The sequence below is a fragment of the Rhizorhabdus sp. GW822-FHT03C02 genome (assembly GCF_058801765.1).
Map to the genome: position 1 here is coordinate 235680 of NZ_JBXANN010000007.1, position 57149 is coordinate 292828.

Below are 57149 nucleotides of genomic sequence, written 5' to 3' on the forward strand. Positions count from 1 at the left end.
CGGCGTGGTGCTCGCCGCCGCCAGCGCCGCAAGGCTTTCGCGCGCGCTCTCCGCTTCCGCCGTCGCCATCGACTCCTCGAGCAGCAGCGTGTCGATCGCCTGCTGCGCCTCCGCCGCGGCGGCGGCGATCGCCGCCGCCGGCGACGACGGCACCGGCGGCAGCGGATTGACGACAGCGCGCGGGGTGGGCGGCGGTGCGGGCTTGGGGGGGACCGGGAACGGCACCCCCAGCATCTTCGCGCAGGCGGCGGTGACCGCCGCGGCCCCGACCATGCTCGAACCCTGCTGGCGGTTGACCGCGTTGTACATCGCCATGCCCAGCGTTTCCGCCATCACGGCATCGAGCATCGCGAAGGCCTGGGCCGGCGCGGTGCCGCTGGCGATCGTCACCACGTCGGAGACCGCGTCGAGGATCTGGTCGTTCACGCTACCATCGGCCATCAGCTACCTCCCTTGGCAAGAATGAGCGCCAGCACCTGGGCGAGCGCCGCCTCGCCGATCAGCTGGCCGCGCTGTTGAGTGGCGGCGGCGTTGCTCATCACCAGACCGATGCTGCCGGCAAGCGCCAGATAGGTCATCGCCATCGCGACGTCCGGCGCCTCGCCGACTTCGATCAGGACCGAAACCGACGCTCCTGTATCAACCACGGCCGAGCGTCCGGGTGGCGATCAAAGCAGGACTACGGCCGGGGTGGCATCGTCACCCGCCACTCGTCACGATCAGGGGATCGAGATATATTTGCCGGTCACCTTGTTGATGGTGACACCCGACTTCTTCTTCACGAGCCCGCTCCTGAAGATATCGCGCGTCGCGATGCCGTCGGAGGCGGTGTCGATCGAAAACAGCGTCGAGACCGACTGGGTCGTCGATGCCTGCATCGTGACATAGCTCTGCTGCTGGTTGTTGGTGGCATTGTGCGCGGCGTTGGACAGCGCCTGTCCGGTCGCGACGAACAGATTGCCCATCGCCACGGCCGGGGCATCGCCCAGCACCTTGGTGTTGACCTGGGTGATCGAGTCGGTGATCTGATCGTTGAGCTGTGTGGGAAAAGACATGATGTTCGCTCCTTCAGTCGTCGATGAAAGGGAATGTCCGGGCCGTCATCACCCCAGGATCTTCTTGGTCGCGCTGCCGTCCGACGCGGTGCCCAGCGAATAGAGCAACGCCACGCCGGTGGTGGTCGCGGCCTGCGCCGCGACATACATCTGCTGCTGCGCCATCGTCGCGTTGTGCGCGGCATTGGCGAGCGCCTGCGCGGTCGCCTGATAGAGGTTGCCCATGGCGACCGCGGGCGCGGTCGCCAGCACCTGGACGTTGGTCTGCGTCACCGTATCCGTGATCTGGTCGTTGACGGCGGTCGGGAAGGCCATGGGTCGAAATCCTCATGCGGCTGTGGCGATCGGCCAGTTGCGCCCGGATGGCGCGATCAGCTCGACAATATGTCGCTGGTCGCAATGCCGGTGCTGGCGGTATCGATCGAGAACAGTGTCGCCACGCCCATCGTCGTCGCCGACTGGACGGTGACATAGCTCTGCTGCTGGGCGTTGGTCGCATTGTGCGCGGCATTGGCCAGCGCCTGCGCGGTCGCCTGGAACAGATTGCCCATCGCGATCGCCGGCGCGGTGCCCAGCACCTCGGTGTTGGCCTGGGAAACGGAGTCGGTGATCTGGTCGTTGACCGATGTCGGGAAAGCCATGTCATGATCCTCGTGTTGGGAGACCTGGGAACGGGAAGCTGATCGACCGCCCGATTATGCCGCTGCGGCCACGGCGCCCGAGAGGCGGCAAGCGGTCCGGCGCGCGACGGACGGCATGATCAGCCGAGTCCGGCGACCTTGGTCTTCAATATGTCCTCGGTGGCGATGCCGGTCGACGCGGTGTCGATCGAATAGAGCGTGGCGACCCCCATCGTCGTCGCGGTCTGTGCGGTGACATAGCTCTGCTGCTGGGCGTTGGTCGCATTGTGCGCGGCATTGGCCAGCGCCTGCGCGGTCGCCTGGTAGAGATTGCCCATCGCCACGGCCGGGGCATCGCCCAGCACCTTGGTATTGGCCTGGGTGATCGAATCGGTGATCTGATCGTTGACCGACGTCGGGAAAGCCATCGTCCATTCTCCTGCTGATGTCGCGGGCGATCCGCAGACTGCCCGGGAACAGCGTCACGATAGGCCGGTCGGCCGGTCGGCGATTGGGCGAAACGATGGTTTTTCGGGTGGCGATGACGGAAATTGCGGTGGGATCGACGATCGCACGCGAAATCCGTGCAAATGATACAAGGACATAGCTGAAAGGCGGCGGCTCGCTATCGCAACGATGGCGGATCCCCCGAGCCCATCGATCGAGGATACGCCATCATCTTCGGAATTCGGGATCGCATATGGGGCAGCCGGGTGCGGGCGATCGCGGCTGGCCGCGGATCGGCCCGATCGCCGCGGCGGACCGCCGCCCACCCCTACTGGATCTGCAGGACGAAGTGGGGCATCCCGCTCTTCACGGTGCAGGCGCTGACCAGGAATTGCCGGATCGCCGGGGTGATCAGCGTGCCCGTGAAATCGTCGGCCTCGTCGAACGACATGCCGCCATGGACCCCGATCAGATCGGCCAGCCGGGTACCGTCCGCGGTCCGCCGCGTCGCGAAGATCGGGCCGCCGCTCACCTCGGGGCCGCTGTCCCCGGCATAGCTGAGCATGTTCCGCGCGATCTCCACCGCGGCCACCTCATAGCTCTGCTTGCGCATGATCGGGCCGGCCGCTTCGGGATAGCCGCAAATCTTCACCTTCGCGCCGATCAACCCCTCCGGGCCTGGCTGCGCGACCGGCGCGAAATAGCGCCAGGCGGCGGCGGTGGCGGCGCCCAGCTTCTGCTCGGCATAAGCCGGCACCATGCCATAAGCGAGCGCCGGCATCGGCGCCATCAGCCGGTAGACGCCGATATCCCAGGCCGGGGTCGCGGACTTCGCGAAATTCGACTTGAGAAAGCCGTGTCGCGCACGGACGCCGGGGATCGGCACCCCGCCATTGCATTTCGGGTAGAAGACCGCCCGCCGCGCCAGCGCGCCGTCGAACTTGATGCGATGCCCCGCGGTCACGACATGCTGGCAATCGATCAGCGCGCCGCTGCCATGGATGATCCGCCCGTCGGCGAGCTCGATCTCGAGCAGCCCGACGCAATCATATGGGAATTTCCCGGCATCGTTGACGATTTTTCCGAGCATGGCGTCCTCCGTTGATCGCGATCGCCGATGGTCCGCGACCCGGCGCAAGGGGCCGGATGGCGTCAACCGCCGGCGGCAGGCTTGGCCGGCGGCGTGGGAACGGTCGCGGCGGTATCGACCGAGAAGATCAGGCTGACCCCCATCGTCGCGGCGGCCTGGGCGGTCACATAGATCTGCTGCTGCGCCGACACCGCATTATGCGCGCCATTGGCCATCGCCTGGGCTAGCGCCTGGAACAGATTGCCGACCGCGACCGCCGGCGACACCGCGAGCTGCTGGACATTGCCCTGGGTCACCGCATCGGTAATCTGGCTGTTGACGGTCATGGGAACGGGCATTGCTCGGTCCTTTCAGAGAGCAGTCACCAAAATCTGTCGAACCCCACCTCTACGTCGACGCTATTTTTTCGAAAATATAATTGTCACCATCCACACCATCTATAATAACCTTAGCTACATTTTCATCGTTGTCGAATAATATGAAAATTACACTAGCAGCAATTTCGTTATCAAGCCTCGCATTTCTATGAATAATTTTTGAATATATTTTTCTATTTTTTCCCTTTGTTCCGGATATCGTTTTTTGGGCGAATTTTCCGAATTTTTGCAAGGTAGATAAATTCGACACCCCTGGAACGACTCCAATCAATAATCTGTAATATTTTTTAGTTTTTTTTGCGATTATATACTGAATTGCCCTAGACACCTCCATCTCTTCATTTGAGATATTAGAAATATTTGCCTTTATCTCTGAATCGCTAAATTCTAATAAATATTTTAGCTGATTTATTTTATCCAAAGTACTCAATATCGCTATCGCGCTTTTTGAAGCCATTATGGATTTAGATATAGCCGATAACGGAATAGGAGATATGGCCGACGAAATTTCTACAACCGACGGAATATATTCTGTGATTTTTTCCAATACATCTTTTGCACTTCCGAGAATTATGTTTGCTTTCGCTGATAATTTTACGATATTTGTGCTAGTTATATTTTTATATTTAATGTTATTTCTTTTTGCCGATTGCTCGACCGTTTCAGACTGACTCCACTGGCCTCCCATATCATCGATCAGCTCTCCCCCTCCAGGCAACCTTGCATAACCCTCAGCTTTATTTTCAAGATTTGATAATATATTTAATATTTTTGACATAATAAAATTCTCCAATAATTATAATAATAAAATGAAATTTAATTTGTTTTTTTAATATTATCCAATTTAATTTCTTTACATAACAGCATACTTATTTCACCAAAACCGGTGCGAGCGCGGACACGAACAAAGGTGCCCCTCCTCGCTTCCGCCAAATCGGCCCGGCCAGACCCCAGTCCGACATCGCAGCGAAAATCGGGGAAGGTCATGCAGTAGGGCTCCTGCGACACGATCCGGAACATCTCGGCGACATGGCGGGTGCGTTCGGCGCGTAACCTCGCCCGACGGTTTTCTTCGCCATCGCCTTCGCCACCATCGGCGCCCGCATCATCATCGCACGCGACGATCGCGCGGCGATGATGTGCCAGTGCGAAACCCGGGATGAGCGCTTCCTCGATGAGGTCCGGAATCGACTTTCCCGACATTGCAACAGTCCCGTGCAAGAGAGGGCAATGGCCCCCTATCCATCACCCCGCCCGGTTCGCCGGCAGCCGAGGCGGCCGGATGGCGATCACAGGCCGATAAGGCTCAAAATCTCCTCTGCCGCCCGCACCCCGGACTTATAGGCGCCCGCGATCGTGCCATATTCGGGGAGCCAGCTGGCCTCGCCCGCGAAATGGATCCGGTAATGCGGCTGCGCGATCTTCGGCCGCGCACCGAGCGCGGTCGGATCGTCCGCGGGCCCGCCATCGTAGCGCGTGTAGGAATAGGCGCCGCGGATATGCGGCTGCGCCGACCAGTTCGTGACCATGTAGTTGCCGTTTTGCGGCGTGAAGTCGCCGCCGGGATAGGCCTGCGCGAGCAGCCGCTGCACCATCTCCATCGCCTGCGACGGCGTCACCCCATCGAGCCTGGCCGCGAAATTGCCGGCGGCGACGCAGATCAGGATCCCGTCGTCGCTGGGCAGTCTGAAATATTGCCAACAGCCTTTGGCGTCGCCGTCGTAGATATAATGTTCGGTCTCGGTCGCGATCGCATCGATCCACTGATCGTCTTCCTCTTCGACCCGCGGGAACTGCGTCGGGCGGAAGGCGACCTTCTTGTACGACCCGAGCTGGATATAGCCGTTGGCGACGGTGCGTTCATAGGACAGCGGCGGATCGAAGCTGATCTGCGGGATGACGCTGCACGGCACCGTGACGATGCAATAATTGGCCGCGATGATGCTGTCGGCATTGGTGACGATTTCCACGCCCTCGGCCGTCGACCGGATCGCCTTGACCACGGTATCGAGGCCGACCGTGAAGCGGCCGTCCTGGCGATCGCGAAGGCTGTCGGCGAAATCGCTCACCAGCTTGCCCAACCCGCCATCGACATAGATATTGTCGCTGCTCGTCACGCCGTCGTTCCGGTATCGCGGATCGTCGTTCACCGACTGCATGTCCGGATCGGCCTGGCGCGCATTGTCGCCGGCGACATATTGCCAGGGCTCGGCGGACTCGGCGATCGCGCCATAGCCGCTCGATCCCAGGGCGAGACCGACATATTGATCGTCGCCGGGATAGACGCCGAGCGGCGCCTTGTTGTCGAGGACCGCCGCCTCCCGATATCCGCGTTCGATGACATCGTTGAAAAAGGCGGTGCCCGGCGGGTTGAGCGCATCGCTCCAGCCGGCCCCGTCATGGACCCGAAACCGGTATTTGACGTCGGGCTGCCTGTAGCCGCGACCGAGCGCGACCATGATCCGGTACCAGGGGTTATATTCGGGTTCCTGGATGAACTGCGGACCAAGATCGACGGGAAGGCCATCGGCATCCGACGTCCACGCGCGCCCACCGAGCCGGTGCGCGGCCTCGACCAGGACCACTTCGATCTCGGCCTTTTCGAGGAAGCGGCCGGCGGCGGCCAGGCCGGCGCAGCCGCCTCCCACGATCGCGATCTTCATCGGCATTCGGGATGCTCCTCGAAAAATCCGGTGGCCGGCGGCGGATCATGCGATCCCGGTTCGCCCGGGCATCCACCGCCGCCGCATCGGCACGTCGTCACGGTGCGATCACGCGATCGTCGGCGGGGGCCCGGGGGGCAGGGCCCCCGCCTCGTTCGGCATCGAGATGCCGCCCGATCAGCTCGACAGGATGCTCTTGGTGGCGATGCCGGTCGACGCGGTGTCGATCGAATAGAGCGTCGCCACGCCCATCGTCGTCGCCGACTGCGCGATCACATAGCTCTGCTGCTGCGCGTTGGTGGCGTTGTGCGCGGCATTGGCCAGCGCCTGGGCGGTCGCCTGGTAGAGATTGCCCATCGCGATCGCCGGCGCATCGCCCAGCACCTTGGTGTTGGCCTGAGAAACGGAGTCGGTGATCTGGTCATTGACGGATGTCGGGAAAGCCATCGTTCATTCCTCCTCGATATGTGCGTTGCGTCGATCGGATGGATCGCCCGGAACACGGCGAGGATAATCGACCGCCCCGACGGCGGATTGGGCTGGTCGACGGAATATGCCGCCTAACCGCGCAAATCGGCGACGGGCGACCGGCGATACCGACGAATTCACGCAGTAACGGGCGTTTGCGGGGTCGGCCTACCGCGCCATGCCCAGAGCCCGCACGGCGAGCGCGTCGCAGTCGGCATCGCCCGCGACCGGGCCGTCATCGCCGCCGAACAGCCGGCCGACGCTCCTGAGCAGCGCGCCCGCCGCGCCGCCCTTGCCGGGCAGGCTGATATCGGGCGCCTTGATCGTCCCGCCGACCCCGATCTCACCATCGAGCCGCAGCGCGGTCTTCGCCTTGGGAATGCCGCGCATCGTCAGCGCCATCCGCTCGTCGGCCAGCGCGATGCTGCCGGCGAAGCGGCTCTGCGCGCGCGACGTGTCGATCAGCAGCGGTGCCGGCCGGGCGGTGCCGCCCTGCACGTCGAAGCGGGCGATGACGCAGCGCAGTTCGGCCTGCTGGTCCTTGCCGCCGAACAGGCCGTGCGCCAGATCCTGGCCGAGCAGCGAGGCGGTGCGCGCGGGCAACAGCCCGTCGCGCGCGACGATCGCGACCGCGCCCGTCGACCGGCCGATCGCGGCGCGCACGGTGCGGCCGGGGCCCGCCAGCCGCAGTACGCCGTCCATCCGCCCGTCGATCCCGGCATCGGGCACGAAATCGTTCAGCCGCGCGCCCTGGAGGTGCAGGTCGGTGGTGAGCACCGGATCGCCGTCCTTGCGCTGCTCGACCGTCACCGGCCCCGCCATCGTCCCGTGGATCAACCCGAGCCGCAGCGGCGCGATCGTCAGCCGCTTGTGATCGACCTTGAGCACCGCGTCGAGCGAGCGGAACGGCGACGGGCCAGCCCAGAGCAATTGCGCGACATGGACCCTGAGCGTGCCGTCAGTGCGCGCGACATTGTCGAGGTCGATCGCGGTATCGGGCACCAGCCGCCGGCCGAACAGCGCGCGCTTGGCCGCCGCCCGCGCGCGCCCCTCGGCATCGGACAGGTCGTCGAAATCGAACCGCGCGCTGTTCAGGGTGGCGTCGATCAGGTGGCGTCCGTCGCGCTTGCGGATCGTTGCCTCACCGGCGACCGCCGAGCGGCCGATCGTCCCGCTGAGCTTCGTCACCCGCCAATCGGGCCGGTCGCGGCGGACGGTCGCGCGCAGATCGACCGGCTGGGTCCGGGGCAGCCCCGCCTCGACGATCGCATCGACCAGGTTGAGATTGGCGGCGCGCGCACTCACCGTCGCGTCGAGATGGCCGATGTCGAGCGGATGATCCATCGTTCCCGCAAAGCGCATCGTCAGCGCGGGCCCGGTGATCGCCGCGCGGAACGGCCAGCGCCCTTCGACGAGCTTCGCGCCACGCACCGACACGCGGACCGGGGTGCCGCGGACATGGCCGTCGCCGTCGAGGCGCAGGCCCTGGACCGGATCGATCGCCAGCCGCGCCGCGACGTCGCGCTGCCGCTTGGCATCGCGATAGGCGAGCGAAACGTTGCGCACGCTGAGGTCGCCGAGATGCGGCCGTCCGCCATCGCCGCCATCGTCGCGCTTCGGCCCGTTGCGCCAGCTTTCACGGCCCTGGGCATCGCGGACCAGATCGATCGCCGCGCCGTCGATCGCGACGCTGTCGGGCCGGAACCGGCCGATCAGCAGCGGCAGCGCGGCAAGCCGCACGGTCGCACGGTCGATCCGGATCAGGTCGCCCGTTCCGGCCCAGCCCGCCTGCGGAATGCGCAGGCCGCCGACGCGGATGACCGGATGGAAGGAGAAATGGTCGGCACGCGCCATCGTCGCGATCGTCACCGGCCGCCCGAACTGTCGCGACAGCGCGCGTTCGGCGAGCGGCCTTGTCACACCCCAGGGGAAGGCGGCGAGCAGCAGGAGCAGCGATGCCAGCACTCCGCCGATGATCGCCGCGCCGATGATGATCCTGCGCCGGGCCGCGCTGCCGATTGCCTGCAATATCGCCTCGTCCTGTCGGTTGTGGCGACACAACGCGCAAAAGGCTTTTCGGGTGCGGCGACTATACGACCGCGGCGATCAGCCCGTCGGCAATCCACCGCGACAACATGCCGCTCGCCAGCGCGATGCCGTCGTCGACGCCATGCGCCTCGACCAACGCGGCGCAGACCATGCCGAAACTCTCGCCTTCGCCGATCTGCACGAGCGCCAGGCGTTCGGCGCGATCGATCGCGCGGAAGCACGCGACGAAATCCTGCCGCCAGATCAGCAGCCATGCCGGATCGGACAACGATGCGGCTGCCGGCGGCATCGCGCCCGCCGACAGCGCCGACCAGATCGCCGGCGCGTTGGTGGTGACGACGTCGACCCGCAAGGTCGGCACCCATGTCAGCCGCGCGGCGTCCCAGTCGACCCACGCCAGCGCCGTCGGATCGACTACTGCGCTGTCGGAGCCGACAAAGGCATCGGCGAGCGCCCGATCGAGCCGGGCGAGCTCGGCGATTTCGGGATCGTCGGGATAGAGACGGGCCAGCGTTTCGGGAAAATCCGCGCCATAGGCGTCGAGCGTCCAGCCCGCCGGCGGCGTCCGGTCGACATGGGTCGCGGCGGCCACCGCGAAAGCCTCCTCGCCGATCCAGAGCCGCACCCGTTCGAAGCCCTCGGACAGGCAGGCGACAAGCTGGGCGCGGTAATTGTTCTGATAGATGCCGAGACCGGCCCTGGCGGCCCGCTCGTCGGCTGCGGCCATCGCGATCCGATCCGCGGCATCTTCGGACGCATCGGCCAGCCAGCCGAGCATGTCGCGCTGTAACGCGAGCAGGCTCATGCCGCCCGCCTTTCATCGGCCGCGGCGATGCGCCGCGCGATGGCCAGTTCGTCGATGAGGTCACCGATCGGCGGGATCGCATCGTCGCGCTCGATCATCGTCGCGACCGGGCCGACCCGGGCGATCGCGTGCCGGTACAATGCCCAGACATCGTCGCAGACCGGGGCGTCGTGGGTGTCGATCAGCATGCCCGCATTCGCCCTCTGCCCCCGGCTATGCCCGGCGAGATGGATCTGGCGCACCCGGTCGGCGGGCATGCTGTCGATATAGACGATCGGATCGAAGCCATGATTGACGGCGCTGACGAAGATATTGTTGAGGTCGAGCAGCAGCGCGCAGCCGGTGCGGGCACAGACCGCGCCGAGAAATTCCCATTCGGTCATCGCCGTGCCGGCGAAGGCGATATAGCTCGACGGATTTTCGATCAGCATCGCGCGGCCGAGTTCGTGCTGGGCGATATCGATATTGGCGCAGACGATCTCGAGCGCCTCCTCGTCATAGGGCAGCGGCAGCAGATCATGCGCGCTATGGCCCTCGATGCGGGTCCAGCTCAGATGGTCCGACACGAACAGGGGGTCGATCTCGTCGACCAGCGCGCGCAACCGCCGCAGATAGGCGCGGTCGACGCCATCGGCCGATCCCACCGACATCGACACGCCGTGCAGCGCCACCGGCAGCCGCTCGCGCACCCGGCGCACGATGGCACGCGGGCGTCCACCGTCGATCATGTAGTTTTCGGAAATCACCTCGACGAAATCGAGCGGCAAATCGCCCTCGAGGATATCGCGATAATGGTCCTTGCGCAGACCGAGGCCGAAACCGGAAAAGGACGAAACAGGCATCGCAACCTCATAGGAGCTGACCCGGCCGCACTGGGCCGGGCCATGGTCGGACTTATTTCGGCATCGTCAGGCTGCCGCCGGCGGTGGCGCAGGCCTTTTCGGACATCTCCTTGAAGCCCTGGCCCTTGCAGCTGTTCTGGCCCTTGCAGTCGTTGCTGGCGGTCTTGCAGTCCGACGTGCCCTTGCACGTATTGACGCCATAGCAATGCACCAGCTTGGCGCTGGCGCCCGCGGCCGAGGCCGGCGCCGAAGAGGCCGCGGCGATGGCGAGCAGCGCGGCGGTGGCGGCCACGCTCATCATCGACTTCGCGCCGTTTTGGATATTCGTCATGATATCAATCTCCCAGATAGGTTCATCGCCGGAATGGCATGAGGGAGTTCGCAGCGCGCCCGCGCACGGTTACATTCAACCCGGCCGGCAGCCGAATAAACTTACCAGCGCAGCAGCTTCGGCCCGAGCAGCGCCCCGATCAGCGTCATCGCGCCGATCCCCAGCGTGTACCAGGTCAGCACGAAGATCGCCGAGACCTCGGGACAATGGAGACAATAGAGCGCGGCACCGAACGCGCCCGCCGCCAATCCCGCCGCGGCGCCTGCCACCCGCAGCCGGGTCGGCGCGAGCCGCCGGTACGACCAGAGCAGCCCGGCGAAGATCGGCAGCGCGAGGATCAGCACGTTGCGCGAGCAATGGCGCCAGCTGCTGCCCAGCCACATCGCCAGCCAGTCGCTCGACGGCACCCGCATCATTTCGGCGACGCCGATGATCGCGAGCAGCGCGACCGGCGCTGCCAGCAGCAGCCAGAGATAAGGCACCGGGCGCGGATCGGGTCGCGCCAGCCGGGTGGTCGCGACGATCGCCCCGAACCCGAGCGAGACCGTGTAGAGCCACTTCACCCAGAAATGATAGCCGCCCAGCACGCTGGCCCAATTGTGGCGGAAGCCGAACCAGGCGCCGACGATCGCCACGGTGATCACCGCGCCCGCGCCGATCCCGATTGCGATCCGTCGACCGACCGATCCGCGCGGGACCGGCTTCACGTCGCGTGCCAGCGAGGCGATGAGCATCTCGGTATCCATCAGCCCAGTCCCTTCACGCGCGCCGCCAGCGCCTTGAGGCCGCGGTGGATCGATATCTTGGCATCGGACTCGCCGATCCCGGCTTCGGCGGCGTGGTCGGCGATGCTGTCGCCATCGATCCGGGTCCGGCGGATCGCCGCCGCCTGCTTGGGCGGCAGTCCGCCGAGCAGGCGATCGATGTCCATTCGGGCGAGGCTCGCATCCTCGAACCCTTCGGCGATGACCATGTCGTCGACATCCTCGATCGGACAATGGACCTTCGCGCGGCGGAAATGGTCGATCATCTTGTAGCGCGCGATCGCGAACAGCCAGCCGGTGAACAGCCGGTTGCGGTCATAGGTGGCGCGGCGGCCATGCACCGCGATCAGCGTTTCCTGCACAAGATCCTCGACATCGTCGCTGGCGCCCATCCGGCGCCGGTAAAAGGCCTGGAGCATCGGCACGAGCGCGCGAAGCAGCGAAGCGTGCGCGCCGGCATCGCCGTCGAGGCCGCCGATCATCCAGGCTTTCAACTGATCTTCGCTTGCTCGCATCCTGCGCTCCCCGTCACGCATTCGCGTCGGGCCGCGCAAAGGTTACGCCGCACGGGCGCGGGCGCGAAATAAATAGCGTCGGCACAGGATGTAACCGCGCGGGACGCTCCGGCGAACTGGCCTTCCGTGAGCCGCACGACAGCCGCGGCATCGCGCTCATCGATCACAGGAAGGATATTCGCATGACCAACTATGCCGCCATCGCCGCGACCCTGGCGCTCGGCCTCTCCGCCTCCGCGGTCGCCGCCGCCCCGGACACCGCCGGCGCCAAGCCGATGGAGAAATGCTATGGCGTCGCGCTCGCCGGCAAGAACGACTGCAAGGCCGGCGCCGGCACCAGCTGCGCGGGCACCAGCCACGCCAATTATCAGGGCGACGCCTGGAAATATGTCGCCAAGGGCAGCTGCACGACGATCAAGACGCCGAAGGGCATGGGTTCGCTGACGCCGAAGGCGTGAAGCAGACCTCGTCTTTCCCACCCCGTGGCCGGCCCTGCCCCCGGCCGGCCGACCCGCGCGCCATACCCGCAAGCCCCGCCTGCGGCGGGGTGGCGCGCGGATCACATCCTGGAGACACGAGATGCCATCGCCGATCTCTCTCTATCTGGGCGCGTCGCGCCTGGCCCGACGGCTGCTGCCCGAAAGCCTGTTGCTGCTCGTCGCGCGCCTCGGCATCGCCGCGATCTTCTTCCTGTCGGGCCGGACCAAGGTCGAGGGCCTGCTGACCATCACCGACGGCACCTATGAGCTGTTCCGCACGGATTACGCCCTGCCGCTGGTCGATCCGGTGGTCGCCGCCCACGCCGCCACCTGGTCCGAGCATCTCTGGCCGATCCTGCTGGTGCTCGGCCTCGGCACCCGCCCCGCCGCGATCGCGCTGCTCGGCATGACGACGGTGATCGAGGTCTTCGTCTATCCCGACGCCTGGCCGACCCATCTGAGCTGGGCGGGCCTGCTGTTGCCGCTGATCGCCAAGGGCGGCGGGGCGGTGTCGATCGACCATCTGCTCAAGCGTGCACTGGTCCGGACCGGCGCGTGAAAGTCAGTGATCCGATCCATCTTCGGAAATGAAATGCCGCGACAGATCCATCGCCTGATGGGGCACGCCGATGATGTCGATGCCGCCATCGCTGATCTGGTAGAATATGACGTGCGCCTCATGGGTATAGCTTCGGTAACCGCCGGCAATCTCGTCGCGACGTCGGCCGAGAGCGGGGTTTTTGGACAGCCAGGCAAAGCGCGCGTCTAGGCCGCGCAGATAGGCGTCCCGCTGACCCCGCCCCCATTGGCGAAGCGTATATCGTCCGATATTTTTCAGGTCTTCGAAGGCGCGAGGCGTGATCCGAAAACCTTGTGTCACCCCTCGCCATCCAGGACGGCGATCAATCGATCGGCGCTATAATCTTCGACGAACTCGCCGCGCCTTGCCTGCTCCGCGCCTTCGGCGAGATGGCTGCGCAAGGCATCGACCCGCGCCTTGTGCTCTTCAAGCGTGCGCAGCGCATCGCGTACGACCTCGCTGGCCGAACCATAGCGGCCACTCGCCACCTCATTGCGAATGAAGCTTTCCCAATGCTCGCCAAGGCTGAGGCTGGTGGTCGCCATGCGCATCTCCATTATTCAATTTCAGCATATATGAATAATGGCTCTCGCTCAATAATCCTTCGAATAGCGCAGGCTCACATTCGATCCGCCGAACGAGCCGGTCTGGCTGAGCACGCTCAGCGCCTTCGACAGCGCGACCTCGATCTGGGTGGCGGTGAAGCCGCGGGCGTCGGTGATCACCTCCACATAGATGTCGTTCGAGATATATTGGCCGGCGGCCAGCGCGGTGCCGCGGCCGGCGGTCTTGTCGGCGCCGAGCACGCGCAGCCGGTCGATCCCCGAGGCCGAGCGCAGCTTGCCGAGCGGGTTGAGCCCGCCACCCGATCCGCGCAGCGAATTGAGCGCGGCGGCGAGCTGGATCGCCTGGGTCGGCGACAGGTTGGTCACCGACGATCCGAACAGCAGCCGCGACAGCACCTCGTCCTGCGGCAGGGTCGGGGTCGAGGTGAAGCTGACCTGCGGGTTGAGCGCATGGCCGCCGATGACGATCTTGGCGGTCACCCCCTCGACGGTGGTGGTCGCCGACAGATCGAGCTGGGGATCGTTGACCGGCCCGCCTTCGAACCGCACCTCGCCATCCTCAGCGAGGTCGAAACGGCGCCCGGCGAAGCTGTAGGTGCCGCGCACCACCGACAGGGTGCCGGTCACCCGCGGATCGCGCGCGGTGCCGCCGACGCGCAGGTCGGTCGCCCATTCGGCCTCGAGCCCCATGCCGCTGACGAAGATCTTGTTGTCGGCGCGGATGCGGACGTCGAGCTTCCAGTTGCTCGGCACCGCGCTCTCCGCCGGTTTGGCGGACGCGTTCATCACATCGGTGCGGCGGCGCACCCCGGTCAGCTCGGGGACCTCGGCGGCGCCCTGGCGGATGATCTGGTAGCGCGCCTCGGGGATCGTCAGGTCGCCCTTGATCAGCGCCCCGCCCACCTTGCTGTTGGTGATCGCGATGCTGCCCGACACCGTCGCGCCGAGCGCGTCGCTGCGCGCGAGCTGGGCGCGCTTGAGGGTCGCCTTGAGGTCGATCGGGAAGCCGCTCGCGGCATCGAGCCCGATCGTCCCGCTCGCGCTGAGACTGCCGCTGCCCGCCTTGCCGGTCAGCGAGGCGATCTCGAGCCGCGACTGGGTGAAACGGCCGTCGAGCGCGACGCCTGAGATCACGGTGCCATAGGTCTCGTTCTCGTAACGCAGCGCGTTCGAGCGGACGATGCCGGTCACCGTCGGCTGGTCGAGCCGCCCGCCGAAATCGGCGGCGACCGCGACCGGACCGCTGACCTCCTGGCCCGCGATCCCGGTCATCGTCCACAATATATCGGCCGGGCCATTATAGCGGATCCCGCCCGACAGCGGCGCCGCGAACAGCCGGTCGGACAGCGTCGCGCCCTCGCCGAGCGGGGCGAGCTTCGCCTGCATCCGCCCGACGATCGCGCCGCCGCGGCGGATCAGCGCGCGGACGTCGCCGCCCGCGCCGCCCAGCGTACCTAGCATCGCGACGTCGACCGGTTCGGACACGACATAGGCGGCGGTGCGGGTGAATTTGGCGATATCGAGCCGCGCGCGGATCGTCGGCACCGCATCGTCCGCGGTCGCCGCATAGTCGATCGTCCCGGTCGCGCGCCCGCCGAGCCCGAGCCCGGGGAGCACCGCCTGGACGATCGCGACATCCATATTGGCGAGTCTGGCATGGAGGCTGGTCGCGGCACCATAGCGGCCGCTCAGTTCGACCTGGCCCTGCGGCACCACCAAAGTCGCCGGGCTCAGCAGCCAGTCGGCGCCGCTCTTCGTCACCACCGCCGGCGCCCCGAGCCGGAAGGCGATGCCGTTGGCGCTGCCCTTGGCATTGGCGACGATCCGCGTCGGCGCCAACGCCGCCTGCAGCGCGACGTCGAACGGCACCCCGTAGCGGCCGTTCGCCACCAGCGCGACCTTGCCGGCGCCGTCGCGATAATCGATCCGGCCCTGCGCGCGCGACAGGCTCGCCTCTCCCTGCCGCACGTCGCTCAGCGCGAAGCGGCCAGTGGCGGTGGGGCCGCGCGGCGTGAGGATCGCGCTGCCCTTGATGCTGCCCTGGCCGATGCTGATCGGCACGTCGCCGGGGATGCGCGCCGCGTTGGCGGCGATATCGAAATCGGCGCGCTGGTCGGCGCCCGCCGCCGACAGCCTGACGCTGCCGTTGAGCCCCGATCCGGCGAGGGTCAGCGTGCCGGCATAGGGCCCGGCCGGGGTCTGGACGAGGCTGCCGGCGAAATCGACCCCGGCGAAGCTCGCCTTGCGGATGTCGATCGCGATCGGCCCCTTGCCGCTGCGCAGCAGCAGGTCGGCGGTGAACGGGCCATAGGCCGATTGCCCGGTCGCCTTGATCGCATAGCCATTGGCGACCCCGCGCAGCTCGGCCTCGACCGCGCGCAACCCGACGCCGAAGCCCGGCCGCTCGGCGCGCAGCCGCACCAGCGGCCGTATGAGCGTGCCCGAACCGGTCACCGCCAACGGGCCATAGGCTTTCGAGACCGCCTTGGCCGCGAAGGCGATCCGGCCGCTGTCGATATCGTAGCTGCCCTGCCCGCCGGTGATCCGGAAGGCGGGTGCGACCAGCCGCAGCCCGGTCAGCGAGGCGCGGCCATTTTCGTCGAAGCCGAAGCGCGCGGTGGTCACCGCATTGCCGCCGAGCAGATCGCGCACGCCGGCGACATCGAGGCTGCGGGTGACGACCCGGACGACCCCGCGCACCCCGAAACCGCCCTTCGGCCCCGGCACCAGCTTCGCATCGGTGGTCAGGCTGATCCGGCCGAGCCCGTCGATCCGATAATCATTGACCCGGCCCTTGATCGCGCCGGTGTAGCGGCCCTTGGCGGGATCGGCGAGGATGATCGCGGTGGCGTCGATCTTCGACGATCGGATCCGCAGATTGTCCGACAACAGCCGGCCGTTCGACCAGGCGAGATCGCCGTCGACCGCGACGTTCACCAGCAGCCCGCCGACCGCGGCGTTGAGCCCGGTCACCGCGCGCGCGGTCGCCTTGAGCGGGATCGCGATATGGTTGGCATCGAGGGTCGCGCGCCCGGCGGCGTTCAGCCCCTGGACGCCCATCGATCCGAAGCCGATCGACGCCGCCGACAGCCGATAGTCGATCGTCGGGGTGCCGAACGGGCCGTCGAGGGTGGCGGCCAGCCGGACGTCGCGGCCGCGGACATTGGCGGCGATCGCGCCCGGCTCGATCAGCGCCGCGTTCACCCGCAGCCTGCCGAAGCGGTTCTGGCCGAGATCGAGCAGGCCGGCGGCGTCGAGGGTCGCCGCCGTCGATCGCGCGGCGAGGCGCAGGTCGATCTTGCGCTCGGCCAGCGTCGCCGCCAGGTCGATCGCCAGCTTCGGCTCGGTCAGCCGCGCGGCGGGTCCGGTCAGGATCGCCCCGGGGACGGTATCGCCCTTGACCGTGAAGCGGCCGTTGCGCGCGGTGATCGCCAGGTCGGCGAGCGCCGCCGCTCCGGTGCGGCCGGTCGCGCGACCGGTCCAGTCCGCCCAGTCGCCGCGGCCCGTCACCGCGAACGACAAAGGCTTGCCGAGCCCGGCAAAGCCATCGACGAGCCCGCCGACCGGGGCATCGAGCCGCGCGTCGATCAGCAGCCGGTTGGCGTCGGGCACCGCGTCGAGCCGGACATGGAGGACATCGCCGCCGCCGCTCCCTACCGTGCGCGCGTCGAGGTCGAGCTTCGCGCGGCCCGCGGCGATATCGGCCGAACCCGCCAGCCGGACGACATGGCGCGTGCCCGTGACCGGCGGCTCGATCACGATCCGGTCGATCGCGACCTTGCCGATCGCGACGTCGATATCGGGCAGCAGCGGCGCGTTCGGATCGGACAGCGTCGGCTTCATCTCGGGCCGGCGCAGCAGGCGGATTTCGGGCGAGGCGAGTTCGCGAATGTCGACCTTGCTCTGCCGCAGATAGGCGAACGGCCGCCAGTCGAGGGTGACCTCGGCCGCGCGCAGGAACACCCCCTTGGTGTCGCGCAACTCGAGCCCGCGCAGCGTCATCCGGCCATAAAGCGATCCGTCGATCCGGCCGACGCCGATCCGCAGCCCTGCCTCGGTCTGGTAACCGGCGATGCGGTCGGCGAGGAAGCGGCGGCCGGGGCTGGTGTCGAGCCCCATCACGACCAGCGTCGCCAGCAGCACGATACCGGCGAGGACGATGCCGACCCACTTCGCGACGCCGATCCAGCGCGAACGCGTGGCGGCGGGCTCGGGGAGATCGTCGGCCATCAGAAGGCCTGCCCGATCGAGATGTAGAGCGCGATCTTCGATTCACCGGGCTGACGGTCGATCGGGGTCGCGATGTCGATCCGGAACGGCCCGAAATTGGTGTAGTAGCGCGCACCGATGCCGGCGCCGTAGCGCATATGGCCGATCGACGGGGTCACCCCCTGCCCGACCCGGCCGGCGTCGAAGAAAGGGACGATGCCATAGTCGCCGAAGCGGTAGCGCGCCTCGACCGCGAATTCGGTGAGCGAGCGCCCGCCGACCGGATCGCCATTGGCGTCCTTCGGGCCGAGCTGCTGATAGCCGAAGCCGCGCACCGATCCGCCGCCGCCGGCATAGAGCCGCCGTGACGGCGCGATATCGTCGCGGGCGACGCCGACGATCGATCCCAGCCGGGCGCGGCCGGCGAGCACGATCGATCCGGTCACCGGATAATAGACGCTGCCTTCGGCGAGCAGCCGCGCATAGCCGTCGAAGCCGCCGCCGGTGCGCTTCTGGGTCTCGGGGCTGAGCCGCCCCGACAGACGGAAGCCCCTGGTCGGATCGAGCAGGCTGTCCGAGCGGTCATAGCCGACCTGCAGCGGCAGCGCCGCGATCAGGTAGGTGCTGTGGTCGCGGTCGAGGCTGGTCTTGTCGAACGGGGTCTCGCGGGTGGCGATCAGCTCGCCGCCCAGGCTCCACGTCCAGCGCTTCTGGAAGATCGGGGTGCTCTGCCGCGACAGGCTCCCCGACAGGGTCAGCGTCTGGGCGTTGTAGGCGTCGAAATTCTCGCGCGCGACCGAGGCCCCGAGCGCGAAGCTGCGGTCGCGCTGGCCGGCGTTCGACCGGCGGAAGGTGGTGCCGAGGCTCTGCTGCTGGGTGCCGGCGACCGCCTCGACGGTCAGCGCGCCCTCGGGCGGGAACAGGTTGCGGTGGGTCCACGAGCCGGTGAGCTTGATCCCCTCGCCGGTGCCATAGCCGGCGCTGGCGGCGAGCTGGCGCGCGGGCCCCTTGGTCTGGCGGACGAGGATGTCGACCGTCTCGATGCCGTCGGCGCCGACCTCGCCGGTCTTCACCGGCTCGATCGCATTGGTCGACAGCAGGCTGGTCGCGATCAGCGCCTGGCGCAGGTCGTCGACCTGGCGGCTGTCGTAGAGCTCGCCCTTGTCGAAGCGGCTGATCACGGTGAGATGCTCGGGGGTGAACACCGGATCGCCCTCGGTGCGGATCGCCCCGAACCGCGCCTTGGGGCCGGCATCGAGCGGCAGGCTGTAATCGCCATGATGGTCGCGCTCGTCGAGCAGGATGTCGCGCTGGCCGACGCTGGCGAACGGATAGCCGCGCTCGGGCAGCCGCAGCGCGACCTTGGCCTCGGCGCTCTGGATATCGGCGGCGTCGATCGGATCGCCGGTCTTGAGCGCCAGCGCCTCGCTGGCATAGCCGGTCGGCTCCGGCGCGGCGCCGGTGATCGCGATCGTGCCGAGCGTGTAGCGCGGTCCCGGGGTCGCGCTCAGCGTCACCGTCAGGCTGTTGGTGGCATTGGGCAGCGTGTCGATCGCCGCGCTCGCGATCGCATCATAATAGCCCTCCGACCGCATCAGCCGCTCGGCGAGCTTCACATCCTCGTCGGCGCGCGCCGAGACCTGGGCGGCGTTGGCGGCGTCGCGGCCATGCTGGAGCAGCGCCGACAGCGCGCGGAAATCATCTTCCAGCCCGACCGGTTTGAGCCCCTGCAACACCAGCCCATAGCGGATCTTCGCCGCCTTCTCGTCGTCATCGGCCTTGGTCGCCGGCGGCGGGGTGGTGTCGAAGGCGGCGATCGCGGGCAGCGGGCTCGCCAGCTCGGGATCGTCGGCGGGCTCGGCGGCCGGCGCGGATATCGCCGGTGCCGCGGTCTGGTCGAGGGGCGGCAGGCTCGCTTCGAACGCGGGATCGCTCAGCAGCGCATCGTCGGGAGTCGCCTGGGCGTGGAGCGCCGTCGCAAGACCCAGGCTTGCGCTCCATGCGAATATTCGAACAGCTTTGATCAAGAAACCCCCTCGACGCGCCCCGCCGGCCGTTGCCGGTCGCGGACGCTTCCGCAAGGTCAAAACACTCAACCCGGCCGAGGTTCCCCCATTCGCGAAATTTTTGGGCCGTCGGCTGTGGCGGCGGATTTGTCGGGATCGGTCAAGTCGCCGCCCATCGGTTGCGGCACAGGGCGCGCGACGGCATCGCCCGGGCGGTCGCTCAACCGGCGGGCTTGATCGGGCGAAATCCGGGACTTATCACAGCCCGAAAATGATACAGGTGGAGGATATTATGACAGCCAGCAGCTTTCGCGCCGGGACCTCGATCGCCGCGCTGATCGGGGCCCTGCTCCTTCCCGCGCTCGCCTCCGCGCAGACCGCCGACGCCCCGCAGACCGAGCCCCAGACCGCCACCGACGACGAGATCGTCGTCACCGCCCAGCGCCGCACCGAGGCCTCGCGCGACGTCCCGATCACCGTCACCACGCTCGGCGCCGAGCAGCTGGCGGTCGCCAACGTCAACCAGCTGTCGGACACGGTGAAGCTGACCCCGGGCCTGCGCTTCGACAACCAGGGCGCGTCGAGCCAGCCGACGATCCGCGGCGTCGGCACCGCGATCACCACCTCGGGCGGCGGCCCGAACGTCGGCATCTATGTCGACGGCTTCTTCCAGTCGAACAGCTATGTGAACGACTTTCAGCTGATGAAGGTCCAGAACATCCAGGTGCTCAAAGGCCCGCAGGGCACGTTGTTCGGCCGCAACACCACCGGCGGCGCGATCCTGGTGACCACCGCCGATCCGAGCACCGACACCGCCGCCGAAGCCAAGGTCTCGTACGGCCGCTTCAACAGCGTGACCGCGCAGGGCTATGCGACCTTCGGGCTGACCGACAAGGTCGCGCTCGACGTCGAGGGGCTCTATCGCCGCGGCGACGGCTTCCAGACCAACGTCCTCGACGGCAACGACCATATCGGCCGCTACGAGAACTGGTCGTTCCGCGCCGGCGTGAAGGCCGAGCTGTCGGACGCGGTCTCGGTGCTGCTGCGCTATACCCATTCGGAAACCGACGATCCCACCCCGCAGCTCGTCAACGCCTATGTCGACAAGAGCGGCCAGGCCGGCTTCTTCAGCAAGGTCTCGCCCGCCGGCCAGGCGATCTACGGGACGTCGAGCTCGAAGGGGCTGCCGCTGATCTACCGCTTCGCGCCGACCGGCACCTACGCCACCAGCCCGAACCAGGTGGCGATGACCGACAAGGTGAGCTTCAAGACCAATTCGGACGTGATCCAGGGAACGATCAAGGCCGATCTCGGCATCGCCGACCTGACCTCCTACACCCAGTATCGGCACGACTTCACCCCGAACAAGGGCGATCTCGACGCGACGGCGCTGGGGCTGTTCTATATCTATATCGGCCCCGAGGATAAGACCTTCTCGCAGGAGTTCGTGCTCAACTCGCACGCCGGATCGCGGCTGCAATGGACCGCGGGCCTCAACTATTTCCAGGTCCGCGACACCTGGGACGTCGACGCCTCGTTCGCCAGCTCGCCCTTCCTCGACTTCGGCGGATCGAGCACCTTCACCAAGTCGGTCGCCGCCTTCGCCGACGCGACCTACGAGCTCAACGACAAGCTGTTCCTGACGGTCGGCGGGCGTTTCAGCCACGACATCGTCGCCGACGCCTATTTCAAGACCAACTTCACCACCACCCAATATGAAGGGCCGACCGGCGCGCCGATCTCGACCGCCGGCCTGCTTCCCGAGACCAAGATCTTCGTCAAGACGCTCAAGAACGACAGCTTCACCCCGCGCGCGGTGCTGCGCTACAAGCCGAGCGACCAGTCGAGCGTCTATGCCTCGTTCACCCGCGGCTACAAGGCGGGCATCCTCAATGTCGGCGGGCTGTCGGCGGTGCCGGTCAAGCCCGAGAAGATCAACGCCTATGAGGTCGGCTATAAATATGGCGACCGCGCGCTGTCGGTCGACCTCGCCGGCTATTATTACGACTATAAGAACCTGCAGGTGTCGAGCTACCAGAACGGCGCCGCGCAGATCCGCAACGCCGCCTCCTCGGAGATTTACGGCCTTGAGGCGCAGGCGCGCTACAGACTGAGCCAGGCCTTCACCGTGACCGGCGGCGCCGCCTGGACCCATGCCCGCTACAAGTCGTTCAAGAACGCGCCTTATTACAGCTATTGCGATCCGACCGCGCCTGCGACCAGCGCGATGGCGTGCGGCGCGATCGGGCCGGGCTCGCTGACCCAGACCACCACCGACGCCTCGGGCCTGCACATGCAGCGCGCGCCCGACTTCACCGCCAATGCCGGCGCCAGCTATGGCCTCGACCTCGGCGGCGGACGGCTGACCCTGTCGGGCAACCTCTATTATTCGTCGTCCTTCTATTTCGACCCGTCCGAACAGTTCAAGCAGAAGGCCTATGAGGTGCTCGCGCTGCGCGCGCAGTGGGTCGATCCGAGCGAGCGCTATACGGTCGCGGTGTTCGGCGACAATGTCACCGGCAAGCGCTACCGCAGCCAGGTGCTGTTCAACACGCTCGGCATCGGCAGCGTCTGGGCGCAGCCGACCACCTATGGCTTGTCGCTCGGCGCCAAGTTCTAAGCCTCAGACCGTCTCGACCGGCTCCGCGTAAAGCGCGCGGAGCCGGTCGAACGCGGTGCCCGGCCCTTCCGCCAGCCGCTGTTCGATCAGCGCGGCGACCCGCTCGGGCGGGTTTTCAACCGTGTCGATCTCGAGATCGTAGATGTCGTTGGCGTAGACCGCCTCGTAGAACCACGGCCGCAGCCGGTCGAGCCGGTCGACGATCTTGCGCACCGCATCCTCGCCAAGCAGGTCGATCGGCATCTTCTTGTCCATCGTGCGGTTGGCGATCCGGTCGAGCAGCACGTCATAGGGGCATTTGAGCGAGACGAAGAGCACCGGCAGGTCCTTCAGCCGCCAGACGATATCCTGGATGATCGGCGGATCGCGCATCATCAGATGGTCGAGGATGATGTTGCAGCCCTGGCGCGAGGCCGAAGCGACCCATTCATGCAGCGTGGCGAAGGCCTGTAGCCCCTTCGGCCCGAAGCTCCAGCGCAGCGGACCGTCGGGATCGTCCGGATCGACCGGATGGGCATGGACCCCCTCGCGCGACCGCGTGCCATGATGGCCGAACTGGGCGGGGAAGCTCCCCGCCATGAAATGGTCGATGCCATAGAGCAGCCAGAAGTCGCCCGACCGCTTCGCCAGCAGCTCGGCGGCGGTCGACTTGCCCGACCCCGAGGTGCCGCTCACGATGATGATCTGTCCCGCCACACCTCTCTCCTTCATTGGCCTACGGCATTTGCACGCCGGGTTGAACCTTGCCGATCCTCCCTAAAGCGCAGCTTTGGGGAGGGGGACCGCCCGCAGGGCGGTGGAGGGGTTATGCGGAACATCGCCGCAGGCCTTCGGGTCGAAGTCGGAGAACCCCTCCACCAGCTCCGCTGGTCCCCCTCCCCACGCTTCGCGCAGGGAGGATCTGCTGGCTTCGCCCGACACCTGATCCGACCGCCCTCATTGGCCCAGCGCCAGTTCGCCCCGCGCGATCTTGCGGAATTTGCGCGCCGAGCAGAATTCCTGATGTTCGCCCCAATGGGTCTCCCCATCCCAGGCCCATTCGGTGAGCGACCAGACCACCGTGTGGGTGGTGTAGCCGGTGTGGATCAGCCCCTGTTCCACCCGGCCGTCGACGACCAGTTCGCGGCCGAGCGTGTCGACCGCCTCGACCCGCACCCGGCTGGGGCCATAGCGGCCATAGTCGAGCGCGGTGCGGGTGCCCGACACCAGGCTGGCCATCGCCCCGCCTTTCCAGACGAAGCCGCCGATGATCGCGCGCACCGGCCCCTCGCCCATCGTGATCGCATGGAAGCAGCGCGTCTCGGCGATGCCCCAGAAATAGCTGCCCGACGCGATCCGGTCATAGGTGCGCGGGCCCGACGAGGCGTCGCGCATCGACAGGCAGTCGATCGCGATCGTCCGGCCTTCGAGCATGATCGTCCCCGTCATCCGCCCCGGCTGTTCGAGATGATAGCGCGCATTCTTCTCCTGGACCGAATGGGTCGCCTCCAGCTCGTGGAGCGGCCCGATCGCCTCCCACGACAGGTCCATCGTCAGCCCCTCGCGGTCATAGCCGATCGCATAGCGCCGCAGAGGCTCGATCACCCGGCACGACAGCGAATTGGCAGCGACCATGTCGAACTTGGCCGCCCCTTCGGGCATCGCCTGGAGATGCGCCCAGTCGAAATAGAGGCAGTTCCAGAAGCAGGTGCGATCGGGCTGCCACAGGATCGGGCCGCCGTTGAGCATCCCCATATTGGGGCGAAAATAATAATGGATGATGCCGTTGATCTTCTCGTCGGGCTTGTTGAGCGAGAACCACACGCTCTCGTTCCAATAGGGATTGTCATCGCGCGCGTCGGAGAAGCGGTCGGGGGCCGGCAGCACGGGGGTCGGCATCGAGCATTCGGCCTTTCATGGTCGTGTCGGCAGGGGCGATGCAACCGCATCCAGACCTGCCGGAGAATCCTCTAGGTCAATCCTCGCACGGCCGCTTTGCCTGACGACGAACCCTCATTTGCCGATCAGCGCGCGGAACGCCGTCATCCGCCGTCAGTGCTGGTGGCGCAGGATCATCGCGACCCGCTCGTTGCGCGCGCGCCCCGCCGGGGTCGCATTGTCGGCGATCGGATCGGCGGCGCCGCGCCCTTCCGCCGACAGCCGCGACCGGGCGATGCCCCCTTCCTCGAGCGCGCTCACCAGCCATTCGGCGCGCGCGGTCGACAGCTTCAGGTCCGCCGCCGGATCGTCGCTCGCGGCGGTATAGCCGATGACATGGACCGCCACCTTGGGATTGGCTTTGAGGATCGCGACCCCGCGTCCGATCCGCACCTTCGATTCGATCGTCGGCTCGACCGCGCGGCCGTCATATTCATGGCCGCCCAGTTCGAAATAGCGCTCGCTGTCGTCGGACGAGGCCAACCAGTCGACCATGTCGCGGCCGACGCTGCCCTTGGGGGCGGTCAGCACCGCGCCATTGGGCAAGGCGACCACCGCCGACAGGTCCGGCGCGCGCTGCACCGGCTCGGGTGGGGTTTGCCCGCAGGATTTCACGCCAAGGCCGATCGCGGCGATCAACGCCAGTCCCAACGCCAGCAACAGCAACCGTGCCATGATGCCCTCCCCCGAAAGCGGTCGCGGCCGGCCGTCATCGGCGATCGGGCGCGTGCGGTGGCCAGCCTATCCCGGTCGGCGCGTCGATGCGAATCTTTGCGGAGCGGGCTGCGCCGTCATCCGCGACGCCGGCGCGATGAACGCGCCTCACGCCGCGCCATCGTCATCATGCTAGTGCTAATGACTTGCAATTAGATGAATCTGTTCTACTGGCCTTGCCGTCGATGGGGCAAGGGAGAATGTCATAATGTCCATGGTTCTTGCATTGATGGCCGCCGCGGTTGCGCCCGCTGCCGCCGCCGACGTCGCCGCCGATCCCCAGCGCAGCGACGAGATCGTCGTCACCGGCCAGACCGAAGGCAGCGACGATTATGCGGTCAAGGCGCAGACGACCGCGACCCGCATGCCGCTCAGCCAGCGCGAGACCCCGCAGTCGATCAGCGTGGTGACCCGCGCCCAGATCGAGGATTTCCAGCTCAACGACGTCAACGCGCTGCTGGCGACGGTACCCGGGGTCAACGTACAGGCACAGGAGACCGACCGCTTCTATTATTCGGCGCGCGGCTTCGACATCCAGACCTTCCAGATCGACGGCATCGGCCTGCCCTTCGCGTTCGAGGTCCAGACCGGATCGATCGACACCGCGATCTACGATCATATCGAGGTGGTGCGCGGCGCCCCCGGCCTGCTCTCGTCGACCGGCAACCCGTCCGCGGTGGTCAACTTCATCCGCAAGCGCCCGACCAGGGAATTCCAGGCATCGGCGAGCGCGCAATATGGCTCGTTCGACAATCGCCGGCTCGACGCCGATGTCAGCGTGCCGCTGACCCATGACGGCAGCATCCGCGCCCGCGCGGTCGGCGCCTGGCTCGACACCGACTCCTATCTCGATCGCTATCAGCTGCGCCGCTGGACCGGTTACGGCATCGTCGAGGCCGATATCGGATCGAGCACGACCGTCAGCGGCGGCTATGGCTATCAGAACCACCAGACCCATGGCGCGATGTGGGGGGCGCTGCCGCTTTATTATAGCGACGGCACCCGGATCGACCTGCCGCGCTCGGCGAACACCGGGCCCGACTGGGCCGGCTGGAACGTGATCGACCGGCAGATCTTCGGCGACATCACCCACCAGTTCGGCGGCGACTGGGTCGCCAAGCTGAGCGTGGTGCGCCGCGCCAACAGCGAGAACGACAAGCTGTTCTACGTCTATGGCAATCCCGACAAGACCACCGGCGACGGCATCTTCAGCTACCCGGGGGCGTTCAGCGGCGAAGGCCGCAACCTGACCATCGACGCCTATGTCTCGGGCAAGGCGCAGCTGTTCGGCCGCGCGCACGACGTGATGCTGGGGGTCAATCGCAGCGCCCAGCATTATCAGCAGGGATCGAGCTATGTGGACTCGACGATCGGGGTCGGGCTGCCGCTGGCGACCACCGCGTTCGACGGCAGCTTCGCGCTGCCCGCTTTCCCGACCCCCTATGTCCCGAGCCTCGACCAGCATAGCCGCCGCGAGACCGTCTATGGTCTGATCCGGCTCAACCTTGCCGATCCGCTCAAGCTGATGATCGGCGGCAATTACACCCATGCGCTCAGCGAGGGGCAGTCCTACGGCACCCCGACCGAATATGATCGCAAGCGCTTCCTGCCGTTCGTCGGCGCAACCTACGATCTCACCGCGAACATCAGCGCCTATGCGAGCTTCGCGACGATCTTCAACCCGCAGAGCCAGTTCGGCGCGAACAACCAGCTGCTCAAACCGATCGAGGGCGACAATCTCGAGGCCGGGGTCAAGGGCGAGTGGTTCGACGGCCGGCTCAACGCGAGCGCGGCGATCTTCCAGGCGCGCCAGAAGAACACCGCCGAGGCGGCCGGGTTCGACACGACCAACGGCCGGACGATCTATCGCGGCGTCGACGCTAAGTCGCAGGGCGTCGAGCTCGAGTTCGGCGGCCAGATCGTCCCCGGCCTGCAAGCGACCGGCGGCTATACGCTGATGCGGATCCGCGGCGAGGACGGCGAACCGGTGCGCACCTTCGTGCCCCGCAACACCGCGCGGCTCAACCTGACCTACTCGCCGCCGTCCTTCTCCGCGCTCAAGCTCGGCGCCTCGCTCCAATATCAGAGCCGCATCTATCTCGAGCCCGATGGGATCGTCTCGTCGACGACCGGCCGGCAGGTGCGGATCACCCAGGGCAGCTATGCGCTGCTCGACCTGCTCGCGCGCTACACGATCAGCGAACATGTCGCGGTGAGCGCCAACCTGAAGAACGTCACCAACGCCAAATATCTCGGCGCGCTCAATTACGACCAGGGCTATTACGGCGCCCCGCGGTCGGTGCTCGGGACGGTGACCGTTCGCTATTGAGGCAGAGCGCCGATTGCCATGAACGCCATCCGTTCATAGTGGTCGGCGCCGTTTCCGGTCCGGCCGGCTTCGAAGCGTGTGAAGAAATCGCTAGCCGGAGATTTTACCCCCATCCACCGTCGTTCCCGCGAAGGCGGGAACCCATCCGGTGCTGACATAAGCGCCTGAATTTAGGTTCAATTCGAGCCATCGTGCGCGGAAACTACTGAGCGCAAACGATAGACTGGACAGGCTCCCGCCTTCGCGGGAGCGACGGAGGCGATTTCTTCACACGCTCTTCGGGCGGACGGATCAATGGAGCTTCAGTCGCGGCCGGACGATGCGGTTGACATGACCGACGACGATCATCGCCGCCCCTTTCAGCCATCCATGAATGGCGATGAGATGCATGCGATAGAGCGACAGGTAGATGAAACGCGCCAGCCGCCCCTCGACGGCCAGCTTGCCACCGACCAGATTGCCCATCAGCGTCCCGACCGTCGAAAAGCGGCTCAGCGACACCAGCGAGCCATGATCCTTGTAGACGAACGGGACCGGTGTCCGGCCGGCCATCAGCCGGTTGAGATTGGCGAACACCGTTACCGCCATCTGGTGCGCGGCCTGCGCCCGGGGCGGAACCGGCCGTTCCTGCCCGGGCAGGAGGCAATAGGCACAGTCGCCCATCGCGAAGATGCGGCGATCGTCGACCGACTGCAGGCTCGGCGTCACCATGATCTGGCCCGCGCGCGCGCATTCGAGCCCGTCGAGGCCACCGGCGATGGGGGTCGCCTTCACCCCGGCGGCCCAGACCTGGAGATCGGCCGGGACGACCTCACCCTGGCGCGTCACCATGCCGTCCGGCGTCGAGGCGGTGACCTGGGTGTCGGTGAGGACGCGAACGCCCAGCACCTCGAGTTCATGGTGCGCGGCCGCGGCCAGCCGTTCGGGCAGCGCCGGCAATAGGCGCGGCCCGGCTTCGATCAGGGTGACCGCGAGCCGGCTGCCGTCGAACACTTCGAGCCCGTAATGCCCCAGTGCCTCGGCCGCATTGAACAGTTCCGCCGCCAGTTCGACGCCCGTCGCGCCGCCGCCGACGATCGCGATCCGGACATGCGCATCGCTCGACGGGTCGGCCATCATCGCCCGCGACACGCCCAGGCAATGATTCAGCAGGCGGTCCCGAAACTGGTCGGCCTGCCAACGGCGGTCGAGGAAGGTGCAATTATCGGCAACCCCGGGCGTTCCGAAATCATTGGTGACCGAGCCGAAGGCGAGCACCAGATAGTCGTAACGAATGTTGTGCGCCGCGACGACCTCTCTGCCCCGGTCGTCCCGCAGCGGCGCCAGATGGACCTGCCGGCCGGCGCGATCGATCGACGCGAGGGTGCCGTGGAAGTAACGATAGCCCCAGCGGTGACAATGGCTGCGATAGCCGACCTCGTCCATATTGGCGTCGAGCGATCCGGTCGCGACCTCGTGGAGCAGCGGCTTCCAGATATGGGTCCGGTTGCAATCGACCAGGATGATGTCGTGATCCCGCCGGCCATAGCGACGGCCGAGCCGCGCCGCGAGTTCCAGCCCGGAAGCGCCCCCGCCGACGATGACGATCTGGGTCTTGCTCGATGCCATGACCTGCTTCTTTCCTGACGGCGACGTCTCGCGATATCGGAACCCGCCGAAATCCGCTACGCCCCGACATCCGGAAAGACCATATCCGCTCCTATGAACGAGATACCGGACGCGGCACGGCTCAGCTCTGCAGATTTTCGGTCAGGTCCGGAAATCGCTCGCCGACGTCTCAGTTCGCCTCGCGCATCTCCGCCACCTGTTTCGCACTGACGTCGGACGGCCTGGCGCCGAAGCGCGCGGTCACATAATTGGCGACCGCGGCGATCTCGGTGTCGGTATAGGCGGCCGCGAAGCTCGGCATCAGCGGATGGCCGCCGGTCGACGGACCCGAACCGTTGAGCACCATCTGGGCGACGTTGACCGCACTGGGGTCGTTGACGGCGCGGCCGCCGGTGAGCTGCGCCTGGGCGACGAGCGCCCCCGCCCCGGTCCAGGCATGGCAGCTGGCGCAGGCTCCCTCGAAGATCCGCTTGCCGGTCGGGTTGTCGGTCGGTCCCGCGCTCGCCAGCCGCGGCGCCGGCCCCGCCGGTTCGGGCGAGGCCGATGACCGGATCGGCGGCACCGTCCGCAAATAGGTGACGATCGCGGCGATATCGCCGGGCGTCAGCCTGGCGAGGCTGAGCTCGACCGCCTCGCGCATCGGCCCCGACGCGGTGCCGCGACCGACCGCATGGCCCTTCGCCAGATAGGCGGCGGTCTCGGCCTCGCTCCACGCGCCGATGCCGCTCAGCCGGTCGCTGGTGATGTTATAGGCGTTCCAGCCCTCGGCCTGGCCGCCCGCCATCTTGCGGCGGGTGTCGGGCGCCTGCATCAGATTGCGCGGGCTGTGGCATTCGGCGCAGTGCCCCGCCGCCTCGACCAGATAGGCGCCGCGATTCCACGCCGGGCTGCGCTCGGCTACGGGCATGAAGCGGCTGTCCTTGTTGAACAAGGTCCCCCAGATCGCCATCAGCCAGCGCTGGTTGAACGGAAAGACGAAGCTGTTCGGCAAGGTCGCCTGGCGCACCGGCTTGAGCGAGAAGAGATAGGTCTTGATCGCCAGCACGTCCTGATCGGTCAGCATCGTGTAGGAGGCATAGGGAAAGGCCGGATAAAGCCGCTCGCCGCCCTTGCCGATCCCCTTGTGGACCGCGCGCAGGAAGTCGGCGTCGGTCCAGCGGCCGATGCCGGTGACCGGATCGGGGGTGATATTGGGGGTGTAGATCGTCCCGAACGGCAGCTTGAATGGCCGGCCGCCGGCGAAGGGCACGCCGCCCTTGGCGGTATGGCAGGCCGCGCAGTCGGCGGCGGCGGTCAGATAGGCACCGCGGCTCAGCGCGTCGCCCGGCGGCAGATCGGCGGGGACACCCGTCGGCGAAGGGCCGGCATAAGCGGCGAGATCGACCGCATGGCCGCCCGCGAAATCTGTCACCCCCGGCTGGAACACCAGCCACCCCATATAGGCGGCCACGACCAGCCCGATCGCGGCGGGCACGCCGATCACCCAGCGCAGGATCCGGCGTCTCGTCATGACTTGCCCTTGGCGATGCGCGCGCGATCGATCGGCATGCGCGTCAATTGGATGCCGGTCGCGGCGAGGATGGCGTTGTTGATCGCCGGCTGGACGATGACGGTACCCGGCTCGCCGATCCCGCCCGGCGGTTCGCTGCTCGGCACGATATGCGCCTCGATCGCCGGCATCTCGTCGATCCGCACCAGCCGATAATCGTTGAAATTGCTCTGCTGCACCCGCCCGTCGGCGATCGTCACCTGGCCGTGCAGGATCGTCGTGATCCCGAACACGACCCCGCCCTGGATCTGCGCGACCAGCGTATCGGGGTTGACCACCATGCCGACATCGGCGGCGATCACGACCCGGGTCACGCGGACATCGCCATCGTCGGCGACGACGACATCGGCGACGCAGCCGAGAAAGCTACCGAACGAGGCGAGCAAGGCGAAGCCGCGCCCTGCCCGGCCGCCGCCCACCGGTGCTGCAAGCGGTGCGGTCCAGCCGGCCTTGGCGACCGCCAATTCGAGCGCGCCGAGCGCGCGCTTGTTTTTCTGCAGCATCGACCGGCGGAAGGCGACCGGATCGAGGCTGTTCTTGTGCGCGATCAGATCGAGAAAACATTCGGCCGAGAAGACATTGCTGTTGGGGCCGACCCCGCGCCAGAAGGCGACCGGTATCGGGGTCTCGTGGCGAACATATTCGACGAGCACATTCGGGAAGTCATAAGGCTGGTTGATCGCGCCATCGACCGCGTCGCCGTCGATGCCGTCCTTGAACGCCGGCGGCAGCCAGCGCGCCATGATCGACGGCCCGGTGACGCGGTGGTGCCAGGCGACGACCTTGCCCTGCTCGACCCGCGCCTTGAGCCGGTCATGATAGAGCGGCCGGTACAGTTCCTGCTGGATGTCCTCCTCGCGGGTCCACACGATCTTGACCGGTCCGTCGACCTTCTGCGCGATCCGCACCGCCTTGACGACGCCGTCGACCTCGAGCCGGCGGCCGAAGCCGCCACCGATCAGATGATTGTTGAGGACGACCTTCGCCGCGGGAACGCCGAGGACGGCGGCCGCCTGGTCCTGCGCCATGCCGGGCGCCTGGGTGCCGACCCAGATCTCGCAGCCGCCGCCCTGGACATGGACCGTGCAGTTCATCGGCTCCATCGGCGCATGGGCGAGGAACGGCAGTTCATAGGTGGCGTCGAACAGCGCCCCATCGGTCAGTTGCCCGGCCGCGTCGCCGAGCTTCTGCGCGGTGACGCCGGGCCCCTGCGATGCTTTTTCGAGACCGGCCCACAGCTGGTCCTGGCTCAGCCCGCCATTGCTGCCATCGGCCCAGCGCAGCACCAGCGCCGCGAGCCCCTGCTTCGCCGCCCACATATGGTCGCCGACGACCGCCACCATATTGTCGAGGACGACGATCTGGCGCACGCCCGGCACCGTTTTCGCCTGGGCGTCGTCGACGCCGACGAGCTTGCCGCCGAACACCGGGCTCGACGCGAGCGTCGCATATTTCATCCCGGGCAGCCGGACGTCGATCCCGAACTGCGCGCTGCCGTCGACCTTGGCGGGGCTGTCGAGCCGATGGGCGGGCTTGCCGATCAGCCGGAACGCCTTCGGATCCTTCAGGACGACATCGGCGGGCGGCTTGAGCCCGGCCGCGCGGCCCGCCAGCTTGCCATAGGCGATCGATCGCCCGCTCGGATCATGATGGACGATGCCCTGCTCGGTGCGCAGCGTCGCGGCGGGCACCCCCCAGCCGGTCGCCGCGGCCTCGACCAGCATCGCCCGCGCGGTGGCGCCGGCTTTGCGCAGCGGCACAAACCAAGCCATCGTCGTCGTCGATCCGCCGGTCGCCTGGATCACCAGCGCGGGGCTGCCATAAAGCGCCTGATCGGGCGGCGCATGTTCGGTGACGACCTGGTCGAGGCCGACATCGAGTTCCTCGGCGAGCATCATCGAGGTCGACGTATAGGCGCCCTGCCCCATCTCGACCGCGGGCATCACGAAGGTCACCCGGCTGTCGGGCGCGATGCGGATGAAGGCGTTGAACGGCGCGCCGGACGCGGCCGCGCCGCTTTCGTCGGCGACCGCGCGCCCGACGAGGTTGATGCCGATCATCAGCCCGCCACCGACCACCGCCCCCGCCCGCAGCAGCGAACGGCGCGAGACGCCTGCCGACGGACCGGGCGATCCCGCCGGATCGGACGATGCGGGCGATTCCGCCGAAGCGTCAGACCGATCGCGCAGCATGTTTGATCCCTTCGCGGATGCGCGCATAGGTGCCGCAGCGGCACAGATTGCCGGCCATGGCGGCGTCGATATCGGCATCCTGCGGCGCCGGGTTGGCGGCGAGCAGCGCGGTCGCCGACATGATCTGGCCGGGCTGGCAATAACCGCACTGCATGACCTCGAGCTCGAGCCACGCCTTCTGGATGCGCGCCCCCGCCGGGGTTGCGCCGATCGCCTCGATCGTGGTGATCCGGCGATCGCCGACGACCCCGACCGGCAACTGGCACGACCGCACCGCCTCGCCATCGAGATGGACGGTGCAAGCGCCGCACTGGGCAACGCCACAACCGAACTTCGTGCCGGTCAAACCCAGCACGTCGCGCAGCGCCCACAGCAGCGGCACGTCGTCGGCCACCTCGACCTCCCGCGCCGTTCCGTTGATCGTCAAAGTCGGCAAGGATATCTCCGCCCGCTGGATTGGCTTGGGGCCGCATGGCGACCAAAGCCCATGATCGGCATCTAGCAGCCTTTGCCGAGCCGGTCCCCTCATCTCAAAGTATGATATGCGACGCCGGAGAGGCGCGTCGGCCGCGACACGCGCGACCCCGGAAATCTGTTCCGGCCTTATGGCCGAATTGCACATAAGGTCGGCCGGCAAGCGCGGGAACAGCGGCCTGCCGTCCGCTAGGCCGTGAACTCATAAAGGCACTTGAGATTTGACGTGCCGGGTGATTCAGGCGTCCCATTGATTGGGAGGTTTGATGACACGGCGGCGGTACGAACTGACGGATCGGGAATGGGCGATCATCGAACCGCTGTTGCCGAACAAGCCGAGGGGCGTTCCCCGGGTCGATGATCGGCGCGTGCTGAACGGCATAATGTGGCGGTTTCGAACTGGCTCGCCGTGGGCGGAGGTCCCTGAGCGCTACGGGCCACCGACGACCTGCTACAACCGGTTCGTCCGCTGGCGCAAAGCGGGGGTGTGGGACCGACTTCTCGCGGCGGTTTCAGCCGGTTTCAACGGCGAACTGGTGATGATCGACTCCACCTGCGTGCGTGTCCACCAACATGCCGCGACAGGCAAAAAGGGGGATCCACAGATCATGGCATGGGACGTTCCCGGGGCGGTCTTACCAGCAAGCTCCATGCTCTTGTCGACGCTGAAGGACGTCCTGTCAGCCTGCGCCTGACCGGTGGTCAGGTCCATGACGCCTGCGAAGCCGAAGCGCTGATCGAAGCAGCCCCTGAGAATGCCACGCTGCTCGGGGACAAGGGCTATGACAGCAATGCGATCCGCGCCAAGGCGGCGGAAAGGAACATCTGGGCCAACATCCCTAACAAGGCCAACCGCAAACAGCGCTTTGCCTTCTCACCCTGGCTCTACCGCCAGCGCAATCTCGTCGAGCGCTTCTTCTGCCGCATCAAACATTTTCGCGGCATCGCCACCCGATACGACAAGAAAGACGCCAATTATCTCGCTGCCGTCAAACTCGTCTGCGCTCGCATCTGGTGCAACACGTTATGAGTCTACGGCCTAATAGACGCTGCTCATGAAGAAGCCGTCGCCATGGGGCGTCATCGGCCGGGGGTTGGCTTCGGCATAGAGCGGCACGTTGAACCGTGGGCAATTGCGCCTCCGCAATGCTCTTATATCCGCAATAGTGAACTCGGGAAAGCGATGGCTGCCCGGATAATAGAAGAGTTCGCCGGCACCCCGCGCCACATCCTCGAGCGCGATCCAGGACGCCGCGAAATCGCGCGGCAGCGAATAAGCGACATAGGTCGAATTCTGGTGCGCCTGCTGTCCCGATCCACGCAGGAATGTCAGCGTCTGGGAGGCGAGCGGCCGGCATTCGAAGAGCAGGCTCAGATAGCGCACGAGCGTCGAACTCAGGATGAGATCGCGGATCGCGCTCGACTGGACATGAAGGTCGAGCGCCTTGGTGGCGTGCGCGCGAATTTCGGGACGCCAGGCGAGCGGCTGGAGCGACACCGGATGGCATTCGAACAGCAGCGATGGAACGAGACCGCGATAGGCCTGATCGAGCGCGGCCTCGGCCGCGTCGAGCAGCTGGTTCGGGACGGCCTGGGGGAAGATCATATAGCCGTTCGCGATGAAGAACAGCAGCCGCTCGGCCTCCTCGCTGGTGATCATGCCGATTTCGTAGCGGCCGGCGACGCGATCGACCGCGTCCGGAGCATCGATCCACAGGCCGCCATGGATCGAGCGTGGAGCATGGGCGTTGGGTGCGCGCGAGGCCGCCGGTGTCGGCAGATAGCCGCGCGCCAGGCCGCGGGCGCGATAATGGTTATAGGCCGAGGCCGTCACCGCCCGCGCCAGCTCGCCTTTTACCAGCGGATAGCGGCTGCGATAGAAATCCTCGTCGAACGGGGACGGCAGGCGTCCCTGGGGCCGCCCGAACCGCTCATAATGCGCCTGTCCCGACGCGAATGTCTGCTTTCGGATCGCCTCGGCGACATCGGGATATTTGGCGAGATACCATTGCTCGTCAAAAGGCGCGCGATTCATGCTGGGCCAGCCGCAAGGCGTTTCGTCGAAGTCGAAACTCCTGTCTGGCCGGTAGAAGACATGTACCTTTGTCCCGTCTCGGATGAAGACTGGCGGCCTATCTTTCATCCTGCGTTTTGACGATGTCGGCCAGTGCCGGCTGCGCTCGAGACAGGCGTCGCCGCGTCCAAGGTCTCGGTGCATTGCCAACGACCTCGATACCCCGGCCATCACGCATCGTTTCTTCAGCATAATTGCCGATGACTTCCCGCTGTGACTGCGCCATGTATCGCATGTCAGTTAGGGGGCTGTAATCAAATATGAGGACCGCGTGCGCCACGGTCGCGAACCGTGATCTCTCGGCATGCGCCGCGCGCGAGCGAGGCGGTAAAGCGAGATGAGCGAAGCCGATTACAACAAGTGGCTCGAAGCGAGCGGAGCCAATTCGGCCGATGGCCGAAATACGCGAATACAATCGATAAGGCGTATCGAGCGTTGCCTCAGTGATCTCGGGTTCGCACACTGCGATCTCGACCAGGCATGGGCGGCCGATAAATTCGTCGCCCTATTGAGCCGTCTCGACCAGATAAAGGCGGACAGCCGGGCGGGCGGTCAGGATTATCGCAAGCTGATGCCGGATTCGAAAAACCCACTCCCGCGGTTGAAGAACTGGACCAGTTGGCTGAAGCAATATGGGCGCTTCCTTTCGGGTGAGGCAGCGGCGCCGGCGAGTGATGCCGATCGGATTCGTCAGCACGTGCTTCAGGAATATATTGAACCAGCTCGTGAGGCCGAACGCGATGGAGTGGATGTACGCGTTCGGGATGTGAACACCGCGCTCGGTCTCAACCAGGCGTGGCCGAACATCTGCCAAACCCTCACCGGGACGAAATTTCTCGACATGGCCGATGTCGGGCCTCCAGCGCGCACAGGCGCGAAAGTAAGTTCAGCAACGATCTATCATTTCAATCTCGGTGGAGAGACGGCGCTGGACGCCACCGCATTAGCAAGCATGAAGGCTCGCTTTCTCGAAACCTTTCCAAACTTCACAAGCTTCGACGTAGCGAGCGACTATTCGGGCCGGGAAGACGATTATAAGCGTGCCCTGATCAGCCGCGCAGCGGACATTATTGCCGGAGATTCTAAGGACGACGAGGGCACAGGCACAGCGCTGTTGGACCTTCTTGCGGGACGAGGCGGCTTGGAAAGCAACCTGCTCGGCTGGCGGATGGCGAGCGGATTACGCGGCGTCCGTGCAAAGCATCCCGGTGCCATCGAACAGGCCGCTGCCGAACTCGTTCGTGCCCCCGACATCGTCGCGGGCGTGGAGACGTTCCTAGAAACCTGCTGGCCGCTCCTGTCCGAAGGGCAGGAAAGCAGCATGCCATATGGCGACAGTCGCACGATCCCTACGATGCTCGCTGCGCTGGCGCGACCGTCCGACGTCGTCGGCCTGCGCTACCAGCCGTTCCACACCGTCGCCGCCGCTCTGCTCCACCGTTCGCTGTTCGCAAACGCGCGACTGTCATCGACGGAACTCGCCGATGCAATCGGCATGAGCCGGGCCATCCTCGCGGCGATGCGCGATTGGGGCTGGGCACCCCGCGACTTGTGGGACGTCCAAGGCTTCATCTGGACGGTGACCCAGGACGACACCGCCTTGCTCAAGAGGTTCGACGTCGACCCCGGTTTCAAAGCCGCGAGGTCGACCTGGTCGCGTCAGCAGTCGACGGCCTTTTGCCGCATCGCTCGCGCCGTGCATGATGCCGGGCTCGACTGGTGGTTTGTTCGGATCGAACCCTATGATCTTCGCTTCGGTCGAAAATCCGCAGGTCGCGCCAAGGCCGAGGGCGTGCTGGGCTACGTCAATCAGAATCCAGCATCGATATATTTCAACCGCCGCCCCAACATCATCGATGACGGCGTTCCCGATCGCTTGTCGCTGGCACAGACCGAATTGTTCGAGACGGTGCTCGCTGCAAAGCGTGAGAAAATCGCCAGCTGGTTGGCTCCATCACCACCTCGTCGGGGTCGATGGCCCGACGAGGGTAGTCCCGAGCAGAGCGACGATCTCATTTTCAAGGATGGCCAAGCCATGGTGCAACCCGATGCCACCAACCTCATCCTCTTTGGCCCGCCCGGCACCGGAAAGACGTTCAACACCGCGCGCGAGGCGGTGATGCTTTGCGATGGAAATGCGCCGTTTGCCGACGACACAACCGGCCGCGCAGCATTGATGGCACGCTACGACGAGCTTTGCCGCAGGAAGCGGATCGGCTTCGTCACCTTCCATCAAAATTTCAGCTACGAGGACTTCGTCGAAGGCCTGCGCCCGGTAAGTTCTGCAGAGGGAGACGCCGAGTCCGGCAGCGGATTCAGCCTCCAGCCGCAGGACGGCATCTTCAAACAGATCGCCGATCTTGCGGCGAGCAATCGCGGCAAGGCCATCGGCAACAGGCCGGTGATCGACCGTAGCAAGAGCATCTTCAAGATGTCGCTGGGCCGTAGCAGGGAAGTCGAAGACCACGTCATCTATCAGAATGCGATTAGCGGCGGCTACATCGTCCTTGGCTGGGGCGGCGAGATCGATTGGTCCGATCCGCAGTTCGACGAGTTCGCCGCGATCAAGCAGCGCTGGCGCGAGCAAGAACCGGACGCGACGGGCAACAATCCCAACATTGCCCAGACTTATACGTTCCGCGCCAATATGCAGGTCGGATCTCTGGTCATGATATCAGACGGGAACCGAAAATTTCGTGCGATTGGCGAGATCACCGGTCCCTATGAGTTCGTGCCGGCGTCGACGCGAGAATATCATCATCGCAGGCCCGTGAACTGGCTGTGGCACAGCGAGGAGAGCCTTCCCTCAGCCAGGATCTACGGAAAGGATTTGAGCCAGGTCTCGGCCTATCAGATGAACAGCCGGCTCGTGGATTGGGATGCGTTGGAGCAGGTGGTTGCCAGTGGCGGCGAAGCCGTGGAGACCACGGGAACGCCCGAGCCCTATGTCCTCATTATCGACGAGATCAACCGCGCGAACATCTCTAACGTGTTCGGAGAACTTATCACCCTCATCGAACCGGACAAGAGGCTGGAAAAGCCCAACGCCGTCAAAGTCACCCTACCCTACTCCAAAACCGAGTTCGGGGTGCCGTCGAACCTGCACATCATCGGGACCATGAACACCGCCGACCGATCGATCGCCCTACTGGACACAGCGCTCAGGAGACGTTTCGTCTTCCGGGAAATGGAACCCCGCCCCGATCTGCTGCAACAGATCGGCGATATCGACCTCCCGGCCATGCTGCGCAGCATCAATGATCGGATCGAATATCTGCTCGATCGTGAACATCGTATCGGTCATGCCTATTTCATTCATTGCAAAAGCCCGGCAGATGTCGACCAGGTAATGCGGGACAGAGTGATCCCTCTGCTTCAGGAATATTTCTTTGAGGATTGGAGCCGCATCCGTGCGGTAGTCGGAAGCGGCTTTATCGGGAGCCGCAAACTCCCGGCTCCCCCTGGGTTCAACGGCGAGGATCGGCAGAGCTGGTTCGTTCGCTCTGCCTTCACGCCGAACGCCTACACGATCTTGGTCAGCGGCAAAGGTGCCGACGATAGCGAAATCGAGGCGCCGATCGAAGAATGACCCATCTCTCTGTCCATGAATGGGGAAAGGTCGCGATCGGAGCCGGCGGTTTCGCGCGCGAGCAAGCGAACAGCCTGATCGCCGCCGCGCGCGAGCATCCGTTGGGCGGCGAAGAAGGTCTGGGCATCCTCTCGGACCACCACGGCCATCTGCGCGCCAAGCAAATGGTCGGCGTGATCGCCGGGCGTGGGTGCAGTCTCGAAATTCTGCCCAAGGTGGATCCCGACGCGACGGCCGAACCGGCGGCGTCCGTCCGCGCACGCCTCGTTCACATGCTCGATATGGCGCTGGGTCTCGAACTAGCAGACGGCGCGGCGGCGGACATGGCCCATCAATCGCACAACCTGCTAGATATCCTAATGCGATTGTTCGTAGACCGGCTGGTGGCCGAAACGCGACGCGGTTTGCCGCGCGCTTATGTGCGGTACGAACGCGATCTACCGGCGTTGCGAGGGCGGCTGAACAGTGTCGCGCAATTCACCCGCAACGCCGTACGCCCCGATCGTCTCGCCTGCCGATATGATGCTTTGTCGAACGACATCGCCCTGTTGCAGGCAATGAAGGCTGCTGTGATTTACCTCGCGGGACACGCGCGCGCGTTCGAGACACGCCGCCGGCTGGATGAGTTGCGCTTCGTCTTCGCCGACGTCTCGGACGTGGCGATTAGCGCGCTACCGTGGGCTAAGATACGAATCGACCGCAGCAATCGCCGTTGGGCGGTACTTTTGACTTTGGCAAAGCTGTTTCTCAGGCGCGAATGGCAGGCGACCCACCGTGATCCTGAGCGAGATGGAGGCATCACCCTTCTCTTCGCCATGAATGATCTCTTCGAAGCCTATATCGTGGCCCTCATGCGAGGCGCGCTTGCGGGGACCGGCATCGAAGTCGTTGCGCAGGGAGGCTTGCAGTATTGCCTCGGCGATTGGCGCGATCAGGAGACGGTATATAATCGTCTGCGCACGAAGCCCGATATCCTGCTGCGTCGGAACGGCAAGTGCGTTGCCGTGATCGACACCAAGTGGAAGCGCTTAGCCGTCGATCCTTTCAATAGAGAAAAAGGGGTTTCGCAGGCGGATGTCTATCAGATGATGGCCTATTCCCGCGTCTATGGTTCCCGGCGCTTGCTTTTGCTCTACCCGTCGGCTCCAGGTGCCGGTTCGAGCGCTCTCCAGCGTTTCGGTATCTTTGGCGGTCCCGACATGCTGACATTCGGTCGGATCGACATCTCGGCAAGGAAAGAGGGCGTGGTTGCAGAGATCAGGACGCTCGTAAACGCGCTGATCGAGTCTCAAGCACCGGCGCAATAGATGCGCATAGCTAGTCATGATCGATTGCCATTGTCGTTTGGCACCGATCTGCCCAGCGCATTGGTCGTGTCAGCCGCCCGATAGGAGTGGGATCCCCATCCGGAAGCCAACCACCTCTGGCATAGGATAGGGATGATGTCCGACCATAAGCGCCACCATTATGTGCCTCAGATGGCTCTCCGCCGATTCGCCAACCCGGATGGGCGTTCGCTCGGGCTCTACCATATCGCCAGCGGTCGCTTCGTTCCCCGCGCAAGCATACGAGACCAGGCGGCGCGGGACTGGTTTTATGGCAAGGACGGCGTCAACGAGGCGACGCTGGCGATCATCGAAGGTGAAGCCGCCCGGATAATCAACGACATCCTCACGACCGATCGACTGCCGCCATTTCTAGGGGGCGACTATATCGGCCTCATCCTCTACATCGCATTGCAGAACGGGCGCACCGTCGCTGCGGAAGCCGAGTTGAACCAGCGCGCAGACCATGCCGCCAAGGAATTGATCCGACGCCATTTCAAGAATGACGAGCGGCTAGCCGACCTGTTGCGCGTTAGGATAGGCATCGGCAATGCGGTCCAAGAGTCGGTCGCGGCCGCGTTCATCGGTGCGCCGATGCTCTACGATCTCGGTTGCACCCTGATTATCAACGATAGCGAATGTCCATTCCTGCTGTCGGATGCACCCGCGGTTCTCCACAATCGACTGTTCTCCCATCTCAAGGAGATTGGGGTCGTTGCCTATGGCAATGCAGGGCTCCAGCTCTTTTTGCCGCTGAGCCCTTCACGCGCCCTCATGTTCTACGACCGCGCGGCATATGCGGTCGGCGGGAAGCGACCCGCACTCTGGCGAATGGTCAATCCTCGCTATGCAGCGAGGATCAACGATCTGCAGTGGGAAGCTGCTCACGCCAGCATCTTCGTGCCACCAGGCGTTCCAGTCGCCGACATCGAGCGCGACGGAGCACGATGGCGAGCGCTACGCGATCCTATGCGAGTGAAAGCGAGCAGCATCGTCACACAGGACAATGCGCTGGGCAAAAAGACACTCATCGGGTTCGGTAGCCGGGCCTCGAAAGTCAATCTGGATTTGGGCTTCGTGCGCACCAGCATCGCGCCGCCGCCCTGGACGGACACCCATCCGCCCCTGCGCGGACCGTGGATTTCTGACATGATCGACATGGCTTTTGCCGTCCAGGAAGGCAGAGTCGACGTCAAAACCTATGTTGCCATATGTCTCATGACCGCCCGCGAGCGCGCCGGGCTTTCAACCGACCTGTGACGGCACTGACGGGGTAATTTGCCCCGCGCCCCCTGATTTGTCACCTTCCATCGAGGCATCACCTGTCATAAGATTAAACGGCAAAGGTGACCCTGACGAAATCGGGGTGGCCGTGGAGGAATCCACATCAACCCTGACGATCCTAGGAGTTGGCCATGACAGCTGTGCCGCAATATTCAAAACTCTTTACTTGCCTGTACGATGAAGCCGGACCAGTCGGTTCGCTTGGCCGTGGCACCCATTATTCCGTGTTTCGCGCGGTTGAGTGGCTCGATGTCACGCGCCGGCCGCTCGCTCTTCCGCAGACGCATGATTTCGCGGTGATCTGGGACGAAGACCATGACGAGCGCGTGATTGACGCCATCGAGCAGATTTACATGGCGGGCCTCTTGTCCCCGATCCAATTTATCGGCGAGCGCAAAGGCGGTCTCACCGCAATCGTGGCGGCGCGCTTCTACTTTTCAGGATCCGATGCCGACACGGAGGCCTACCGAAAGGCGATAGAAGCCATCAGCTACAGCCAACCTGATAGCTGGCCGACGGCGCTGGGCAGTTTTGACCGGTCGCCGGGCAGTCCGCATCAGTGCTTCTATGAGGGGATCATCAACGACAGCGAGCATAAGGTCGGCCTCTACCTCGCCAACATCGACTCTCTTTGGCGGCTCGGCACCTATAACTATTGCCCGGCCCACCCAACGGTGAATTGGCTCGACGTCGCGCCCCCGCCGCCCGGCGCGATCGGTCAGATGCCGCCAACCCCACCAATTGCAATGCGGACATTTCCGCCTGGCGGGATACTCCCGCCCGTGACTGGGCGGTGAGTTGAGTTGATGGGCCGTCGCATTCGGCCCTCGAAAGCGCTGTTCAGAATGAGCCGCTCAACCTTTAAAAGTGAAATGGGCGACCCGTTTCCGAGCCGCCCACCTTCATCAGAACCAACCAAATACGTGGAAGACCATCGCGAACAGCGCAATCGGGATCATGATCCCGAAGTCCATTCGGAAGTTCTTTCCGTTTGGTTCGCTGGTCTGGATGGAAAGATTAAGCTTCATAGCTTCTCCTTTACATCTCGCGTGAGGCTACTGATGAGTCGATGCACGCGGTTGACCAACGGAAGCGCAATTTCCAGTTTTAAGCAGTCTGGTTGGTACGCTTCCACCTCGACTGCGCCTGCCACCATGGCTGGGAAATCCGATCGCGACAAGGGGCAGAGCCAGAGCCCCACCGGTACGAACAGAAGCCTATCCTCCACTCCTCGACCGACAGATGCACTGATGGTTGGCAGCGAGTCTTCAATGTTCCTCCACCAAGCGAGCCGCTAAAGTGAGTTCGACTAGAGCTGTGCGCCGATCGGACAACTGCAGGAAATAGATGACAGAGGATTTGAAGGTTAATCTCGATTATATGAACGCGCTGCGGCCGATGGGGATTGTCGGTGCGCTGGGCGAACTTGCGCTCCGTCGTGTCAACGTCGGTGCGATGATCGCGTTAAACAAGCTTCCTGGCTGGGACGCCCTTTCATCATCCAGTGTCGTTGATCAGCTTATCGCGGCGCTGGTCGAGCACGCGGATGGCTCCAAGCTCACCCAGAAGGAGATGGAATCGCTTTCTGCCGATGAGCGCACTACCATCGTCTCCGGCCTGATTCAGCTCCACTCAAACTGGTTTGGCGGCAGCGATGAGGCGGAACGAGGGGCCGCGCCAGAGCATGGCGAAACGGACGAAGACTATTTGGCCAGAGGATTTCGAAAGACCAACAGTGAGTTCCGAGCCTCTCAAAAGCGCGTGGCGGAAGCGCTCTCGCGCTCGACTTCAGGAATGAGCGACAGGCTGAAAGCGGCATTGATCCCCGGCCTGACTGCTAATTCGACCGCGTCCGAGCGACTTGGCGGCATCCTCAAATCAATGTCACAAGGCTCCTCGATCGTTGATCGCATCAACGGCATGAAAGGGATACTTGGTACCGGTGATCCGAAGGCGGCGGCGATACCGACCGCGAAGACCACACATGAACCGTTCAAGATGTCCGAGATTACAATCCCCCCGCATCCGGCACACGAGACCAACGCGCTATTGGAAGATCTCGCCGAACGCATGGCTGACATGTACAAGCTTGCGATAGCGATGGGCGAACTACAGCGCAGCCTGAATGAGACAGCAACTGCCGCTGTTGCTCAGTTCAGCATGGGCGCGGAAGCTTCTGAGCGGGCGACTGCCGCCGGACTTGAACTGTCCCGCAACGGCCTCACGCTATCTAAGCGAGGACTCACTGTCGCAATCATATCAGCTGTCTTATCCGCAATCGCGATTATCACGTCGGTCTGGATATGGGCCGCGCAGCGCCAGGAGGATGAGGTCCGAGAGAAAGCGGCGATGGTGGAAGCAAGAAGACAGATAGCCATAGAGAGCCGACTGGCCGCCGCGCTGGAAGCAAATGTGAAGCTGGCAAGGGACAACGCCGCGGCTGCCAAACTCGCACAGGCCAACGCCGCCAAGGCTATAAAGCGCCCCCGCCGCCGTCGATGACCGCATTAGCGGCAGGATTGTTACGGTCGCGCTGGCATGCCACCGGCAGAAAGAAGCACAGTCGGAGACCTAATTCGCGCAACGCGCTAACTAACTCGAATATTCTAATACACCGGATCAAACAACATAACATCTCCAGTTCGTCGTCTCGTAAGTATATGCTGCGCCTGCAAATCCAATTGTAAACCCCGTGAGCGGATATTCTGGCCTAACCACTGGATTGTTGAAAGGACTAAAAAGGGATTTGTGCTAGGATTTTCACGTGTTGGGATGAGATCGTTTTTGACCCACGCCGTCCAATCCACCTGTCTTGCGAAACCATCGAGCTTCTCCACATCCCTATAATTGTGTACGGAGCGTTTGGAGCGGATAGTGCGAACACTCGTGGCAACATCAAGCCAACCGGAGCGACATACAAAAGCTGTGCGAAACATTGCGTTGCCGGATCATCTGCGACCTTCCACACAATTGGTTTGCGCAGATGAACCGCGACCGAAGCGCCCGACCCGCCCGCAGCGCAGACTGAATACCCCCTACGCGCCAGAACATTTTCGAAATCGGCTCTGCGCGGAAGCCCATTAAAATACGAATTATGTATTATTCTCATGTAATTTGTACATTACATCAAATACTATTGGCACACAATTATCCATATATCATGGTTTTATACCAAAAATCATAAGTATTCGCGAAAATTTCATTAGTTATCTTGGATTTTTCAATATCCCAGATCGGAACCGTTAAGCAATATGTCACACTTGTTAATTTGATCGAAATCTTAGCGGCTATGCTTTATAAAAACGTCACTTAAGCGAGGAAAATCGCCCAGATACAGCCGCTTACACGCAGAATTCCTGCGTACGGTGCATTATTGTCGCCATCGCAAACTCCAGCTGGCTTCGAAATAGCTTCACTCGAAGCGCCCACCCAAATTTCACACCCCCACCCTTTTCTTATGCTGCAACGCAGCGCAATATCCCACCCGATCGGGGGGCGCATCGCGATGGAGCAAACACACGGAGTCACACTCGCCAAGAAACTGAACGCGTTCCACCTGTGGGGGATCGCGGTCGGGCTGGTGATATCGGGCGAATATTTCGGCTGGAGCTATGGCTGGGCGAGCGCGGGGACGCTCGGCTTCCTGGTGACGACGGTGGCGATCGCGGCGATGTATGTCGCCTTCATCTTCAGCTTCACCGAACTGACCACCGCGATCCCGCAGGCGGGCGGGCCGTTCGCCTATAGCTATCGCGCGTTCGGGCCGGTCGGCGGGGCGATCGCCGGGTTCGCGACCTTGATCGAGTTCCTGTTCGCGCCGCCGGCGATCGCGCTGGCGATCGGCGCCTATCTCAACGTCCAGTTCCCGGGGCTCGATCCCAAGCACGCCGCGCTCGGCGCCTATCTGGTCTTCGTCACGCTCAACATCGTCGGGGTGCAGATCGCCGCGACCTTCGAGCTGGTGGTGACCCTGCTCGCGGTCGGCGAACTGCTGGTGTTCATGGGGGTGGTCGCCCCCGCCTTCGACTGGTCGAATTTCGCCGCAGGCGGCTGGGCCGGCGAGAGCCGTTTCTCGATCGGTGCGATCGGCGGGATTTTCGCGGCGATCCCGTTCGCGATCTGGTTCTTCCTGGCGATCGAGGGGGTGGCGATGGCCGCCGAGGAAGCCAAGGACCCGCACCGCACCATCCCGATCGCCTATATCGCCGGGGTGCTGACGCTGACCCTGCTCGCCTTCGGGGTGATGATCTTCGCGGGCGGATCGGGCGACTGGCGCGCGCTCGCCAATCTCAACGATCCGCTGCCGCAGGCGATGAAGTCGGTGGTCGGCACGTCGAGCGGCTGGCTGCACATGCTGGTGTGGCTCGGCCTGTTCGGGCTGGTCGCCTCGTTTCACGGGATCATCATGGGCTATGCCCGGCAGATCTTCGCGCTGTCGCGCGCGGGTTATCTGCCGGCGGTCCTGTCGCGGCTCCACCCGCGCTTCCGCACCCCGCATCTCGCCACGGTCGCCGGCGGGCTGGTCGGGGTCGCGGCGATCTACAGCGACAATCTGGTCGGGATCGCCGGCCAGTCGCTCACCGCCAGCATCGTGACGATGTCGGTGTTCGGCGCGCTGGTGATGTATGTGATGAGCATGGCGAGCCTGTTCCAGCTGCGCCGCACAGAACCAGCACTCGCGCGCGGCTACCGCGCGCCGCTCTACCCTTATGCCCCGGGCTTCGCGCTGGGTATGGCGCTGCTCGCGCTGGTCGCGATCATCTATTACAACCCGGCGATCTTCCTGGTGTTCGCGGCGATCATGGCGGTCGCGGTGATCGCGAGCCGGTTTGCACGGCGCTGATCGACAGGGGCAGCGCTTCGGTGCACATTCGGGCGGCACTTCAGGAGAACCGGGCTTGGCCACATCGGCGGAGAAGAATGGCAGCCTCGGCACCGCGCTGGCCCATACGCGCAGCCTGCTCGAACGCTCGCCTATATTGGCCGAGGAACAGACCCGCGAGATATTGCGGGTGGTGCCGCTCCATCCCGAGGCGCTGACCCTGCGCGGCCGCGCGCTGGCGGCACTGGGCCGCGCGCCCGAGGCGATCGCGGTGCTGCGCGCCGCCACCGCCCGCGATCCGGACTCGGCCGAGGCGTGGCGCACGCTCGGCGACCAGCTGATCCTCACCGGCGACGGCGCGGGCGCCGATGCCGCCTATGCCCAGCAGATACGCTGCTCGGTCAACGTTCCCGAATTGCGGCAGGCCGCGATCGCCCTGTGCAACAACGAGCTGGCGGTCGCCGAACGCATCCTCAAACCCTATCTCAAGCAGTTCCCGACCGACGTCGCCGCGATCCGGATGCTCGCCGAACTCGCCGGCCGGCTGCGGCGCTACACCGACGCCGAAAACCTGCTTAACCGCGCGATCGAACTGGCGCCGAGCTTCGCGCCGGCGCGGTTCAACCTGGCGACGGTGCTCTATCGCACCGGGCGGACGCCGCGCGCGGTCGAAGAGCTCGAGCGGCTGATCGAGCAGGATCCGCACAATATCGCCTCGCGCAACCTGCTCGCCGCAGCACTCGGCCGGATCGGCGACGTCGCCGACGCGGTGCGCCATTATGAACATGTCCTCGCCCGCCTGCCCGACGCCACTAAGATCTGGCTGAGCTATGGCCACAGCCTCAAGACGGTCGGCCGCCAGGCCGATAGCGTCGCCGCTTATCGCCGCTGTCTCGCGCTCGAACCCGGCTATGGCGAGGCCTGGTGGAGCCTCGCCAATCTCAAGACGGTGCGGCTCGGTACCGAGGATATCGCCGCGATGGCGCAAGCGCTGGGCGATGCGCGGCCGAGCGCCGAGGATCGCTATCATCTCCATTTCGCGCTCGGCAAGGCGCATGAGGATGCGGGCGACGCCGCGGCCGCCTTCGATCATTACGATCAGGGCAACCGCCTGCGCCAGGCCGAGATCGACTATGATCCGGCCGTCGTCACCGGGATCGTCGATCGCAGCATCGCGACCTTCACCCCCGCCCTGCTCGCGTCGCGCGCCGGGCGCGGCAGCGAGGCCCCCGATCCGATCTTCGTCCTCGGCATGCCGCGATCGGGATCGACGCTGATCGAGCAGATCCTGGCGAGCCATCCGCTGATCGAGGGCACCCAGGAACTGCCCGAAATCCAGCGGCTCGCCCAGCGCCTGGGCGCCGAGGCGCGGCCCGGCCGCTATCCCACGCAACTGAGCGAGGGCGAAGGCGCCAAGCTCCGGGAATGGGGCGACGACTATGTCGAGAACACCCGCATCCACCGCAAGACCGACCGGCCCTATTTCATCGACAAGATGCCCAACAACTGGGCGCATGCCGGGCTGATCCACCTGATCCTGCCCAACGCGAAGATCATCGACGCGCGGCGCCACCCGCTTGCCTGCTGCTTTTCCAACTTCAAGCAACATTTCGCGCGGGGCCAGGGGTTCAGCTACGGCCTCGAGACGATGGGGCGCTATTATGCCGATTATGTGCGGATGATGGCGCATGTCGACACGGTGCTGCCCGGGCGGGTCCACCGCATCTTCCACGAGGCGCTGATCGACGACAGCGAGGCCGAGATCCGCCGGCTGCTCGACCATGTCGGGGTCGATTTCGACCCGGCCTGCCTGCGCTTCCACGAGAATGACCGCGCGGTGCGCACCGCGAGTTCGGAACAGGTCCGCCGGCCGATCAACCGCGAGGGCGTCGACCAGTGGCGCGCGTTCGAACCCTGGCTCGATCCGCTCAAGCAGGCGCTCGGATCGGCGCTGACCGACTATCCGTTCGCCTGAACCCGACCCGGCCGATCCGCAGCCTGTTCTGCGGGTTTAGAAATCCTGCCAAAACAAGCACCTGCACCGATCGGCCTTCTACTTTACGCAATTGCGGTGGCATCAATTGTGCGGCGCCTCATAATCTCGCTTGACAGAAAGTAACGATCGTTCAACCTTCGGCGCTGCGCTGCAGGAAGAAAAATGCCGCGGCGCCGCAAGTCAAACGCTGCACGTCGAACAATGGGGGCTCCAATGATTGGGCAAGAGCGGAAGCGCGCGGGAAAGCCGCGCGCGCGCGGTATCGTGTGTCTGCTTGCATCGACCGCGGCGATAGCCACGCCGGTCTTCGCGCAGGAGGCGACGCCGCAGGCCGCGGCGGCCGAGACGACCGACGGCGACATCATCGTGACCGCGACCCGGCGCGCCGAGACCTTGCAGACCGTGCCGATCTCGATCCAGGCGCTCGGCACCGAGAAGCTCGAGGAGCAGCACATCGCGTCGTTCGACGATTATGTGAAGCTGCTGCCGAGCGTCACCTTCAATTCGGCCGGCCCCAGCCAGGCCCAATTCTACTTCCGCGGGATCAACTCGGGCGGCGACGGCCTCGACGTCGGCTCGCAGCCGACCACCGGCCTCTATCTCGACGAAATCCCGGTCACCACGATCGGCGGCTCGGTCGATCTCCACATCTACGACGTCGCCCGGGTCGAGGCGCTGGCGGGTCCGCAGGGGACGTTGTTCGGCGCGAGTTCGCTCGCCGGCACGCTGCGCATCATCACCAACAAGCCCGATCTCGACAAGTTCGAGGCGGGCTATGACGGCCAGATCAACAAGTTCGGCAAGGGCCAGGCCGGCGGCAGCGCCGAAGGCTTCGCCAATATTCCGATCAACGACAAGATGGCGATCCGCCTCGTCGGCTATTATGAGCATGACGGCGGCTATATCGACAACACGCTCAAGACGCGGACCTACGAGCTCGACGACAAGGATCCGACCACCAATGTCGTGGTCAACAACGGCAAATATGTCGGCAAGGACAGGAACGACGTCGACAGCTATGGCGGCCGTGCCGCGCTGCGGGTCGAGCTCGACGACAACTGGACCGTCACCCCGCAGATCATCTACCAGCATCAGAAGGCCAAGGGATCGTTCCTCTACGATCCGGCCGCCGGCGACCTCAAGGTCCACGACTTCCTCGACGGCGTGAACAAGGACGAATGGTATCAGGCGGCGCTGACCATCGAAGGCAAGGTCGGCAATTGGGACCTGATCTATTCGGGCGGCTATTTCGAGCGGTGGCGCGACAACGTCAACGACTATAGCTATTATACCGTCGCCTATGACCATTATTCGAAGGCGGCGGGGCTGACTGTCGGCGGCGCCGATCCCTTTTATTATTACACCAAATATCCCGATGGTAAGGGCGGCTATCTCGACCCGAGCCAGTTCCAGCACAGCGACTATAAATATACCAAGCAGACCCACGAGATCCGGGTCAACTCGCCGTCCGAGAACCGGCTGCGGGTCACCTTCGGCGCGTTCATGCAGCGCCAGACCGGCAAGCTCGACACCGATTTCTTCACCAAGGGGATCAGCGCGGCGGCGGCGCTGGTGCCGATCTCGGCCTGGCCGAACCCCGGACTCTATCCGATCCCGGGTTTCACCGACGGCGTCTTCATCAAGCGGCTCGACCGCGTCGACAAGGATTATGCGCTGTTCGCCGAGGGCAATTTCGACATCCTCGACAATCTGACGCTGACCGCCGGCATTCGCGGCTTCGACGTCAAGAGTTCGCTCTACGGCTTCTCCGGCATTGCCGGGCTCGCGCGCAACGCGACGCGCTGCGTGCCCGCCAAGGGCCGCTACCCCTGCGTCAGCGTCAACAAGGACTATAAGGAGACCGGCGAGACCCACAAGGTCAGCCTCGCCTGGAAGATCACCCCGCGGCAGATGGTCTATGCGACCTATTCGACCGGCTTCCGCCCGGGCGGCAACGATCGCCGGCCGACCACGCCATCCTACAAGGCCGATACCGTCACCAATTACGAAGGCGGCTGGAAGACGAGCTGGGGCGCGCTGCGCTTCAACGGCGCGGTCTTCTACGAGAAGTGGAAGGACATCCAGTTCTCGCTGCCCGGCGAAAACGGCCAGACCTATTTGTTGAACGCACCCGGCGGCGCCTCGGTGAAGGGCATCGAGTCCGACATCAGCTGGCGCGGCGACGGCCTCGTGCTGACCGCGGCGGGCGCCTATATCGACGCCAAGCTCGACGACGATTTCTGCGCGCGCGCCGGCGACTGTACCCCCAAGGGCACCCGCCTGCCGACCACGCCGAAATTCAAGGGCAGCGGCACCGCGCGCTATACGTTCGACATGGGCGACAAGAAGCCGTTCGTGCAGGGCGTGATCAATTATCAGGGCGGCACCCGCGCCGGCCTGCTCGACAGCGACACCCTGCCCGCCGCCGATCCGATCACCGGGGTGATCCGCGACCAATATGGCTTCACCAAGGGCTTCGCGACCTTCGACTTCTCGGCGGGCATCAAGATCGGCGACATCTCGGTCGAGGCGTTCATCGAGAACGCCTTCGACAAGCGTGGCATATTGTCGAAATCGGCGTCGTGCGGCCTGTCGGAGTGCAACTTCGCCGCCCGGCTCTATCCGATCAAGCCGCAGCTGTTCGGCGTGAAATTCGGACAGCGTTTCTAGAATTTCCGTGGGATGATACGCGCTGGAGAGCGCGTATCATCCCACGGGTCCATATCATCGATCGCGCCAGGCGGCGGTGCCCAACCGTGCGACGACGAAGATGCTGAGCGCGGCGACGCTGCCGATGTCGAGGCGCGCGAGCGCGCGATATTGATCGGGGGTCAGCGGGCCGAACGGCGGGCCGATATCCCAGAGCAGCAGCGGCAGCGCGAGCAGCATCAGGCCGAGCAGCGCCAGCATCGGCCGCCATTCGCGCGGCCGAAAGGCGAGAACCGCGATCATCGCGCAGGGGATCAGGAACCAGCCGACCCCCGACGCGACCCCGAACGCCTTGGCGGCGAGCACCGCATTGGCGATCCCGGCGAGCGGCAGCAGCATCCGGCCCGCGACCGGATGGCGACGCGCGACGAACGGCACCGCCGCGAAGAACGGCGTCGACAGGAAGGTCCAGCAGGCGACCCCGGCGCCGGCGCCGACCAGCCAGGCGATGTAGAGCGGATAGAGCGGCTGGTTCCCGGTGACGACCAGCGCGATCATGTTGCACGCCGCCGCGCGCGGATCGGGATGCGCGGCATAGCGGCCGAGCCATGTGAAGATGCCCATTCCCTTCTCCCCCCTTTTGCGGCTCAGCCGAACCGCAGTGCCCCGGTCAGATCGCCCGGCGGCGGCCCGCCCGCGGCGATCATCGCCTGCTCGCGCTCGACCAGTCCCGGCAGTTTCTCGAGCCCGAAACGGCGGGTGAGGAAGCGGGCGATCGACCCGGTGTCGTAGATCGTATGATCGACCTCGCCATGGCGGGCGTGCGGCGAGACGATCACCGCGGGAATGCGGGTGCCCGGCCCCCAGCGATCGCCCTTGGGCGGGGCGACATGGTCCCACCAGCCGCCATTTTCGTCGAAGGTGATGACGACGAGCATCTTGTCCCATTGCGGGCTCTTGCGCAGCGCGTCGACCACCCCGGCGATGTGGCGGTCGCCGGCATCGACGTCCGAATAGCCGGCATGCATGTTGAGATTGCCCTGCGGCTTGTAGAAGCTGACCGCGGGCAGCCGGCCGGCGGCGACATCGGCGAGGAAATAGTTGGTGCGCGCGGTCTCGCCCTCGCCGGCGTCGCGCAGATGGCGGTCGCGCGCGGCGGTGCCCGGCGCGAACTGGGTATAATAGTTGAACGGCTGGTGGTGCGGCTGGAAATTGGGCCGCGGCGGAAACTGGCCGTCGCCGCCGCCCGCGGCTGCGGCCCAGCCGCCGGCATACCAGGCCCAGTCGACCCCGCGCGCCGACAGGAGATCGCCGATCGTCCTGTGGCTCTGCGGCACCAGCGTGCGCGGGCTCGACGGGTCGGCATAGCCCGGACGCGCCGGATCGGGCTCATAGGTCGGCGCATAAGGCGGCAGCATCGTGTTGACCGCCCAGAAATCGGGGGTGATCGTGTTGGGCACCAGCCGCGCGGGTCCTTCCATCGCGCTCGCCGGCGACGCCTCGATCTGCCGTGGGCGAATGCCCTTGGGGTCGGCCCCTTCCAGCCGGGCGATCTGGTCCTTCGCCGGGCTCCTGTCGGCATCGGGATAGAAAGGCGGGCGGGCCGCGATCAGATATTGGTGGTTGAGATAGGAGCCGCCGAACGCGCCCATGAAGAAATTGTCGCACAAAGTATATTCGCGGGCGATCTGCCACAGCCGCAGATTGGCCGAGCCGTCGCCATAATGGCCCATCACCAGCGCGCCGCTGTCGCCCCAGGCGACGAAGCCGTCATTCCTGCCACCGTTGATCTGCAACTGGTTGTTGTAGAAGGCGTGGATCAGGTCGCGGGTCACCACCCCATGCGGCAGCGGATCGCCATCGGGGGTGCTCAGCGCGAACGGGGCATTGGCGAATGCCGGCAGATCGTCCTGGCCGATCTGATATTCGCGATGTTCGACGACCTGTTTCTTCGGCGCCACGCCCTGCCAGACCTTCGGCAGCGTCTCGAAGACGCGTCCATCGCGGTCGCGCTGGAGGCAGCGCTCGGGCGGCACCGCCGACAAAGGCTGCTCAAGTCCTGGAAAATCCACGAACAAATTATTGAAGCTGCGGTTTTCCGCATATATCACGACGATCGTGTCGATATGGGCGCGCAGCGCGGCGTCGCTGACCGTCCCGGCAGGCCCGCGGCGCGGGGCGCGGGCCTCCGCCGGATCGCCGATCGCCGCCGCCCCGGCCAGCGCGGCAAAGCCGCCGAGCAACAGGCGGCGTTCGGGATTTTCGGGCTGCTCGGCGGGCGGGAGGTCGTTCGGATCATGGTCGCTCATCCACCGTTCTTAACCGCAGCCGCGCGAGGGTGACAATCATGCGACGCGCACGAAGCCGGTCGAAACCATCCTATCTTTGACCGGGTCGCCGCAGGCGGCGATAGAAAGGATCGCAACACCCAAGGGAGCCTCGATGCGCGCACCGTTCCTCGCCCCGCTTCTGCTGATGCTGGCCTCGCCCGCGGCCGCCGAAACCCAGTGGATCCTGCGCACCGACCTGTGGGGCAATCCCGCTTTCTCGACGCTGACGATCGATCGCGACCAGGGCGCGGTCGCGGGCATGATCGACAGCGACCGGCTGAGCGGCACCGCGAACCGATCGCATATCGCCTTCACCGCCACCGACGATCGCGGGAGGACGACGACCTACCACGCGACGATCCGCGGCGCGACGATGGCCGGCGAGGTCGACCAGCCCGACACCAACGATCCGGCCGCACGTGCGAAACATCGCTTCACCGGCTGGCGGGTGCCCGAGCGCGCTGGCGAAACCCCCGTCGTGCACGACTTCGTGCCGACCGACTGGTCGAACACATGGAACGCCGATCGCCGTCCGGTGCTGACGATCTGGCCCGGCGACGGCGTTCGCACCTCGACGATCGATTCGGGCGGGGTCGATGCCAAGGGGGTGACCCGCGCGCTGTTCGGCAACCCGCAGACCGGGCCGTTCTTCGTCGTCGGCGCCGAGCCCGGCGACACGCTGGTCGTCCATCTCAAGCATATCGCGCTCAACCGCGACTGGGCCGACAGCCTCGATACGATCGTCGGGCGCGCGCTGGGCACCGCTCTGATCCCCGCCGCGCAAAGCCTCGGCAAGCCGGTGCGCTGGCGGCTCGACCGTGCCGCCGGCCGCGCCAGCCCCGAAGGCGCCACGGGGGCGCTCGCGGGATTTTCGGTGCCGGTGCGGCCGATGCTCGGCGGGCTCGCGGTCGCGCCGGGTTTCGGATCGCCGGCAATGTCGACCGGCGACACCGGGCGCTTCGGCGGCAATATGGATTTTCCCGAGGTGGTCGAGGGCAACCGGGTCTATCTGCCGGTCCAGCAGCCCGGCGCACTGCTCTATCTCGGCGACGGCCATGCGCTGCAGGGCGACGGCGAGACCTCGCAATATGCGCTCGAAACCTCGCTCGACGTCGAGTTCAGCGTCGAGTTGATCAAGCATCGCGCGATCAACCTGCCGCGGGTGGAATCGCCGACCGAGATCATGGCGCTCGGCCAGGCGGGCTCGCTCGACGAGGCGCTCAAGGCGGCGAGCACCGGGCTGATCCAGTGGCTGCAGGCCGATTATGGCCTGACCCTGTCGCAGGCGGCACAAGTGCTGGGAAGCTCGGTGCGCTATTCGGTGCCCAACCTTGCCGGACGCAGCGTCGGCGTCGCGGCAAGGCTCGACAAGACGTGGCTGCCGGCGCGGACAGCCGCGCCTAAACCCGCCGTCCGGTGAACAGCTGGATCAGCACGACGACGACGACGATCACCAGGATGATGTGGATCAGCCCGCCGGCGATGTGGAACGAAAAGCCCAGCAGCCAGAGGATCAGGAGGATGACGGCGACTGTCCAGAGCATGGCTTCTCTCCATTGACCGCGGGCGTCGGCCCGGGATGAAGCCTGCACAACCGCCACCCGCCGGATGCGTTCCACGCGTCCGTTGCATTATGCGATACAAGCGATTAGGAGCGGTTCCACATCAAGAGTTGGGCAAGGCCCGACGCCAACCTGCTCCCGGGCAAGGTGGCGCCTCCGTCAGGGGGGATGTGGCCGAACCGGCAACCAAACGGGTCAAGCCATAGTCGATCCTTGTACCGCCAGCTTCTGGTGCCATCATTGGGGACCGACGACTTCGATGCCGATCAGAATTGCGAACGACCTGCCCGCCCGCGCCCTGCTCGAGGCCGAGGGGGTGATGGTGATGCGCGAGGCCGACGCCGCGCGCCAGGACATCCGGCCGATGCGGATCGGCCTGCTCAACCTGATGCCGAACAAGGTCCAGACCGAGACCCAGTTCGCGCGGCTGCTCGGCGCGTCGCCGCTGCAGATCGAGCTGACCCTGGTCAAGATGACCCATCATGTCCCGCGCAACACCCCGAGCGACCATATCCTGTCCTTCTATCGCGACTGGGAGGATGTCCGCGCCGAGAAATATGACGGCTTCATCATCACCGGCGCGCCGGTCGAGACGCTCGATTTCGAACAGGTCGCCTATTGGGACGAGCTGCGCGCGATCCTCGACTGGACCCAGACCCATGTTCACAGCAGCTTCACGATCTGCTGGGGCGCGCAGGCCGCGGTCCATCATTTCCACGGCATGCCCAAGCACGCGCTGCCGGCGAAGCGGTTCGGCGTCTATCGCCACCAGAATCTGGCGCCGTCATCGCCGTTCCTGCGCGGCTTCTCGGACGATTTCTCGGTGCCGGTGTCGCGCTGGACCGAGGTGCGGCGCGAGGACATCCCCGCCGGCAGCGGGCTGGCCGTGCTGATGGAATCGGACGAGGCCGGGCTGTGCCTGCTCGACGATCCGGCGCACCGCGCGCTGCACATGTTCAACCATATCGAATATGACTCGACGACGCTCGCCGACGAATATTTCCGCGATCTCGCCGCGGGCAAGGCGATCGCGATGCCGCACGGCTATTTCCCCGACGACGACAGCGGCGCCCGCCCGCAGAATCGCTGGCGCAGCCACGCCCATCTGCTGTTCGGCAACTGGATCAACCAACTCTACCAGACGACCCCGTTCGATCTCGCCGCGATCGGCACCGATGCCGACGGCGTCACCGGCCCGGCTTCGGACGACCATGCCGATCCGGTCATGACGCGTAGGACGGCTGCGCGATGACGATGCTGATGCGGCGATTGCGCGCCTGACCTTCGACGGTGGCGTTCGAGGCGATCGGCGCGCGCGGCCCCATGCCGACCGCGGTCAGCCGCGAGCCCGAAATGCCCTTGTCGACCAGCCGGCGGACGACGCCTTCGGCACGGTCGCGCGACAGCTTCTCGTTGCGTTCGGCTTCGCCGATATTGTCGGTATGGCCGATCACCGTCGCGGTGGCGTGGGGATAGGCCTTGAGCAGCTGGACGAGTGCGTTCAGCCGCGCCTCGGCCGCCGGAGTGGGATCGCCCGACCAGGGAAGATATTCGCGGCCGCCCGGCTCGAACGTCCGCGGCCCCGGATCGTGCGAGGCGAGGAACTCGGCGATCTGCGCCGCGGTCGATCCGGGCGCCGCGACGATCGTCGCACCGTTGGGCAGCGCGATCACGCTGCGTTCGATCGCGCTGTTCGGCCTGGTCACAGGCGGCGGAGGCGCCGGCTTGACGCACGACCGCAACCCGAGCCCGGCCGCGATCGCGCCGAAGATCAGCGCCGCGAAGATGATGAACCTCATGCCCTTGCTCTCCCGCCCGGCATGATCAGAAGCGCTTCTGGTCGGGATCGACCACGTCGCAGCGGCCGCTGAAATCCTGGCCGGTGCCCTTGATGCTGATCAGCCCGCTGGTGCGATCTATCTTCACCTTCGGCTTGTTCAGGCCGTTGAGGCGATAGCTGGCATCGATCTCGTTCGATCCCATCCGGATGTCGGTCAGCTGCCACCAATGCTGGTCGTCGCCGCCCGAATTGATCGGCGGGATCAGCTTCTTCGGCAGGCGGATGCGGCCGTCGTCGCCCGAAATCTGGATCGTCACCGCGCTGTCGAACTGCGACATCCCGCTGCCGAGGCTGCTGCGCGATCGATACTTATGGTCATATCTGTCCCACACCAGCTCGTTCTTCGACTGAGTGGTGAGCACCTCGCCCTGCCCCATGCAGAGCAGGTTGAGATTGCCATTGCCCTCGG

The 57149-nt window shown here is 65.2% G+C and carries 50 protein-coding genes, 1 pseudogene and 1 riboswitch (1 of these 52 only partly in view); of the genes and pseudogenes, 15 read left to right on the forward strand and 36 right to left on the reverse strand.

The window, feature by feature from the left end; translation table 11 throughout:
• The 18 genes from AC1RM6_RS18780 to AC1RM6_RS18865 all read right to left on the reverse strand — a co-directional run.
• The coding region (locus AC1RM6_RS18780) for a RebB family R body protein (protein WP_493103967.1) at window positions 1–441 on the reverse strand (441 nt) is incomplete at its 3' end.
• A complete protein-coding gene (locus AC1RM6_RS18785; protein WP_493103968.1) occupies window positions 441–647 on the reverse strand; it encodes a RebB family R body protein in 207 nt (68 codons plus the stop codon). The genes AC1RM6_RS18780 and AC1RM6_RS18785, both read right to left, overlap by 1 nt.
• A gap of 72 nt (window positions 648–719) precedes the next feature.
• Window positions 720–1055, reverse strand: a complete 336-nt coding sequence (locus AC1RM6_RS18790) for a RebB family R body protein (RefSeq protein WP_493103970.1) — start codon at window positions 1053–1055, stop codon at window positions 720–722.
• Between the two features lie 48 nt (window positions 1056–1103).
• Window positions 1104–1370, reverse strand: a complete 267-nt coding sequence (locus tag AC1RM6_RS18795; RefSeq protein ID WP_493103972.1) for a RebB family R body protein — start codon at window positions 1368–1370, stop codon at window positions 1104–1106.
• A gap of 56 nt (window positions 1371–1426) precedes the next feature.
• Window positions 1427–1696, reverse strand: coding sequence for a RebB family R body protein (locus AC1RM6_RS18800; RefSeq protein ID WP_493103974.1), 270 nt, complete (start codon window positions 1694–1696; stop codon window positions 1427–1429).
• Window positions 1697–1815: 119 nt separating this feature from the next.
• Window positions 1816–2103: a RebB family R body protein gene (locus AC1RM6_RS18805; RefSeq protein ID WP_493103976.1), complete on the reverse strand. Its 288-nt coding sequence runs from the start codon at window positions 2101–2103 to the stop codon at window positions 1816–1818.
• 347 nt (window positions 2104–2450) lie between these two features.
• On the reverse strand, window positions 2451–3212 hold the full coding sequence (locus AC1RM6_RS18810) for a trypsin-like serine peptidase (protein WP_493103978.1): 762 nt from the start codon (window positions 3210–3212) through the stop codon (window positions 2451–2453).
• A gap of 62 nt (window positions 3213–3274) precedes the next feature.
• Window positions 3275–3550: a RebB family R body protein gene (locus AC1RM6_RS18815; protein WP_493103980.1), complete on the reverse strand. Its 276-nt coding sequence runs from the start codon at window positions 3548–3550 to the stop codon at window positions 3275–3277.
• Window positions 3551–3599: 49 nt separating this feature from the next.
• Window positions 3600–4367: a hypothetical protein gene (locus AC1RM6_RS18820; RefSeq protein ID WP_493103982.1), complete on the reverse strand. Its 768-nt coding sequence runs from the start codon at window positions 4365–4367 to the stop codon at window positions 3600–3602.
• Between the two features lie 38 nt (window positions 4368–4405).
• A complete protein-coding gene (locus AC1RM6_RS18825; RefSeq protein ID WP_493103984.1) occupies window positions 4406–4792 on the reverse strand; it encodes a hypothetical protein in 387 nt (128 codons plus the stop codon).
• 86 nt (window positions 4793–4878) lie between these two features.
• The gene (locus AC1RM6_RS18830; RefSeq protein WP_493103986.1) at window positions 4879–6258 is read right to left on the reverse strand and encodes a flavin monoamine oxidase family protein; all 1380 of its coding nucleotides are present in this window, start codon (window positions 6256–6258) and stop codon (window positions 4879–4881) included.
• Window positions 6259–6429: 171 nt separating this feature from the next.
• Window positions 6430–6699, reverse strand: coding sequence for a RebB family R body protein (locus AC1RM6_RS18835; protein WP_493103987.1), 270 nt, complete (start codon window positions 6697–6699; stop codon window positions 6430–6432).
• Between the two features lie 189 nt (window positions 6700–6888).
• Window positions 6889–8748, reverse strand: coding sequence for an AsmA family protein (locus AC1RM6_RS18840; RefSeq protein ID WP_493103989.1), 1860 nt, complete (start codon window positions 8746–8748; stop codon window positions 6889–6891).
• A 61-nt stretch (window positions 8749–8809) separates the two neighbouring features.
• On the reverse strand, window positions 8810–9574 hold the full coding sequence (locus tag AC1RM6_RS18845) for an HvfC/BufC family peptide modification chaperone (protein WP_493103991.1): 765 nt from the start codon (window positions 9572–9574) through the stop codon (window positions 8810–8812).
• Entirely contained in the window at window positions 9571–10416 is an 846-nt protein-coding gene (gene bufB, locus AC1RM6_RS18850) for an MNIO family bufferin maturase (RefSeq protein ID WP_493103993.1), read from the reverse strand. The genes AC1RM6_RS18845 and bufB overlap by 4 nt, the downstream gene beginning before the upstream one ends.
• 52 nt (window positions 10417–10468) lie before the next feature.
• Entirely contained in the window at window positions 10469–10747 is a 279-nt protein-coding gene (gene bufA2 / locus AC1RM6_RS18855; RefSeq protein ID WP_493103995.1) for a BufA2 family periplasmic bufferin-type metallophore, read from the reverse strand.
• 101 nt (window positions 10748–10848) lie between these two features.
• Window positions 10849–11493 (reverse strand): DUF1109 domain-containing protein, encoded by a 645-nt coding sequence (locus tag AC1RM6_RS18860; protein WP_493103997.1) that lies wholly within the window; start codon window positions 11491–11493, stop codon window positions 10849–10851.
• Complete coding sequence (locus AC1RM6_RS18865; protein WP_493103999.1) at window positions 11493–12026, reverse strand: sigma-70 family RNA polymerase sigma factor; 534 nt, start codon at window positions 12024–12026, stop codon at window positions 11493–11495. Before AC1RM6_RS18865 ends, AC1RM6_RS18860 begins: the two co-directional genes overlap by 1 nt.
• Before the next feature lie 182 nt (window positions 12027–12208).
• On the opposite strand from AC1RM6_RS18865, the gene AC1RM6_RS18870 reads away from it, so the two are divergent.
• Window positions 12209–12484 carry a BufA1 family periplasmic bufferin-type metallophore gene (locus tag AC1RM6_RS18870; RefSeq protein WP_493104001.1) on the forward strand — a complete coding sequence of 92 codons (276 nt, stop codon included), beginning with the start codon at window positions 12209–12211 and terminating at the stop codon, window positions 12482–12484.
• 121 nt (window positions 12485–12605) lie between these two features.
• Window positions 12606–13064: a DoxX family protein gene (locus AC1RM6_RS18875; protein WP_493104003.1), complete on the forward strand. Its 459-nt coding sequence runs from the start codon at window positions 12606–12608 to the stop codon at window positions 13062–13064.
• Window positions 13065–13067: 3 nt separating this feature from the next.
• Here the strand turns inward: AC1RM6_RS18875 and AC1RM6_RS18880 are convergent, their stop codons facing one another.
• Genes AC1RM6_RS18880 through AC1RM6_RS18895 form a run of 4 tightly spaced genes read right to left on the reverse strand, consistent with a single transcriptional unit; the run spans window position 13068 to window position 19887 of the window.
• Window positions 13068–13385, reverse strand: a complete 318-nt coding sequence (locus AC1RM6_RS18880) for a type II toxin-antitoxin system RelE/ParE family toxin (RefSeq protein WP_493104005.1) — start codon at window positions 13383–13385, stop codon at window positions 13068–13070.
• The gene (locus tag AC1RM6_RS18885) at window positions 13382–13630 is read right to left on the reverse strand and encodes a type II toxin-antitoxin system ParD family antitoxin (protein WP_493104007.1); all 249 of its coding nucleotides are present in this window, start codon (window positions 13628–13630) and stop codon (window positions 13382–13384) included. The genes AC1RM6_RS18880 and AC1RM6_RS18885 overlap by 4 nt, the downstream gene beginning before the upstream one ends.
• A 48-nt stretch (window positions 13631–13678) precedes the next feature.
• A complete protein-coding gene (locus AC1RM6_RS18890) occupies window positions 13679–17881 on the reverse strand; it encodes a translocation/assembly module TamB domain-containing protein (protein ID WP_493104009.1) in 4203 nt (1400 codons plus the stop codon).
• Entirely contained in the window at window positions 17881–19887 is a 2007-nt protein-coding gene (locus AC1RM6_RS18895; protein WP_493104011.1) for an autotransporter assembly complex protein TamA, read from the reverse strand. The genes AC1RM6_RS18890 and AC1RM6_RS18895 overlap by 1 nt, the downstream gene beginning before the upstream one ends.
• A 271-nt stretch (window positions 19888–20158) precedes the next feature.
• Between AC1RM6_RS18895 and AC1RM6_RS18900 the strand changes: the two genes are divergently transcribed.
• Window positions 20159–22486 (forward strand): TonB-dependent receptor, encoded by a 2328-nt coding sequence (locus AC1RM6_RS18900; protein WP_493104013.1) that lies wholly within the window; start codon window positions 20159–20161, stop codon window positions 22484–22486.
• Window positions 22487–22489: 3 nt separating this feature from the next.
• On the opposite strand, the gene AC1RM6_RS18905 is transcribed toward AC1RM6_RS18900, so the two are convergent.
• From AC1RM6_RS18905 to AC1RM6_RS18915, 3 genes are all read right to left on the reverse strand, one after another.
• Window positions 22490–23182, reverse strand: a complete 693-nt coding sequence (locus AC1RM6_RS18905) for a phosphotransferase-like protein (protein WP_493104015.1) — start codon at window positions 23180–23182, stop codon at window positions 22490–22492.
• 240 nt (window positions 23183–23422) lie between these two features.
• Window positions 23423–24364, reverse strand: coding sequence for a DUF7064 domain-containing protein (locus AC1RM6_RS18910; protein WP_493104016.1), 942 nt, complete (start codon window positions 24362–24364; stop codon window positions 23423–23425).
• A gap of 153 nt (window positions 24365–24517) precedes the next feature.
• Window positions 24518–25078: an OmpA family protein gene (locus AC1RM6_RS18915; protein WP_493104017.1), complete on the reverse strand. Its 561-nt coding sequence runs from the start codon at window positions 25076–25078 to the stop codon at window positions 24518–24520.
• 247 nt (window positions 25079–25325) lie between these two features.
• On the opposite strand from AC1RM6_RS18915, the gene AC1RM6_RS18920 reads away from it, so the two are divergent.
• Window positions 25326–27446, forward strand: coding sequence for a TonB-dependent siderophore receptor (locus AC1RM6_RS18920; protein ID WP_493104019.1), 2121 nt, complete (start codon window positions 25326–25328; stop codon window positions 27444–27446).
• 291 nt (window positions 27447–27737) lie between these two features.
• Here the strand turns inward: AC1RM6_RS18920 and AC1RM6_RS18925 are convergent, their stop codons facing one another.
• The 4 genes from AC1RM6_RS18925 to AC1RM6_RS18940 all read right to left on the reverse strand — a co-directional run bounded on the left by AC1RM6_RS18925 (window position 27738) and on the right by AC1RM6_RS18940 (window position 33231).
• Complete coding sequence (locus tag AC1RM6_RS18925; protein WP_493104021.1) at window positions 27738–29054, reverse strand: NAD(P)/FAD-dependent oxidoreductase; 1317 nt, start codon at window positions 29052–29054, stop codon at window positions 27738–27740.
• 169 nt (window positions 29055–29223) lie between these two features.
• Window positions 29224–30564: a c-type cytochrome gene (locus AC1RM6_RS18930; protein WP_493104023.1), complete on the reverse strand. Its 1341-nt coding sequence runs from the start codon at window positions 30562–30564 to the stop codon at window positions 29224–29226.
• On the reverse strand, window positions 30561–32795 hold the full coding sequence (locus AC1RM6_RS18935; RefSeq protein ID WP_493104024.1) for a xanthine dehydrogenase family protein molybdopterin-binding subunit: 2235 nt from the start codon (window positions 32793–32795) through the stop codon (window positions 30561–30563). The genes AC1RM6_RS18930 and AC1RM6_RS18935 overlap by 4 nt, the downstream gene beginning before the upstream one ends.
• Complete coding sequence (locus tag AC1RM6_RS18940) at window positions 32776–33231, reverse strand: (2Fe-2S)-binding protein (RefSeq protein WP_493104025.1); 456 nt, start codon at window positions 33229–33231, stop codon at window positions 32776–32778. Before AC1RM6_RS18940 ends, AC1RM6_RS18935 begins: the two co-directional genes overlap by 20 nt.
• 304 nt (window positions 33232–33535) lie before the next feature.
• On the opposite strand from AC1RM6_RS18940, the pseudogene AC1RM6_RS18945 reads away from it, so the two are divergent.
• Window positions 33536–34299: pseudogene (locus AC1RM6_RS18945) on the forward strand (IS5 family transposase).
• A 9-nt stretch (window positions 34300–34308) separates the two neighbouring features.
• On the opposite strand, the gene AC1RM6_RS18950 reads toward AC1RM6_RS18945, so the two are convergent.
• Window positions 34309–35304, reverse strand: coding sequence for a phytanoyl-CoA dioxygenase family protein (locus AC1RM6_RS18950; protein ID WP_493104026.1), 996 nt, complete (start codon window positions 35302–35304; stop codon window positions 34309–34311).
• Window positions 35305–35680: 376 nt separating this feature from the next.
• Between AC1RM6_RS18950 and AC1RM6_RS18955 the strand changes: the two genes are divergently transcribed.
• The 4 genes from AC1RM6_RS18955 (at window position 35681) to AC1RM6_RS18970 (ending at window position 42338) form a co-directional block, all read left to right on the forward strand.
• Window positions 35681–38932: a DUF8426 domain-containing protein gene (locus tag AC1RM6_RS18955; protein WP_493104027.1), complete on the forward strand. Its 3252-nt coding sequence runs from the start codon at window positions 35681–35683 to the stop codon at window positions 38930–38932.
• Window positions 38929–40239 (forward strand): McrC family protein, encoded by a 1311-nt coding sequence (locus AC1RM6_RS18960; RefSeq protein WP_493104028.1) that lies wholly within the window; start codon window positions 38929–38931, stop codon window positions 40237–40239. The genes AC1RM6_RS18955 and AC1RM6_RS18960 overlap by 4 nt, the downstream gene beginning before the upstream one ends.
• Before the next feature lie 135 nt (window positions 40240–40374).
• Window positions 40375–41517 (forward strand): DUF4238 domain-containing protein, encoded by a 1143-nt coding sequence (locus AC1RM6_RS18965; protein ID WP_493104030.1) that lies wholly within the window; start codon window positions 40375–40377, stop codon window positions 41515–41517.
• 155 nt (window positions 41518–41672) lie between these two features.
• Complete coding sequence (locus AC1RM6_RS18970; RefSeq protein ID WP_493104032.1) at window positions 41673–42338, forward strand: hypothetical protein; 666 nt, start codon at window positions 41673–41675, stop codon at window positions 42336–42338.
• A gap of 108 nt (window positions 42339–42446) precedes the next feature.
• Here AC1RM6_RS18970 and AC1RM6_RS18975 read toward each other — a convergent pair whose 3' ends face one another.
• On the reverse strand, window positions 42447–42569 hold the full coding sequence (locus AC1RM6_RS18975) for a hypothetical protein (RefSeq protein WP_493104034.1): 123 nt from the start codon (window positions 42567–42569) through the stop codon (window positions 42447–42449).
• A 319-nt stretch (window positions 42570–42888) separates the two neighbouring features.
• On the opposite strand from AC1RM6_RS18975, the gene AC1RM6_RS18980 reads away from it, so the two are divergent.
• From AC1RM6_RS18980 to AC1RM6_RS18995, 4 genes are all read left to right on the forward strand, one after another.
• Window positions 42889–44043: a hypothetical protein gene (locus tag AC1RM6_RS18980; protein ID WP_493104036.1), complete on the forward strand. Its 1155-nt coding sequence runs from the start codon at window positions 42889–42891 to the stop codon at window positions 44041–44043.
• A gap of 1003 nt (window positions 44044–45046) precedes the next feature.
• On the forward strand, window positions 45047–46384 hold the full coding sequence (eat, locus tag AC1RM6_RS18985; RefSeq protein WP_493104038.1) for an ethanolamine permease: 1338 nt from the start codon (window positions 45047–45049) through the stop codon (window positions 46382–46384).
• 55 nt (window positions 46385–46439) lie between these two features.
• Entirely contained in the window at window positions 46440–48338 is a 1899-nt protein-coding gene (locus AC1RM6_RS18990) for a tetratricopeptide repeat-containing sulfotransferase family protein (RefSeq protein ID WP_493104040.1), read from the forward strand.
• Between the two features lie 285 nt (window positions 48339–48623).
• A complete protein-coding gene (locus AC1RM6_RS18995) occupies window positions 48624–51029 on the forward strand; it encodes a TonB-dependent receptor (RefSeq protein WP_493104042.1) in 2406 nt (801 codons plus the stop codon).
• A gap of 54 nt (window positions 51030–51083) precedes the next feature.
• Here the strand turns inward: AC1RM6_RS18995 and AC1RM6_RS19000 are convergent, their stop codons facing one another.
• Both AC1RM6_RS19000 and acpA read right to left on the reverse strand, forming a co-directional pair.
• The gene (locus AC1RM6_RS19000; protein ID WP_493104044.1) at window positions 51084–51632 is read right to left on the reverse strand and encodes a hypothetical protein; all 549 of its coding nucleotides are present in this window, start codon (window positions 51630–51632) and stop codon (window positions 51084–51086) included.
• A gap of 23 nt (window positions 51633–51655) precedes the next feature.
• Window positions 51656–53317: an acid phosphatase gene (acpA, locus tag AC1RM6_RS19005; RefSeq protein ID WP_493104046.1), complete on the reverse strand. Its 1662-nt coding sequence runs from the start codon at window positions 53315–53317 to the stop codon at window positions 51656–51658.
• Window positions 53318–53450: 133 nt separating this feature from the next.
• Here acpA and AC1RM6_RS19010 point away from each other — a divergent pair, with 133 nt between their 5' ends.
• Window positions 53451–54758: an acetamidase/formamidase family protein gene (locus AC1RM6_RS19010; RefSeq protein ID WP_493104048.1), complete on the forward strand. Its 1308-nt coding sequence runs from the start codon at window positions 53451–53453 to the stop codon at window positions 54756–54758.
• Here the strand turns inward: AC1RM6_RS19010 and AC1RM6_RS19015 are convergent.
• Window positions 54739–54882, reverse strand: a complete 144-nt coding sequence (locus AC1RM6_RS19015) for a lmo0937 family membrane protein (RefSeq protein ID WP_493104050.1) — start codon at window positions 54880–54882, stop codon at window positions 54739–54741. The two genes, AC1RM6_RS19010 and AC1RM6_RS19015, sit on opposite strands and share 20 nt — an antisense overlap.
• A gap of 113 nt (window positions 54883–54995) precedes the next feature.
• A riboswitch (SAM-I-IV-variant riboswitch) is annotated at window positions 54996–55100 on the forward strand.
• A 59-nt stretch (window positions 55101–55159) separates the two neighbouring features.
• On the opposite strand from AC1RM6_RS19015, the gene AC1RM6_RS19020 reads away from it, so the two are divergent.
• Window positions 55160–56152, forward strand: coding sequence for a homoserine O-succinyltransferase (locus AC1RM6_RS19020; RefSeq protein WP_493104052.1), 993 nt, complete (start codon window positions 55160–55162; stop codon window positions 56150–56152).
• Here the strand turns inward: AC1RM6_RS19020 and AC1RM6_RS19025 are convergent.
• Entirely contained in the window at window positions 56124–56699 is a 576-nt protein-coding gene (locus tag AC1RM6_RS19025; RefSeq protein WP_493104054.1) for an OmpA family protein, read from the reverse strand. The genes AC1RM6_RS19020 and AC1RM6_RS19025 overlap by 29 nt on opposite strands.
• A gap of 25 nt (window positions 56700–56724) precedes the next feature.
• A protein-coding gene (locus AC1RM6_RS19030) for a hypothetical protein (RefSeq protein WP_493104056.1) crosses the window boundary here: on the reverse strand, window positions 56725–57149 show its 3' portion. The gene runs 73 nt beyond the window's last position; only the last 425 of its 498 coding nucleotides appear in the window; its start codon lies off the right edge, out of view; it ends in the stop codon at window positions 56725–56727.

What these genes read in the sequence shown, in the direction of transcription:
- AC1RM6_RS18790 (WP_493103970.1), bottom strand. Translation starts at nt 1,055, where the DNA reads ATGTCTTTTCCCACACAGCTCAACGATCAGATCACCGACTCGATCACC.
- AC1RM6_RS18795 (WP_493103972.1), bottom strand. Translation starts at nt 1,370, where the DNA reads ATGGCCTTCCCGACCGCCGTCAACGACCAGATCACGGATACGGTGACG.
- AC1RM6_RS18800 (WP_493103974.1), bottom strand. Translation starts at nt 1,696, where the DNA reads ATGGCTTTCCCGACATCGGTCAACGACCAGATCACCGACTCCGTTTCC.
- AC1RM6_RS18805 (WP_493103976.1), bottom strand. Translation starts at nt 2,103, where the DNA reads ATGGCTTTCCCGACGTCGGTCAACGATCAGATCACCGATTCGATCACC.
- AC1RM6_RS18810 (WP_493103978.1), bottom strand. Translation starts at nt 3,212, where the DNA reads ATGCTCGGAAAAATCGTCAACGATGCCGGGAAATTCCCATATGATTGC.
- AC1RM6_RS18815 (WP_493103980.1), bottom strand. Translation starts at nt 3,550, where the DNA reads ATGCCCGTTCCCATGACCGTCAACAGCCAGATTACCGATGCGGTGACC.
- AC1RM6_RS18820 (WP_493103982.1), bottom strand. Translation starts at nt 4,367, where the DNA reads ATGTCAAAAATATTAAATATATTATCAAATCTTGAAAATAAAGCTGAG.
- AC1RM6_RS18825 (WP_493103984.1), bottom strand. Translation starts at nt 4,792, where the DNA reads ATGTCGGGAAAGTCGATTCCGGACCTCATCGAGGAAGCGCTCATCCCG.
- AC1RM6_RS18830 (WP_493103986.1), bottom strand. Translation starts at nt 6,258, where the DNA reads ATGCCGATGAAGATCGCGATCGTGGGAGGCGGCTGCGCCGGCCTGGCC.
- AC1RM6_RS18835 (WP_493103987.1), bottom strand. Translation starts at nt 6,699, where the DNA reads ATGGCTTTCCCGACATCCGTCAATGACCAGATCACCGACTCCGTTTCT.
- AC1RM6_RS18845 (WP_493103991.1), bottom strand. Translation starts at nt 9,574, where the DNA reads ATGAGCCTGCTCGCGTTACAGCGCGACATGCTCGGCTGGCTGGCCGAT.
- bufB (WP_493103993.1), bottom strand. Translation starts at nt 10,416, where the DNA reads ATGCCTGTTTCGTCCTTTTCCGGTTTCGGCCTCGGTCTGCGCAAGGAC.
- bufA2 (WP_493103995.1), bottom strand. Translation starts at nt 10,747, where the DNA reads ATGACGAATATCCAAAACGGCGCGAAGTCGATGATGAGCGTGGCCGCC.
- AC1RM6_RS18860 (WP_493103997.1), bottom strand. Translation starts at nt 11,493, where the DNA reads ATGGATACCGAGATGCTCATCGCCTCGCTGGCACGCGACGTGAAGCCG.
- AC1RM6_RS18865 (WP_493103999.1), bottom strand. Translation starts at nt 12,026, where the DNA reads ATGCGAGCAAGCGAAGATCAGTTGAAAGCCTGGATGATCGGCGGCCTC.
- AC1RM6_RS18870 (WP_493104001.1), top strand. Translation starts at nt 12,209, where the DNA reads ATGACCAACTATGCCGCCATCGCCGCGACCCTGGCGCTCGGCCTCTCC.
- AC1RM6_RS18875 (WP_493104003.1), top strand. Translation starts at nt 12,606, where the DNA reads ATGCCATCGCCGATCTCTCTCTATCTGGGCGCGTCGCGCCTGGCCCGA.
- AC1RM6_RS18885 (WP_493104007.1), bottom strand. Translation starts at nt 13,630, where the DNA reads ATGGCGACCACCAGCCTCAGCCTTGGCGAGCATTGGGAAAGCTTCATT.
- AC1RM6_RS18890 (WP_493104009.1), bottom strand. Translation starts at nt 17,881, where the DNA reads ATGGCCGACGATCTCCCCGAGCCCGCCGCCACGCGTTCGCGCTGGATC.
- AC1RM6_RS18900 (WP_493104013.1), top strand. Translation starts at nt 20,159, where the DNA reads ATGACAGCCAGCAGCTTTCGCGCCGGGACCTCGATCGCCGCGCTGATC.
- AC1RM6_RS18910 (WP_493104016.1), bottom strand. Translation starts at nt 24,364, where the DNA reads ATGCCGACCCCCGTGCTGCCGGCCCCCGACCGCTTCTCCGACGCGCGC.
- AC1RM6_RS18915 (WP_493104017.1), bottom strand. Translation starts at nt 25,078, where the DNA reads ATGGCACGGTTGCTGTTGCTGGCGTTGGGACTGGCGTTGATCGCCGCG.
- AC1RM6_RS18920 (WP_493104019.1), top strand. Translation starts at nt 25,326, where the DNA reads ATGTCCATGGTTCTTGCATTGATGGCCGCCGCGGTTGCGCCCGCTGCC.
- AC1RM6_RS18925 (WP_493104021.1), bottom strand. Translation starts at nt 29,054, where the DNA reads ATGGCATCGAGCAAGACCCAGATCGTCATCGTCGGCGGGGGCGCTTCC.
- AC1RM6_RS18930 (WP_493104023.1), bottom strand. Translation starts at nt 30,564, where the DNA reads ATGACGAGACGCCGGATCCTGCGCTGGGTGATCGGCGTGCCCGCCGCG.
- AC1RM6_RS18935 (WP_493104024.1), bottom strand. Translation starts at nt 32,795, where the DNA reads ATGCTGCGCGATCGGTCTGACGCTTCGGCGGAATCGCCCGCATCGTCC.
- AC1RM6_RS18950 (WP_493104026.1), bottom strand. Translation starts at nt 35,304, where the DNA reads ATGAATCGCGCGCCTTTTGACGAGCAATGGTATCTCGCCAAATATCCC.
- AC1RM6_RS18955 (WP_493104027.1), top strand. Translation starts at nt 35,681, where the DNA reads ATGAGCGAAGCCGATTACAACAAGTGGCTCGAAGCGAGCGGAGCCAAT.
- AC1RM6_RS18960 (WP_493104028.1), top strand. Translation starts at nt 38,929, where the DNA reads ATGACCCATCTCTCTGTCCATGAATGGGGAAAGGTCGCGATCGGAGCC.
- AC1RM6_RS18965 (WP_493104030.1), top strand. Translation starts at nt 40,375, where the DNA reads ATGTCCGACCATAAGCGCCACCATTATGTGCCTCAGATGGCTCTCCGC.
- AC1RM6_RS18970 (WP_493104032.1), top strand. Translation starts at nt 41,673, where the DNA reads ATGACAGCTGTGCCGCAATATTCAAAACTCTTTACTTGCCTGTACGAT.
- AC1RM6_RS18975 (WP_493104034.1), bottom strand. Translation starts at nt 42,569, where the DNA reads ATGAAGCTTAATCTTTCCATCCAGACCAGCGAACCAAACGGAAAGAAC.
- AC1RM6_RS18980 (WP_493104036.1), top strand. Translation starts at nt 42,889, where the DNA reads ATGACAGAGGATTTGAAGGTTAATCTCGATTATATGAACGCGCTGCGG.
- eat (WP_493104038.1), top strand. Translation starts at nt 45,047, where the DNA reads ATGGAGCAAACACACGGAGTCACACTCGCCAAGAAACTGAACGCGTTC.
- AC1RM6_RS19000 (WP_493104044.1), bottom strand. Translation starts at nt 51,632, where the DNA reads ATGGGCATCTTCACATGGCTCGGCCGCTATGCCGCGCATCCCGATCCG.
- acpA (WP_493104046.1), bottom strand. Translation starts at nt 53,317, where the DNA reads ATGAGCGACCATGATCCGAACGACCTCCCGCCCGCCGAGCAGCCCGAA.
- AC1RM6_RS19010 (WP_493104048.1), top strand. Translation starts at nt 53,451, where the DNA reads ATGCGCGCACCGTTCCTCGCCCCGCTTCTGCTGATGCTGGCCTCGCCC.
- AC1RM6_RS19015 (WP_493104050.1), bottom strand. Translation starts at nt 54,882, where the DNA reads ATGCTCTGGACAGTCGCCGTCATCCTCCTGATCCTCTGGCTGCTGGGC.
- AC1RM6_RS19020 (WP_493104052.1), top strand. Translation starts at nt 55,160, where the DNA reads ATGCCGATCAGAATTGCGAACGACCTGCCCGCCCGCGCCCTGCTCGAG.
- AC1RM6_RS19025 (WP_493104054.1), bottom strand. Translation starts at nt 56,699, where the DNA reads ATGAGGTTCATCATCTTCGCGGCGCTGATCTTCGGCGCGATCGCGGCC.